The organism is Salinactinospora qingdaonensis (assembly GCF_039539445.1).
Lineage (GTDB): Bacteria > Actinomycetota > Actinomycetes > Streptosporangiales > Streptosporangiaceae > Salinactinospora > Salinactinospora qingdaonensis.
Genome location: NZ_BAABDD010000031.1, coordinates 1 through 55806, shown reverse-complemented (window position 1 = coordinate 55806; position 55806 = coordinate 1). Strand labels below are relative to the sequence as shown.

At 68.6% G+C, this 55806-nt stretch carries 55 protein-coding genes and 2 pseudogenes; 26 read left to right on the top strand and 31 right to left on the bottom strand.

Translation table 11 applies throughout. The features are described 5' to 3' along the window. Nucleotides 1–56 precede the first annotated feature (56 nt). A complete protein-coding gene (locus tag ABD848_RS21375) occupies nt 57–305 on the top strand; it encodes a DUF397 domain-containing protein (protein ID WP_344975645.1) in 249 nt (82 codons plus the stop codon). A gap of 38 nt (nt 306–343) precedes the next feature. On the opposite strand, the gene ABD848_RS21370 is transcribed toward ABD848_RS21375, so the two are convergent. Beyond that, nucleotides 344–1012: a winged helix-turn-helix transcriptional regulator gene (locus ABD848_RS21370; protein WP_344975642.1), complete on the bottom strand. Its 669-nt coding sequence runs from the start codon at nt 1010–1012 to the stop codon at nt 344–346. A 97-nt stretch (nt 1013–1109) separates the two neighbouring features. On the opposite strand from ABD848_RS21370, the gene ABD848_RS21365 reads away from it, so the two are divergent. Next, complete coding sequence (locus ABD848_RS21365; protein WP_344975639.1) at nt 1110–2318, top strand: pyridoxal phosphate-dependent aminotransferase; 1209 nt, start codon at nt 1110–1112, stop codon at nt 2316–2318. 252 nt (nt 2319–2570) lie between these two features. Here the strand turns inward: ABD848_RS21365 and ABD848_RS21360 are convergent, their stop codons facing one another. The 4 genes from ABD848_RS21360 to ABD848_RS21345 are packed head-to-tail and all read right to left on the bottom strand — an operon-like array spanning nt 2571 to nt 5432. After that, nucleotides 2571–3314 (bottom strand): hypothetical protein, encoded by a 744-nt coding sequence (locus ABD848_RS21360; RefSeq protein WP_344975636.1) that lies wholly within the window; start codon nt 3312–3314, stop codon nt 2571–2573. Next, entirely contained in the window at nt 3311–4027 is a 717-nt protein-coding gene (locus ABD848_RS21355; RefSeq protein WP_344975633.1) for a fluoroquinolone export ABC transporter permease subunit, read from the bottom strand. Before ABD848_RS21355 ends, ABD848_RS21360 begins: the two co-directional genes overlap by 4 nt. After that, nucleotides 4024–4938, bottom strand: coding sequence for an ABC transporter ATP-binding protein (locus ABD848_RS21350; RefSeq protein ID WP_344975630.1), 915 nt, complete (start codon nt 4936–4938; stop codon nt 4024–4026). Before ABD848_RS21350 ends, ABD848_RS21355 begins: the two co-directional genes overlap by 4 nt. Next, nucleotides 4935–5432, bottom strand: coding sequence for a GbsR/MarR family transcriptional regulator (locus tag ABD848_RS21345; RefSeq protein WP_344975628.1), 498 nt, complete (start codon nt 5430–5432; stop codon nt 4935–4937). The genes ABD848_RS21350 and ABD848_RS21345 overlap by 4 nt, the downstream gene beginning before the upstream one ends. 227 nt (nt 5433–5659) lie before the next feature. Between ABD848_RS21345 and ABD848_RS21340 the strand changes: the two genes are divergently transcribed. Further along, complete coding sequence (locus ABD848_RS21340) at nt 5660–5836, top strand: hypothetical protein (RefSeq protein ID WP_344975625.1); 177 nt, start codon at nt 5660–5662, stop codon at nt 5834–5836. Between the two features lie 12 nt (nt 5837–5848). Here ABD848_RS21340 and ABD848_RS21335 read toward each other — a convergent pair whose 3' ends face one another. Next, nucleotides 5849–6028 carry a tyrosine-type recombinase/integrase gene (locus ABD848_RS21335; RefSeq protein ID WP_344975654.1) on the bottom strand — a complete coding sequence of 60 codons (180 nt, stop codon included), beginning with the start codon at nt 6026–6028 and terminating at the stop codon, nt 5849–5851. A gap of 270 nt (nt 6029–6298) precedes the next feature. Continuing rightward, nucleotides 6299–7240 (bottom strand): IS982 family transposase, encoded by a 942-nt coding sequence (locus ABD848_RS21330; protein WP_344975622.1) that lies wholly within the window; start codon nt 7238–7240, stop codon nt 6299–6301. Between the two features lie 1519 nt (nt 7241–8759). On the opposite strand from ABD848_RS21330, the gene ABD848_RS21325 reads away from it, so the two are divergent. Then, a complete protein-coding gene (locus tag ABD848_RS21325; RefSeq protein WP_344975619.1) occupies nt 8760–9416 on the top strand; it encodes a hypothetical protein in 657 nt (218 codons plus the stop codon). A 252-nt stretch (nt 9417–9668) separates the two neighbouring features. On the opposite strand, the gene ABD848_RS21320 is transcribed toward ABD848_RS21325, so the two are convergent. From ABD848_RS21320 to ABD848_RS21305, 4 genes and pseudogenes are all read right to left on the bottom strand, one after another. Beyond that, a complete protein-coding gene (locus ABD848_RS21320) occupies nt 9669–10157 on the bottom strand; it encodes a Tn3 family transposase (protein WP_344975617.1) in 489 nt (162 codons plus the stop codon). Between the two features lie 117 nt (nt 10158–10274). Further along, entirely contained in the window at nt 10275–10973 is a 699-nt protein-coding gene (locus ABD848_RS21315) for a tyrosine-type recombinase/integrase (RefSeq protein ID WP_344975613.1), read from the bottom strand. A gap of 83 nt (nt 10974–11056) precedes the next feature. Beyond that, nucleotides 11057–11612: pseudogene (locus ABD848_RS21310) on the bottom strand (bifunctional DNA primase/polymerase). A 519-nt stretch (nt 11613–12131) separates the two neighbouring features. Further along, a complete protein-coding gene (locus ABD848_RS21305; RefSeq protein WP_344975607.1) occupies nt 12132–15173 on the bottom strand; it encodes a Tn3 family transposase in 3042 nt (1013 codons plus the stop codon). A 439-nt stretch (nt 15174–15612) separates the two neighbouring features. On the opposite strand from ABD848_RS21305, the gene ABD848_RS21300 reads away from it, so the two are divergent. Together ABD848_RS21300 and ABD848_RS21295 are read left to right on the top strand one after the other, a co-directional pair. Beyond that, nucleotides 15613–16182: a carboxymuconolactone decarboxylase family protein gene (locus ABD848_RS21300; protein WP_344975604.1), complete on the top strand. Its 570-nt coding sequence runs from the start codon at nt 15613–15615 to the stop codon at nt 16180–16182. Beyond that, nucleotides 16179–17042, top strand: coding sequence for an RNA polymerase sigma-70 factor (locus ABD848_RS21295; RefSeq protein ID WP_344975601.1), 864 nt, complete (start codon nt 16179–16181; stop codon nt 17040–17042). The genes ABD848_RS21300 and ABD848_RS21295 overlap by 4 nt, the downstream gene beginning before the upstream one ends. A gap of 53 nt (nt 17043–17095) precedes the next feature. Here the strand turns inward: ABD848_RS21295 and ABD848_RS21290 are convergent, their stop codons facing one another. From ABD848_RS21290 to ABD848_RS21275, 4 genes are all read right to left on the bottom strand, one after another. Beyond that, nucleotides 17096–17587: a GNAT family N-acetyltransferase gene (locus ABD848_RS21290; protein WP_344975598.1), complete on the bottom strand. Its 492-nt coding sequence runs from the start codon at nt 17585–17587 to the stop codon at nt 17096–17098. A 227-nt stretch (nt 17588–17814) separates the two neighbouring features. Beyond that, a complete protein-coding gene (locus ABD848_RS21285) occupies nt 17815–18549 on the bottom strand; it encodes a hypothetical protein (RefSeq protein WP_344975595.1) in 735 nt (244 codons plus the stop codon). Between the two features lie 250 nt (nt 18550–18799). Beyond that, entirely contained in the window at nt 18800–19297 is a 498-nt protein-coding gene (locus ABD848_RS21280) for a DoxX-like family protein (RefSeq protein ID WP_344975592.1), read from the bottom strand. 32 nt (nt 19298–19329) lie between these two features. Further along, on the bottom strand, nt 19330–19890 hold the full coding sequence (locus ABD848_RS21275) for a CGNR zinc finger domain-containing protein (protein WP_344975589.1): 561 nt from the start codon (nt 19888–19890) through the stop codon (nt 19330–19332). Between the two features lie 85 nt (nt 19891–19975). Here ABD848_RS21275 and ABD848_RS21270 point away from each other — a divergent pair, with 85 nt between their 5' ends. Continuing rightward, on the top strand, nt 19976–20800 hold the full coding sequence (locus ABD848_RS21270; RefSeq protein WP_425567642.1) for an alpha/beta fold hydrolase: 825 nt from the start codon (nt 19976–19978) through the stop codon (nt 20798–20800). Nucleotides 20801–20858: 58 nt separating this feature from the next. Next, nucleotides 20859–21854 carry a Gfo/Idh/MocA family protein gene (locus ABD848_RS21265; RefSeq protein ID WP_344975583.1) on the top strand — a complete coding sequence of 332 codons (996 nt, stop codon included), beginning with the start codon at nt 20859–20861 and terminating at the stop codon, nt 21852–21854. Between the two features lie 799 nt (nt 21855–22653). Here the strand turns inward: ABD848_RS21265 and ABD848_RS21260 are convergent. Next, nucleotides 22654–23406, bottom strand: coding sequence for a class I SAM-dependent methyltransferase (locus ABD848_RS21260; RefSeq protein WP_344975580.1), 753 nt, complete (start codon nt 23404–23406; stop codon nt 22654–22656). Between the two features lie 311 nt (nt 23407–23717). On the opposite strand from ABD848_RS21260, the gene ABD848_RS21255 reads away from it, so the two are divergent. Next, nucleotides 23718–25781 (top strand): acyltransferase family protein, encoded by a 2064-nt coding sequence (locus ABD848_RS21255; protein ID WP_344975577.1) that lies wholly within the window; start codon nt 23718–23720, stop codon nt 25779–25781. A gap of 48 nt (nt 25782–25829) precedes the next feature. Here ABD848_RS21255 and ABD848_RS21250 read toward each other — a convergent pair whose 3' ends face one another. The 6 genes from ABD848_RS21250 to ABD848_RS21225 all read right to left on the bottom strand — a co-directional run bounded on the left by ABD848_RS21250 (nt 25830) and on the right by ABD848_RS21225 (nt 30142). Beyond that, on the bottom strand, nt 25830–26462 hold the full coding sequence (locus tag ABD848_RS21250; RefSeq protein WP_344975574.1) for a histone deacetylase: 633 nt from the start codon (nt 26460–26462) through the stop codon (nt 25830–25832). A gap of 19 nt (nt 26463–26481) precedes the next feature. Next, the gene (locus tag ABD848_RS21245) at nt 26482–26964 is read right to left on the bottom strand and encodes a GNAT family N-acetyltransferase (RefSeq protein WP_344975571.1); all 483 of its coding nucleotides are present in this window, start codon (nt 26962–26964) and stop codon (nt 26482–26484) included. Nucleotides 26965–27067: 103 nt separating this feature from the next. After that, complete coding sequence (locus ABD848_RS21240; RefSeq protein ID WP_344975568.1) at nt 27068–27313, bottom strand: hypothetical protein; 246 nt, start codon at nt 27311–27313, stop codon at nt 27068–27070. A gap of 169 nt (nt 27314–27482) precedes the next feature. After that, the gene (locus ABD848_RS21235) at nt 27483–28070 is read right to left on the bottom strand and encodes a GNAT family N-acetyltransferase (protein WP_344975565.1); all 588 of its coding nucleotides are present in this window, start codon (nt 28068–28070) and stop codon (nt 27483–27485) included. A gap of 48 nt (nt 28071–28118) precedes the next feature. Next, the gene (gene bioB, locus ABD848_RS21230; RefSeq protein ID WP_344975562.1) at nt 28119–29183 is read right to left on the bottom strand and encodes a biotin synthase BioB; all 1065 of its coding nucleotides are present in this window, start codon (nt 29181–29183) and stop codon (nt 28119–28121) included. 398 nt (nt 29184–29581) lie between these two features. Beyond that, nucleotides 29582–30142: a TIGR03086 family metal-binding protein gene (locus ABD848_RS21225; protein ID WP_344975651.1), complete on the bottom strand. Its 561-nt coding sequence runs from the start codon at nt 30140–30142 to the stop codon at nt 29582–29584. A gap of 241 nt (nt 30143–30383) precedes the next feature. Here ABD848_RS21225 and ABD848_RS21220 point away from each other — a divergent pair, with 241 nt between their 5' ends. After that, the gene (locus ABD848_RS21220) at nt 30384–31805 is read left to right on the top strand and encodes a sugar porter family MFS transporter (RefSeq protein WP_344975559.1); all 1422 of its coding nucleotides are present in this window, start codon (nt 30384–30386) and stop codon (nt 31803–31805) included. A 281-nt stretch (nt 31806–32086) separates the two neighbouring features. Here ABD848_RS21220 and ABD848_RS21215 read toward each other — a convergent pair whose 3' ends face one another. After that, nucleotides 32087–33397 (bottom strand): lytic polysaccharide monooxygenase, encoded by a 1311-nt coding sequence (locus ABD848_RS21215; RefSeq protein ID WP_344975556.1) that lies wholly within the window; start codon nt 33395–33397, stop codon nt 32087–32089. A gap of 560 nt (nt 33398–33957) precedes the next feature. Between ABD848_RS21215 and ABD848_RS21210 the strand changes: the two genes are divergently transcribed. The 4 genes from ABD848_RS21210 (at nt 33958) to ABD848_RS21195 (ending at nt 37328) form a co-directional block, all read left to right on the top strand. After that, entirely contained in the window at nt 33958–34647 is a 690-nt protein-coding gene (locus ABD848_RS21210; protein ID WP_344975553.1) for a metal-dependent transcriptional regulator, read from the top strand. A gap of 112 nt (nt 34648–34759) precedes the next feature. Next, entirely contained in the window at nt 34760–35710 is a 951-nt protein-coding gene (locus tag ABD848_RS21205; RefSeq protein WP_344975550.1) for a metal ABC transporter substrate-binding protein, read from the top strand. After that, entirely contained in the window at nt 35707–36462 is a 756-nt protein-coding gene (locus tag ABD848_RS21200) for a metal ABC transporter ATP-binding protein (RefSeq protein WP_344975547.1), read from the top strand. Before ABD848_RS21205 ends, ABD848_RS21200 begins: the two co-directional genes overlap by 4 nt. Continuing rightward, nucleotides 36462–37328: a metal ABC transporter permease gene (locus ABD848_RS21195; RefSeq protein WP_344975544.1), complete on the top strand. Its 867-nt coding sequence runs from the start codon at nt 36462–36464 to the stop codon at nt 37326–37328. Before ABD848_RS21200 ends, ABD848_RS21195 begins: the two co-directional genes overlap by 1 nt. A gap of 29 nt (nt 37329–37357) precedes the next feature. Here ABD848_RS21195 and ABD848_RS21190 read toward each other — a convergent pair whose 3' ends face one another. Then, on the bottom strand, nt 37358–37771 hold the full coding sequence (locus tag ABD848_RS21190; protein ID WP_344975540.1) for an organic hydroperoxide resistance protein: 414 nt from the start codon (nt 37769–37771) through the stop codon (nt 37358–37360). A 118-nt stretch (nt 37772–37889) separates the two neighbouring features. Between ABD848_RS21190 and ABD848_RS21185 the strand changes: the two genes are divergently transcribed. The 7 genes from ABD848_RS21185 to ABD848_RS21155 all read left to right on the top strand — a co-directional run bounded on the left by ABD848_RS21185 (nt 37890) and on the right by ABD848_RS21155 (nt 45897). After that, entirely contained in the window at nt 37890–38417 is a 528-nt protein-coding gene (locus tag ABD848_RS21185; RefSeq protein WP_344975537.1) for a MarR family winged helix-turn-helix transcriptional regulator, read from the top strand. Between the two features lie 230 nt (nt 38418–38647). Next, nucleotides 38648–40054: a nitrate/nitrite transporter gene (locus ABD848_RS21180; RefSeq protein WP_344975534.1), complete on the top strand. Its 1407-nt coding sequence runs from the start codon at nt 38648–38650 to the stop codon at nt 40052–40054. Then, nucleotides 40051–42138, top strand: coding sequence for a molybdopterin oxidoreductase family protein (locus ABD848_RS21175; protein ID WP_344975531.1), 2088 nt, complete (start codon nt 40051–40053; stop codon nt 42136–42138). Before ABD848_RS21180 ends, ABD848_RS21175 begins: the two co-directional genes overlap by 4 nt. Further along, nucleotides 42135–43598: an FAD-dependent oxidoreductase gene (locus tag ABD848_RS21170; protein WP_344975528.1), complete on the top strand. Its 1464-nt coding sequence runs from the start codon at nt 42135–42137 to the stop codon at nt 43596–43598. Before ABD848_RS21175 ends, ABD848_RS21170 begins: the two co-directional genes overlap by 4 nt. 187 nt (nt 43599–43785) lie before the next feature. Further along, nucleotides 43786–44097 (top strand): DF family (seleno)protein, encoded by a 312-nt coding sequence (locus ABD848_RS21165; protein ID WP_344975525.1) that lies wholly within the window; start codon nt 43786–43788, stop codon nt 44095–44097. A 121-nt stretch (nt 44098–44218) separates the two neighbouring features. Then, complete coding sequence (locus tag ABD848_RS21160) at nt 44219–45304, top strand: saccharopine dehydrogenase family protein (protein ID WP_344975522.1); 1086 nt, start codon at nt 44219–44221, stop codon at nt 45302–45304. Continuing rightward, nucleotides 45301–45897: a TetR/AcrR family transcriptional regulator gene (locus ABD848_RS21155; RefSeq protein ID WP_344975520.1), complete on the top strand. Its 597-nt coding sequence runs from the start codon at nt 45301–45303 to the stop codon at nt 45895–45897. The genes ABD848_RS21160 and ABD848_RS21155 overlap by 4 nt, the downstream gene beginning before the upstream one ends. Before the next feature lie 261 nt (nt 45898–46158). Here ABD848_RS21155 and ABD848_RS21150 read toward each other — a convergent pair whose 3' ends face one another. Beyond that, nucleotides 46159–46470 (bottom strand): helix-hairpin-helix domain-containing protein, encoded by a 312-nt coding sequence (locus tag ABD848_RS21150; protein WP_344975518.1) that lies wholly within the window; start codon nt 46468–46470, stop codon nt 46159–46161. Nucleotides 46471–46597: 127 nt separating this feature from the next. Here ABD848_RS21150 and ABD848_RS21145 point away from each other — a divergent pair, with 127 nt between their 5' ends. The 5 genes from ABD848_RS21145 (at nt 46598) to ABD848_RS21125 (ending at nt 51841) form a co-directional block, all read left to right on the top strand. Continuing rightward, nucleotides 46598–46837 carry a hypothetical protein gene (locus ABD848_RS21145; RefSeq protein ID WP_344975515.1) on the top strand — a complete coding sequence of 80 codons (240 nt, stop codon included), beginning with the start codon at nt 46598–46600 and terminating at the stop codon, nt 46835–46837. Nucleotides 46838–47072: 235 nt separating this feature from the next. Further along, the gene (gene nirB / locus ABD848_RS21140) at nt 47073–49586 is read left to right on the top strand and encodes a nitrite reductase large subunit NirB (protein WP_344975512.1); all 2514 of its coding nucleotides are present in this window, start codon (nt 47073–47075) and stop codon (nt 49584–49586) included. Nucleotides 49587–49592: 6 nt separating this feature from the next. Beyond that, nucleotides 49593–49979 carry a nitrite reductase small subunit NirD gene (gene nirD, locus ABD848_RS21135; RefSeq protein ID WP_344975509.1) on the top strand — a complete coding sequence of 129 codons (387 nt, stop codon included), beginning with the start codon at nt 49593–49595 and terminating at the stop codon, nt 49977–49979. After that, nucleotides 49976–51145, top strand: coding sequence for a uroporphyrinogen-III synthase (locus ABD848_RS21130; RefSeq protein WP_344975506.1), 1170 nt, complete (start codon nt 49976–49978; stop codon nt 51143–51145). The genes nirD and ABD848_RS21130 overlap by 4 nt, the downstream gene beginning before the upstream one ends. A 9-nt stretch (nt 51146–51154) precedes the next feature. After that, nucleotides 51155–51841 carry a sirohydrochlorin chelatase gene (locus tag ABD848_RS21125; protein WP_344975503.1) on the top strand — a complete coding sequence of 229 codons (687 nt, stop codon included), beginning with the start codon at nt 51155–51157 and terminating at the stop codon, nt 51839–51841. A 99-nt stretch (nt 51842–51940) separates the two neighbouring features. Here ABD848_RS21125 and ABD848_RS21120 read toward each other — a convergent pair whose 3' ends face one another. From ABD848_RS21120 to ABD848_RS25115, 6 genes and pseudogenes are all read right to left on the bottom strand, one after another. After that, nucleotides 51941–52591: an NAD(P)-dependent oxidoreductase gene (locus ABD848_RS21120; protein WP_344975500.1), complete on the bottom strand. Its 651-nt coding sequence runs from the start codon at nt 52589–52591 to the stop codon at nt 51941–51943. A gap of 34 nt (nt 52592–52625) precedes the next feature. Then, complete coding sequence (locus ABD848_RS21115) at nt 52626–53810, bottom strand: MFS transporter (protein WP_344975497.1); 1185 nt, start codon at nt 53808–53810, stop codon at nt 52626–52628. Between the two features lie 104 nt (nt 53811–53914). After that, on the bottom strand, nt 53915–54322 hold the full coding sequence (locus tag ABD848_RS21110; RefSeq protein ID WP_344975494.1) for a MerR family transcriptional regulator: 408 nt from the start codon (nt 54320–54322) through the stop codon (nt 53915–53917). Between the two features lie 125 nt (nt 54323–54447). Then, on the bottom strand, nt 54448–55158 hold the full coding sequence (locus ABD848_RS21105) for an AAA family ATPase (protein WP_344975491.1): 711 nt from the start codon (nt 55156–55158) through the stop codon (nt 54448–54450). A 43-nt stretch (nt 55159–55201) separates the two neighbouring features. Next, nucleotides 55202–55693 carry an AvrD family protein gene (locus ABD848_RS21100; protein ID WP_344975648.1) on the bottom strand — a complete coding sequence of 164 codons (492 nt, stop codon included), beginning with the start codon at nt 55691–55693 and terminating at the stop codon, nt 55202–55204. 19 nt (nt 55694–55712) lie between these two features. Next, nucleotides 55713–55806 (bottom strand): annotated as a pseudogene (locus ABD848_RS25115) (IS982 family transposase); the annotation flags it as partial.

Here is a 55806-nt window from a genome sequence, read left to right as displayed (position 1 = left end):
GAGCAAACAGCAAAGCGAGCAGTTCATCCGCGATGTGCTGCAAGAGAGTGAGAACAGTGCCTGACCTCGTGTTCCGCAAGAGCAGCTACAGCTCTGGGAACTCACAGAACTGCGTCGAAGTCGCCCATCTCCCCACCGACTTCCGCACCAGCAGCTACAGCGGCCACGCTCAAAACTGTGTGGAGGTCGCTGACCTGCCCTGTGGGGCGGCTGTGCGCGACTCCAAGCACCCCGAGCTGGGCCACCTCGCCTTCAGCGCTGCCGAGTGGTCGGCCTTCCTCACCACCCTCAAAGACAACGCCTAACTTTCTCCCGCCACCTGGCCCGCGCCCTCTCCCCGCCGTCACGGCCGGGCGGGGGCGCTGTTGTCGTCGGGGGTGGCGGTGCGCAGGGTGTGGGCGAGGTCGCCGGCGCCTGAGACGTCGGCGCGCTTGTCGGCCACGGCTTGGCCGAAGTCGAGTTGGCCCGAGGCCAAAGCGGTGACGGTGGCGAGGTCGGTGGCGATACGCGCATCGGGCGCCTCGGCGGGGCCGTCAGCGTAACCGGCCTCATCTGCATCACCCACGCGCAGGTGGAAGATGCCCTCGTCGAGCGAGATCTCCACGACACCCCTCGCGTGGGCGCTGTGACCAGCGATAATCTCCAGGAGGGGGAGCGCGAACCAGTGCGCGCGCAGCGCGTCGGTGGGGCGGCGCTCCTCTAATACAGCAGACTCCCACTGGGCGAGCGCGGTCAGGGCGGGCAGCAGGCCGCGCCCGCGCGGGGTGAGGTCGTAGACTCCGGCGCCGGCCGGCCGCGGGAGTCGACGGTGCTCGACCAGGCCGTCGCGCTCCATCTCCTTGAGGCGGGAGGCGAGGACATCGGTGCTCACGCCCGGCAGGTCGGCGTGCAGGTCGGTGTAGCGGCGAGGGCCGGCCAGCAGTTCGCGGACGATGAGCAGGGTCCAGCGTTCCCCGACCACATCCAAGGCGCGGGCCACGGCGCAGAACTGGTCGTAGCTTCGTCTGGGCATGGCTGTAGTTTAACCGCCTAGTTGGACTGTCCAAGTGAAAACTTGGTAGAACCAAGTAAGATTGTCGTGTGCCCACGCGCCGCCGGGAAGGACAGCCATGGAGTTCAAGCAGTCGAGCAAACTGTCGGGGGTCTGTTACGAGATCCGCGGGCCGGTGGTGGACCAGGCCAACGCGCTGGAGGAGGCCGGCCACAGCGTGCTGCGGCTCAACACCGGCAACCCGGCGTTATTCGGGTTCGAAGCGCCCCAACAGATCCTCGACGACATCATGCGCGGGCTGCCCGAGGCGCACGGCTACTGCGACGCGCGCGGGTTGGCGCCGGCGCGCGAGGCGGTGGCGCGCCACTACCAGGGCCAGGGCATGAGCGTGGACGCCGGCGACGTCTTCTTGGGCAACGGGGTCTCTGAGCTGGTGACGATGGCGGTGCAGGCGCTGGTCGACGACGGCGACGAGGTGCTGATCCCCGCACCGGACTTCCCGCTGTGGACGGCGGTGACCACGCTGGCCGGCGGTACGGCGGTGCACTACATGTGCGACGAGGGCGCCGACTGGTTCCCCGACCTCGACGACATCGCCGCCAAAATCACCGACCGTACTAAGGCGATCGTGCTGATCAACCCGAACAACCCCACCGGCGCGGTCTACTCGCGCGAGGCGGTCGAAGGGGTGCTCGATCTGGCGCGGCGCCACCACCTCGTGGTCTTCGCCGACGAGATCTACGACCGCATCCTCTACGACGATCTGGTGCACCACAACGCCGCCGCGCTCGCCCCCGACGTGTTGTGCCTGACCTTCAGCGGCATGTCCAAGGCCTACCGGGTGGCGGGGTTTCGGGCCGGGTGGATGGTGGTGTCGGGGCCGCGCCACCACGCCGCCGACTATCTGGAAGGGTTGACGATGCTGGCCGGCATGCGGCTGTGCCCTAACGTGCCGGCGCAGTTGGCGATCGAGGGCGCGTTGAGCGGGCGGATGGGCATCGAGGAGTTGGTGCTGCCCACGGGCCGGTTGGGGATGCAGCGCGACCGGGCGTGGGAGGCGCTCAACGCGATCCCGGGCGTGTCGTGTGTCAAACCCAAGGGGGCGCTGTACGCCTTCGCGCGGCTGGACCCGGCGGTGCACCGTATCCAAGACGACGAGCGCTTCGTGCTGGACCTGCTGTTGCAGGAGAAGATCCACATCGTGCAGGGCACCGGTTTCAGTTGGCCCCGACCCGACCATTTCCGCATCCTGACCCTGCCCCACGCCGAGCAGTTGGAGACCGCGATCAACCGGATCGGGCGGTTTTTGGCCGGGTATCGGCAGTAACGCGCGAGGCGGCGCCGGTGGTGGCGGGCGCGCGGTGTCGTAGCGCCTGGGCTGCGGCGCGCGGGTGGGCGCCCCAGCCCGGGGGCTGAGGTTCTGTTTTTTGAAAAGGTCGGCGTGAGCGAGGGGGAGGCGGAACGGGGGAGCGTGTCCGCTGTCGCCCCCGCGGGCTGCCGAGATCGCGAAGCGATCGAGGCACGAGCGGACGACGAGCACTCCCACAGCCCCCACCCCCAGCCGTTCGAAAAGCAGAATCTAGGTGAAGTGGCGCCGGCTGTAGCCGCGCAGCAGCAGCGTCAGCACGGCGGCGTTGTAGGCCACCCCGATGAGCAGGTAAGGCCACAGGGTGCCGCCCTTAGCGGCGACCCAGTAGATCTTGGCCGGCCAGTAGGAGGGCAGCAGGCCGAACAGCCACTCCCAGGGGGTGGGGATGAAGTAGGGCAGCATCGGCAACCCGAGCAGGAGTAGCCCGAGCGCGCGCACGACCGCCATGCCTTCCACTTTGTTGTCGGCGATCAGGGCCATGCTCAGCGCCACCCCCGCGGCCACCAATCCCGCGCACAGTCCGGCGGCGGCAGTGCCGGGCAGGGTTGACCACGCCATGAGCCCGCTGAGGCTGGTGCTCACGACGGTGTAGACGGTGACGGCGGCGATGACGGTGGTGACGCGGTAGGCGGCGAAGCCCGTCAGTGAGGCGGGGGTGACGCGCACCGCGTGCAGCGTTGCGGTGTCTTTTTCGTCCAGCAGTAACAGGCCGGCCAGCGCGCCCAGGATCGCCGCCTGCCCCAGCACCGTGAAGAAGGACACGATCAGGGGGTAGTAGGCCACCAGGTCGACGCCGTAGCGCTGGTCGAGCAGCTCGGTCAGCGGCGGCACCGGGAACCGCACGAGGGCGGCGTAGGCGAACGGCGCCACGATGAGCATGCGCAGCAGCGAGTCGCGGCGGATGCTGACCAGGTCGTTGCGGCCGAAGGCCAGGAATGTGGCGGTGGTCCTCACTGTCCCTCCCCGGCGACGATGTAGCGGTCGAAGGCGCGCTTGGCCAGCAGCGCCAAGGCGGCGATCCACAGCAGTTGGTAGCCCACCGCGTAACCGACCTCCCAGGCGGTGGGGGTGAGCTGGTCGAAGGCGGCGCCGAAGAGGATGAGCGCGCCTTGGGTGGGGATCAGGTAGAGCAGCCAGTGCTGCCATAGCCCCGAATAGTGCAGCAGCGGCAGGCTCAACACCGCCAGCAGGAACGACACCGGAAGAATCCAGTCGGTGATGGAGGGGTAAGGCACGGCGGTGACGAAGCTGACCAGCAGCATCAGCACGGTGGTGACCACCACGCCGGTGAGCATGGGCACGGCGGCGAAGTCCAGGCCGTGGGCACCCACGATGATGATCAGGCTCAGCACGACGCTGAGCAGGGTCAGGCTGAGCAGTTTGGCCAGCAGGTAGTCGCGGAACCGCAGTGGGGTGACCACGAGGGCGAACAGGGTGCGTTCGCCCTTTTCGAAGAACACCGAGCCGGCGATGAAGAAGAACGCGACCACGATCAGGTCGCCGAAGAGCACCAGCGGGGCGGCGACGTCGCGGTAGTCGGCGGGGATGGGCAGCAGGATCGCCAGCCACAGCACGGCTGAGAAGAGCGCGGCGTAGCCGAACCCGTAGCGTTTCTGTAGGCGCAGCTCTAGGCGGGCGCTGCTGCGCAGTCCCCGCAGCGCGCTCATGTCAGGCTCCGTCCCGTGGCCTCGACGAACACGTCGTTGAGGCCGGCCTCTTGGCTGTGGATCGACTCCACTCGCGCCTGGCGCAGCAGGGTGTGTAGGGCCTCGTCGTCGGCCAGCCCGTCGAGGGCGAATTCGGCGGTTTCCAACGGGGCGCCCTCGGTGCAGCGGTACTGCACCCGCACGGTCCGTTTGCTGCGGGCGAGTTTGAGTTCGGCGGGGGAGTCGAGGATGGCGATGCGGCCGTCGACGACGAAGGCGACCCGGTCGCACAGTTCCTCGGCGGTGGCCATGTCGTGGGTGGTCAAAAAGACGGTGCGGCCCTGGTCACGCAGTTCGGCGATCATGTCTTTGACGATGCGGGCGTTGCGTGGGTCCATGCCGGAGGTGGGCTCGTCGAGGAAGATCAGCTCGGGGCGGTTGAGGAGCGCGCGCACGAACGTCAGTCGGGTCTGCATGCCTTTGGAGAACCGGCCGACCTGGGTGTGGGCGTCGTCGGCCAGGCCCACGCGCTCCAGCAGCGCCATGGGGTCCTCGGTGGCGCCGCTGTAGAGCGAGGCGAAGAAGCGCAGGTTTTCCAGGGCGGTGAGCTTGCGGTAGTGGTTGGGTAGTTCGAAGGAGACGCCGATGCGCTCGTAGTAGCTGTTGCCCCACTCTCGCGGTGTCTTGCCCCAGACCCGCACGGTGCCCTGTCCGTCGGGGAGCAGGCCGATGAGGATTTTCTGGGTGGTGGACTTGCCCGCTCCGCTGGGGCCCAAAAAGCCGAAGATCTCGCCGGAGCGCACCGAGAACGTCATGTTGGTGACGGCCGGCTCGGCGGCTTTGGGGTAGCTGAAGTTGAGGTCACGAACGTCGATGACGGTGGGGGTCGTGGTTGCGCCCCCGGTGGCGATCGGTTGTCCTACGTGGGTCATTCCTCGTGCTCTTTCGGGGTGTGGCCGGTCTCGTGGTCGTGCCAGCGATCGCGAATCTGGAGGTATTCGCGTTCGAGGAAGGCGTACATGTCGTAGAGGTCGCGCAGCCGCTGTAGGTCCTGGTCGGGGGCCGAGGCCAAGCGGTTGAGGCCGTCTTCGGCCATGGTGCGCACGGCCGTGGCCTCGTGGACGCGCCGGTCGATCTCGCGGCGCCACATGCCTGGGCGTAGCCGGTAGTAGTGGCGGCGCGTGCCCGGGAAGCTGACCCGCTCCACGGCCTCGGCGCGTTGCAGCAGCCGCACCGCCATGCTGATCGCGCCGCGGCTGGCGCCCAGGGCGGTGGCGATCTCCTCGGCGGACTGGTGGGCGGGGGTGCACACCACCAGCCAGCCCAGCACGCGGCCCTCCATGCGGGGCAGGCCGCTGTCTTCGAAGAACTGGGCGAGTTCCTCGATGAAGGCGTGGCGTTCGGCTTCCACCTCACCGTCGGACACGAGGCACCTCCTCTTGCGGTCGATCGGTCCCGCTGGTGTCGCTCGAACTCTAGAGCCACTGCAATGAAATTTCAATAATTTCTGAAACTTCATCGTGAATGGGGGGATGGTGGACGTGCCAGCGGCAGCGGGGGATACCGGGGTTGGGGAACATTGGAACGAAATCCCGCGCTAAGCGTTCTCCCTGACCACAACGATCGGTCGGGGTAACCGGGTAGGTAATTCGCATGGGCAAGCACACGGAAATGGACAAGGACGCCGCGGCGCGGATCCAGTCGGCTGCGGCTAAGGACCCCGAGTCGGACTCGGCGCAGTCCGGGTTCGACTCCCGGGCCCAGTCGGCGGCCGACCGCCGCGAGGATGAGCAGGACCAGGACCGCGCTAAGGACGGCGACGGCGACTGATCCGGGGCTGCGTCAGCGCTTGCGGGTGGCCGGGTCGCGCTGGGACTGCCAGGCCGCCAGTGCTTCGGCCGAGACCCGGGCGTAGCGGGCCAGGCTGGCCACCGAGGTGTGCCCGGAGTAGGACAGCAGGACCGCGGTGTTGGCCCCGTCCTCGGCGGCATGCGTCAGCGCCGAGTGGCGCAGCTGGTGCAGGCTCGCCCCGCCCGAGGCGTGCTCGAAGAGTTCGGCGGCGCGCCGGTAGGAGGGACCTGAGGAGGATCGGTACAGGATTTAGCGGTAGCACTCTCCGTGACGATGATGGCCGAATGTGCACGCGCATGTTCTTGGCCCCCAGCCTCCTAGTAGCACTTCGTTAACTTGTGTCGGGTGGGTGCTGCTGTGCGAGGGGCCTGTGGCAGGTGTGGCAGAGGCTGGTCCAGCGCAGCAGCACCTCTTGCAGGGCGTCGAGCACCTGGTACAGACTCAGGCCGGCGTCAGGGGTCTTGGGTCGAGCCGTCTGAGGGTGAGGAAGGCATGGGCGGCGGTGACCAGGGTCAGGTGGTGGTGCCAGATCGCGCTGGTCAGCGCGAGGATGCGCTGCAGGACGCGGGTCATCACGCCCGCTGGTGTGCGGCCTCGGTGGCGCTCCAGATCCAACTGGCCCTTGAACGTCTCGTTGACCGACTCGATGATCTGCCGCAACGGCCGAAACAGCGGCGATCCGGGCCGCGGGGCCTCGCCCTTGCGGGCCGGGCGTAGCAGCCGGATGCCCACCTCGTTCAGAGCACGCTCGAAGCCGCGCCCGTAGTAGTTCTTGTCGCCGATCAGCCTCTGGCCCGCTCGCCCGGCCACCAGGGCGGGCTCGGCCTCCACCATCGACAGCACGGTCTCGCGCTCGTCGGCCTTGGCCCCGGTGAGCGCGAACGCGAGGGGAAGCCCGTGCAGGGTGCACACCAGGTGCCGCCGCAGCCCCCAGAAGAACCGCGAATGGGAGGCGCAGTAGCCGTACTCGGCCCATCCGGCCAACTCGGAGCGCTTGACGGTCTCCCGGGAGCGGCCGCATTCCACCGGAGTGGAGTCCACGGTCCACACATCGTCGGACCACAGCGCGGTGTCGACCGCGAGTAGCCGGATGACCTGCTGGATCAGTCCGGCGGCCTTGCGTAGCCGCTTGTTGTATCCGGGCGCCTGGGGCAGGTAGGGGAACAGGTGCCGCAGGTGGGTGCCGGCGTAGCGGATCCAGCGACGCTCGGAGGTGAAGCCGAGCAGGGCCTGCATCATCGCCAGGGTGACCAGCTCGGCGTCGGACAGCCGGGGGACGATCCCCGTGGTCGGGCGCCACGGCGCCAGTCGGGGTGATTGCCCCATCAGGTCGTCGGTTCTGACGTAGAGTGCGGTCGCGAGGGAGTTCAGTTCTGTCGTCACACACGGAGCTTGGACTCCCTCGTCTCATGCGCGCAGCCGGCCCCCTTGGAAGCAATCATCTAGCCGTGTCCCCAGTCCGGGTGCCGTAATCCGTACCGATCCTCCCCGAAGGCCAGCGGGCCCGCCGCACTCTGGTAGCCGTGGCCGCATACGGACATCCCGCGTGCCGCGGGGGCTGCCAGCCGCAGTGCCCAGTCGCGACATTGTCAACGACCCCCGACTTCCGTCCGCACCGATGGTTCCGGGCCGCCGCGACGAGCGTTTAGTGATCTTTCGCCGTGCTCAGTAATCCCGGTGCAATCCTCCCTTCCCCGAATCGAGGAGAGAGCTATGCCATCCGTATTTCGGATCGCCGTTGTGAGCTGCGTAAGCACTTTAGCGATTACCCTTTCCCCCCCTCCCCACAGCACTTGCCGATGCGGAGGACGTCGAAGGCGAGCGTAGCCAATCGGAGGCGACCGAGGGCATTCCACAGGGCAGTGACAGCTACTACACCACCGATGAGCAGTCCTCTCCCTCAACCCTTGCTGCCCAATCATGCGGAATCCAGGTGAACTCTCCCCACTACAGCCGTAGCTACGGAGAGATTCACACCCGCATAGTCAGCTTCTGCCGGGATCTCGTGCTGGTGTCCAACACGGTTTCGGGAAAAACGTACCGATCTCGCTGGTATGGCTGGCAGAACATTGGTGAACTCCCGGCTAAGACCAAGACCGAGGGAAACGTGCAGACGCATCGCCGTACGGTCACTGCGTCCTGTGACTTCGGATCCTGGTACAGATACCGCACCGAGGGGTTCGGCACCGTAAGCACCGGCTCCCAGACCTTCTCGGCCAGTGCTTACGAGCAGAACGACTCTGCAATCTATTGCGGATCCAATCCGTGAGGTATTTTTCGTTGCTGGCTGCTGCCGCGACTGCTGCGGCGGCAGCCAGCGGATGCTCTGACGCGGACAACGCCGGATCCCCCTCCCGCTCGGCTACGCCCACCAGCACAAGCCCTTCCTATGAGGGCGCGGTCTGGCGCGAAACCGAGCGGCGCTTCATTCCTGATGGACCGCCGGAATTAAGCGTTGAAGGCGTGATGGTGGAACCCTTCTATCGGAATTGGCCGGGAGAAAGTGGAGAGGTCCCCGAAAGCTTGAGCTGGGAGGAGGTCGACACGAGCGGTGACATCCCAACCATTACCGCGGAAGGGCACAGCGTTCCTATCCGAGTCGTCCACATGACCTACCCAACGGTCGGTGCCGATGGGATCCCCGCCCCCGAAAAGGCCCAGGAGCGGCGGTGCAGCGAAGTGCGCTCTGCGGCGGACTTGGAACTTCGCGCCGGTGAGTGCGCATTCGCTCCTACAGGAAACGGGTCCACCGCGATCGCCTTGGGGCCGACCGATCCCTGCGCCGAATACCACGTCGTGCAAGTCAGTTGGATCGAGGCATCAGTGTCGGTAGAGCCCATACCCGAGGCGTCGGCCTCCTATGGTTGGAGGAACACCGACAGCTGCCCGGAAGGAGCCTCCGATGCTGGTTGAGGGAACGCAGCGAGTCCTCGGAGCCATGTGCATCCCGGGGCTGATCACACCCACACGCGGTTGTTTCCGAGCCGAAGCCACCGTGACGGTCCCCGCGACCGGCCCCGACGGCGAGGACCGCTCCGAGCAGCCCTACCGGCCGGGACGGCCAGAACCGGGATCGAGCTTGCACCTCTGGCGAGGACTGGACATCACCGCCGAGCAGGAGTGGACGGTGCACCGCCCCGACGGGGAACGCATCCAGCGTGACGGGCAGCGCCTCACCCTCGAACTGGGCGGGTCCCGGCGTGTGCAGAACCTGAGCGACGATCCCGGGGACCCGGTCCCGTGGAGCTTCTGGACCGAGGACTGGATGGCCGAACTCCTCGAACCCAGCCGGCTTCTAGGGCTCATCGACCGCATCACCGCATTGCACGAGGAGGACGCCGACCTCATCCGAATCAGTGCACTACCCCACCACCGCCTACCCTCCCCCTACAACGGCGCGGCCGACACGCATATATCCTCCCTCGACCTCACAGCCGAGGCACACAGCGGCCGTATCCGCGAGATCCTCGCCCACCACGCCGACAGCAGCGTCGACCACTACCGCCTGCTCGAAAGTCGGGAAACCGCGGAAGAAAGCCCTGTGTATACCCAAGGGTGACAGTCAGCCGCCGGATTGGGTGGCTAGTGGGTGATGGCCTCGGCCCTCGGGGAGGATCGGAATGGATTTTGGCGGTAGCACTCTCCGTGACATAGGTGACTGAGCGTGCAAATGCGGGTTGTCGTTCCGGTTTTCCTCGCGCCACTGCCCTGTCCGAGAATCGGCCGTTTTCCGAACAGGAGGAGGTCGGTCGACGACGGCCAGCGTGAGTCGGCCTGCGGCACCCGCGGTGACGCAGGCCGACTGGTATGTCTACTCCTCGGCCGCGTCCGGGGCGCGCAGTGGGCGCAGCCCAGCCTCGACTTCGGGGTGGGGGAAGACATAGGAGCCCAGGAAGTTGATGTGGTCCAACCCCAGCGGGGACAGGCGGGCGCACATGTCCTCGGTGACGGGGAACCCCTCAGCGCGCAGGCGGGCCACGGCAGCGTCGATGTAGAGGCTGTTCCACCACACCACGGCGTTGAGCGCCAAGCCCAGAGCGCCAAGCTGGTCTTCGAGTCCTTCGCGGTAGCGCTGCTTGAGTTCGCCGCGGTTGCCGAAGCAGATCTTGCGGGCCAGCCCGTGGCGGGATTCGGAGACGTTGAGCTGGGCGGTGATCATGCGCCGGTAGCTCTGATCGTGCAGGAACTGCAACAGGTGCAGAGTCTTGAAGATGCGGCCGTAGTGGGCGAAGGCGTCACGGCGGCGTAGCCCGCGGTGCAGGTGCTCGATGACGCACAGGATGAACGCGGCCTTGTCCACACGGGCGACATGAGCCAGAACGTAGGGCCCATGAGCTGGCCAGGATCGCCTCGTCACCGAACCGCAGCCGAGGTCACGGCGCTACCGGGAATTTCTTCAGCAATCCTCCTCACCCCCCTAGGACAGCCGCGCCCGGCCGGTGGTCGGGTCGAGGTCGACCGGTGCGAGCTCCACGCGGGCGCGCCGGTCGGTGAGGAAGACCGGGCCGCTCGTGCGTCCGGCCAGCAGGCGGGGCAGCAGCCGCGCGGTGGCGGTGCGCCAGGTGATGACATCGGCCGCCCCACCCTTGCGCCGCACGCGGGCGCGCCGGTTGGCTAGGTCCAGCTCGTCGGCGTCCAGCGAGAGCACCTCGGTGGCCCGGGTGGCCGACTCATACAGCAGCCGCCACAGCGTGCGTTCGCGCAGTCCGAGGTGTTCGGCGGCCAGTACCCGCTCGATCTCGGCGCGGTCCAGCGCGCGGGTGCGGTCGGGCGTGCGCTGGCGGCGCCGGATCCGTATCAGCGGGTTGCCGGTGAGCCATCCCTGCTCGCGCCACCAGTTCGCTGCGGCGGCCAGGGCGTTGAGGCGGGCATTGAACGTTGCCGGCGCCGCGGAGCCCCAGGTGGCGGTGAACCATGCGGCGGCCCGGTCGGGGATCCGCTCGCCCTCCAACACCGACAGCGGTTGGTGGGCGCCGAGCCAGTCGGCCAGCGCACCCAGCGCGGTGGCATAGGAGCGGGCGGTGTTGGGGTTAGCGGTGGCGGCGAGGAACGCCTCGCACGCCTGGCCGAGAGTGGGCACGGCGGTGCCGGTCTCCAGCCGGTGGATCGTGCCCATCGCCACCTTCCGAGCGCTGTCGCAGATATCCATGGCGAGTCGCCACCGCGGCGCGGGGACGTTGCCCCTGGTCGGTAGCGACGTTACCGCAGATATTCATGTGCTATCTGCGGTAGGGCGAGCTGGTCGGTGAGCCAGTCGGGCAGGAGTTGGATCGGGGCGTCATGGGTGATGGCGTAGGAGCGTCCGTTCACCACGGAGTCGGGGCCGACGAGGTAGCCGCCGCGCCCGCCCGGCCCGCGCACGTCGATACCGGCCCCCAGCCGGGACCGGCCGCCCGAGACGCTGGTGATCACCCGCCCCGGCAGGGCGCGGAAGTACAGGTGCATGCCCCCGCTCGGGGTGGCAGTCGTCGGCGACGTCGAGGTCGAGACCGACGACGCCGGAGGCCCAGCAGCCGATGCCGACGTTGTCGCCGCGGCGCCAGGTTCGACGGACCTGGTCGGCCTCGGTGGTGGCGCTTTTCTGCCATCCGCGCCGGTCCGGGAAGTTTCCGCCGGGCGGGAGCGCGAACACGGCCAGGCCGCGGGCAACCGCCACCCGTGGTACTCCGGGGGGTTGTAGGCGTTGCCGCCGTACTCGTCGCACGCGGTCAGTTCGGCGCGCTCGTCCTCGTCCATGTACTCGTGGTGGCGCCATCCCGAGCACACGGCGTTGTAGCAGCCGCAGCCGGGGCACTCGGGGCACACCATCCCCCACACCCACCCGCAGGTTTCGCACATCACCTGGTTGCGCGGGTCGTTGCGCTGCTGTTCCAGGTAGGCCACCGCGTCGGTGTAGGTGCCGATGCCGCGGTAGGTCTCGATGACGTCCAGAAGCACATTGCGTTCGTCGACGTCGGGGGGTCAAGCAGGGCGATGGCATCGGCGTGCTTGACGCCGTAGGCGTCCTTGATGGCGTTGAGCTGGTTCTTGCGCGCGTGGTCGATGGGCACGGTCATCCCTTCCGCAGTCGGCGGCGATCCCGTGACTCGCCGCGCCCAGGAAAGACGCCGGCCGGTGAAAAGCAGGTGCGCGAGGGCTCGGTGCGGGGCACCTTCGGATCGAGGTGTTCGGTCACGGGCCGAACAACATCCGGGCCTTGAGCCGGGCCCACGGTCCACTGACCGCAGTGCGTACTTTAGCGAAGCCCACCGACACTCGCCTGCGATCCAAAGACTCATTCCTCCTCGCCCTCCAGCGGCTCGTCAGGGTCGCGCAACTCGCGGCGGCCGCCGGGCATGTCAGGCAGCAGGAACGAGTAGTGGCCGTTGACGTTGATGTGCCGGCGGGCGAAGGGAGAAAGGTAGACGACGTCCTCCTCGCGCACCGGGTAACCCTCAGCGCGTAGCTGGTCCAAAGCGGCGTCCATGTAGACGGTGTTCCACAGGGTGATGCAGTTGAGCACCAACCCCAGGGCGCCGAGCTGGTCCTCCATCCCGTCGCGGTAGCGCTGGCGCAGCTCGCCGTGCTTGCCGTGGAAGACCCACCGGGCCAGGGCGTGACGGGACTCCTGCAGGCTGGTCTGGGCCTTGATGGCACGGCGGTAGGACTCGTCATCGATGTAGGACAGCACGTGCAGGCTCTTGTGCAGCCGGCCGAAGTGGGCGATGGCCAGCCCGAGCTGGGTGGGGTTGCCATCGCGCGAGAGCATCCGGATGACGTCGTAGGCACGCACGGCACCGGTATGGATCGAGGCGACCACGCGGCAGATGTCGTCCCAGTGGCGGCGGATCCGGTCGGTGTCGATGCGGCCGCGTGCGGCGGCATCCAGCGGCCCGTAGTCGGCCGTGCGGTTGACGCGCCAGAGCCGGTGGTCGGGCACGTCGGCCAACTGGGGCCGGTACTGCCTTCCCAGCAGGTGGACCAGGCCGAAGATGAGGTCGGAGTAGGAGCCCTCGTCGGTGACGATGATGTCGGGTGCCAGCCCGCCGTCCTGGTTGTAGAGGACATCCAGCAGGTGCAGGGTGTCGCGCGGGGTGCCGGCCACCACCATGCCCGACAGCCCTGCGGCCTGGTCGTTGACCATGTTCAGCCACGTCGAGCCGCGGCGCCGTCCGAAGTAGCGCCGGTTGGGCCGGGAGTGGATGGTGTTGACGGGGACGACGAACCGCATCCCGTCCACCGAGGCGACGCGCCCACCGCCCCACGCCAGAGCCAGCGCGTTGCCGGCCTGGCCCTCAATGAGGGGCACGTTGGCCACCGAGTAGGTCTCGGCACGCAGGTAGGTCTGGTCGACGTGGGAGAGCCGGTCGCGGCTCAACGCCGCCACGCCGGGCTTGGCCACCGGTGTGTAGTCGAGGTTGCAGGAGTGGCACACCAGCAGCGCGGCCACGGTGACATCCAGGTCGGCCAGGCGCGCCTCGGACCCGGACACGCCGGTAAAGGCATCCATGAAGCCCGGATGCCAACTCATCACCTCCAGGATCAGCTCAGGCAGGTCCACCCGCGGCAGCATGCGCCCGATGCGGGTGCGCAGGTCGACCAGGCTCGGCGGATCCTTGACGGCCGTGAGCTGGGCCAGGTGCAGTCGGCCGCGCTCATCCACGGTGACCGCGTCGTTGGCGATCAGGCGCCCGCCGACCTCGCGATAGGTCGCATCCAGCAGCTCGGCGTGTGCGGCCAGGAACGCATCCGGATCCTCCGGCAGCCCGAGCGCGGCCAACGCGGCCGGTTTGGCCTGCTCCCAGGCGGATCCGGCCAAGAGCTTGGAGCGCGGATCGTTCCACCGCGAGGAGGCCGGAGCGTAGATGTCGCGGCGCTTGAGATGGCGGTGAAACTGTTCCAGCACGCAGAACACGTAGGCGGCCTTGTGCACCACCTCGGGCCCCTCGGCGAACACCAGCTTGTGCCAGGACCCGGTGACCAGGGAGGTGTCGACCTCGCGCGCCAAGACCTTCTTGCGGCCGATCAACTCGGGCAGGCGCCGCATCGCCTCCAGCGCCAGCGCCCCCTCCACGGTGGCGCCGAAGTCGATGACCTGGGTGAGCATCGGCAGGAACCCGCGCACACTGCCGTAGCGGGTGACCAGCTCTGCCCGCCACTCCTCGTCGGCATCGGAATCGGGTGCCGGCAGCATCTCCTCCAGCGCACGCAGCGCCGCCGCCAACTCCCCACGCGGGACGACACTTTCGATGCGCTCCCACACCTGGGCCAAACTGACCGCCGCCGCGTCGCCTTCCTCGCCGGGGGTGGCCTCGATCAGCACCCCCACGGCCGCCGCCAGCTTGGCCGACTCGGCGTTCAACCGGGGCAGCCGCTTGACCTTCTCCTTGACCGACTCGCGCTCGGCCTGAGCCAGAAGCTTGGTGGTCATCAGCAAATCCAGCAGCTCCAGGGCGTCATCGACCGCGCGGGCCTGCAGGTGCACCACCGTGGCCAGCAAGGTGGCCAGCCGACGCGGGTCGTCGTGGCGCCGCAGCAGCGGCGCCTTGCCCGCCAGCCCGTAGCGCGCCATCTCGGCCACGCGCCGCGCCGGGAAACCCGACAGGTCCACCTGACCCAGCCCGAGACCGAAGATCTCGGCGACCCGGTCCAGAGCGCGCACCATCTCCTGGCCCGAACGGCGGGTAGGCCCGCGGCGCAGCCGCTCCAGATTGGAGACCCGCTCCCCCTCGGGCACGGCGAGCAGCGCCTCCAGCCCCGCCTGCTGGCCGGGACCGAGCAACGCGCACAACTCCTGCCACAACCGTTCAGTGACCTCCTCGCGCACCCGCGCCACCAACCGGGCCAGGGTGGTCACCCCCGGCAACAGCACCGCGCGGCGGCGCAACCAGGCCACCGCACCATCGAAGAGCGCCTTGGGGCCATCGGTGGTGGTCCACACCTGGGCTTCCAACCACGCGCGCAGCTCCGCCTGCTTCTCGGCGAAGTCGACGAACCCGCACGCGCGGCGGATCTCCTCGGCGTGGTCCAGGCGCGTCTGCTCGCGGGCGGCGTAGTCGGACAGGCAGCCCGGATCATCGACCCCAAGCTGCTCGGCGAGGTAGACCACGGCGTTCTCAGGGACCTCGCCGACGTCGGTAAGGAAAGTGCCCAAGCCACGAGCCGTGCACAGCTGCACGGCGAAGCCCAGGCGGTTGGCATCGCGCCGCTTAGGAGCGATCAGCTCCCAGTCGGCGTCATCGAGGTGGAAGAAACGATCCAGGTGAGCGCGCGAGGGCGGCTCGGCGTAGCGGCCATAGTGGGCCGCTTGCTCATCAGTGAGGAACTCAACCGGCATGCCCCCAGAAGGTACGAGCAGGAGCGGAACGCTTAGAGCGGGGTTTCGTTCCGTTGTTCCTCAGCCCCGGATACGGCTAGGGAACCGCCGTGAGTGGCGCGAACCAGTCGCCCGCCGCCGTGCGACGGAAAGCGGGCTCAGCCCGGCCACGGCTCCTCGATGACGACATCGTGGGCGGTGGTGGTCGCGGTGCAGCCGCGCATGGCCACGGCTCCTCGATGACGTCCTCGCGCTCGGGTGCCGTCAGCGCACGCAACGGTCGGAGGCACAGCGCGGCCGTGGTGCGCATGGTGCCCATAACCACCGGATTGGCGCATACCAGGGACACAACCGGCTCCTTCGGCCGTGTCGCCCCGAGCCGCTCAGCGGTGCCGTGTCACATCGGGGCGGGCTGTCTTGTCCTGTTGGGTGAAAGCACTCCAACGCGAGGAGGACCGTAATGGCTCGCATCTCTCTTGACCCGCCGCGCACCCTGCTGCTGCGCCTGGGCGAGTGGTACTCCCGCCGCCGCTTCGGAACCGTGCTCGATCCCGGTAAAGCCTATGCGCACAACACGCGGGTGCTGCGCAGCGTGCTGCGCTTCGAGAGCGGCATCGACAGGTGGAAGAAGGTCGACCCGGCCCTGAAGCACCTGGCGGTGATGGTCTCGGCGATGCGCATCGGATGCGCTTGGTGCGTCGATTTCGGGTACTGGGAAGCCGAGGAGCTGGGGCTGCCGGTAGAAAAGATCAGGAGGGTCGCAAACTGGCGTGAGCACCGCGACGCCTTCACCGAGGTGGAATCGCTTGTCATGGACTACGCCGAGGCCATGACGACGACCCCGCCCACGGTCACCGACGAGCTGGGCGCGGCGCTGCGCGAGCGGTTGGGAGAGGAGGCGCTGGTGGAGCTGACCACCATGATCGCCGTGGAGAACCTGCGTTCGCGGGTCAACAGCGCGCTGGGTCTGACCAGCCAAGGCTTCTCCGACCATTGCGCCGTTCCCGCCGCGCGGGCCGGCCAGGCATGAACCAGGCCAGCGCGGTCTTCGAGGAGCACCGGGCGATGCTGTTCGGCATCGCCTACCGCATGCTGGGCAGTGTCGCCGACGCCGAAGACATCGTGCAGGAGGCGTGGCTGCGCTGGAGCGCCGTCACCGACCCGGTGACCCGCCCGCGAGCCTATCTGGCGCGCACGGTCACCAATTTGGCGGTGAACCGGCTGCGCTCGGCCAGCGCCCAGCGCGAGGACTACGTGGGGCCCTGGCTGCCCGAGCCGCTGGTCGCCGAGCCCGACGCCACCGAGGACGTCGAGCGCGCCGAGTCGGTGTCGTTGGCGATGCTGGTGGTGTTGGAGACGATGTCGCCGCTGGAGCGCGCGGTGTTCGTCCTCAAGGAGGTCTTCGGGTTCTCCTACGGCGAGATCGCCGGGATCGTCGACCGCTCCGAGGGTTCGGTGCGCCAGGTCGGTCACCGGGCACGCTCGCACGCCCACGCCCGGCGGCCCCGCTACGACGTTTCCCAGCGGCTCCAGCGTCAGGTCACCGAGGAGTTCCTCGCCGCCTGCCTGGGCGGCGACCTTAACCGCATGCTGGAACTGCTCGCCCCGGAGGTGACCGCCTGGACCGACGGCGGCGGCAAGGTGCAGTCGGCCCTGCGCCCGCTCTACGGCGCCGACAAGGTCAGCCGGTGGCTGCTGGGGGTGCTGCAACGCCAGCAGGCCCAGGTCGGTGCCCGCGTGGTCGAGGTCAACGGCGAACCCGGCGTGCTGGTGACCGTGGCCGGCGTGCCCGACACGGTGGCCTGCGGCGAGGTCACCGAGGACGGGCGCATCAGCGTGCTGCGCCTGATCCGCAACCCCGACAAGCTCCACGGGCTGCTGCTCTCCTGAGCGGGCGTGCGGTGCGGCGGGCGGTGTGGGCTCGCCTGACCCATCGGGGTGGCTTAGGCGGGCAGGTCGCGGTGGAAGGCCAGCAGGTTCAACCCGGGCACGGGCGACCAGTCGCGTTCGGGCAGCCGAGCAAACCCCAGGGAACGGTAGAGCCGTTGGGCGGCCCACGCGGTGGGCTGGGTCGACAGCACCATGCGGCGCGCGCCCTCGTCAGCGGCGGCGCGCCGCATGGCGGCGTGTACCAGTGCGGCGCCGACCCCGCGCCCCTGGGCCTGCGGTGCCACGGCCAGGGCCCGGATCTCGGCCTCGCTGGAGTCGTGGGCGAGCTCGCTGGCGCTGGGGTGCCAGGGTTGCAGCAGCACCGTGCCCAGGATCGTTTCGCCTTGGGCGGCGACCAGAATATGGCCGGTGCCGTCGGTGCCCAACACGCGCAGTGCTTCGGGGTAGTCGCTGTCGATATCGAAGAGGTGCTGGTCGCGATAAGCGGCGATCCGCAGCTCACCGACTTCGGCCATCTCGCTGGGGGAAGCCTCACGTACGATCACGACACCATTTCAGCAAAGCCCGATGCCCCGTCCGCACCGGCTGTTGCTGCGGCACGGCCGGTCACTACTGCTGCTGGGCATGGAATTGTCCCGCCTAGGCGGCTAGTCAGCGGCGGTTACGGCTTGGCGCGTCGGGGTGAGAAGGATTCCCACAGGCTCTGCCTCCTCTCCCGCCCACGGTGAGTGATGGGCAAGGAGGCTGAACCGCACGGCCGGTCGATGGCGCGTCACCAACTGAGCAGGCGCCGAACCCTGCGGGGCTCGGGCAGTCGCCCCAAAAGCATCCGCACGCCCAGCGGGACGAGGGCCACGCACAGGGCCAGCGCGGTCAGCCCTGCGTACAGCAGATCGCTCTCCTTGAGCACACCGCTCCACACTGTCGCCCAGACGACCAGGAGCAGGGCCCGTCCTGTGCCGAGGACTCCCGCCCGGTAGGCGGCCACAGCCAGGAGCGGTCCGCCCAGGTATTGCAGCGCACTGGCGGTGACGGCGATGCGCCACGGTCCGTAAGAGATCTCCTGGTAGCTCTCCAGGACTTGTGCGACGGTTCGCTCCAGTCCCATGACGTCGACCATCTGGAAGGCGGTCTGCTCCACCCCGGTCACGTACAGCCGGGAGAACAGGCAGGTGACGAGCAGGACTCCGCCGGCGATCGCGAGTCTGGGGGATCGTTCGACGCACATGCGGGCCAATGCCGCGAAGGCGGGCCACAGGACGAGCGCCCCGAGCGCGAAGAGCGCGTACCCGGCGGTAACCAGGCCCGGGTTCTGTTCGTACACGGCGAGTTGCTCGGGCGCAGCGAAGATGGACTCCTCCAGGGCGGCCCGTTCCTCAGGGCCGAGGACGGTGGCGCGTTGAGCGTGGTTGCGCACGAGCAGCCCGGCGAGCCAGAGCAGCGGGCCGAGGACCAGCGCGGTCCCCGAGACCCAACGGCCGGGAAACCACGGTTCGTTTTTGGACATGTATCCATCTTGGGGATGTTCTCTTCGGGACGCTGTCGAGCAGTACAGCTAAATCGGCAGGTCAGGGGCGATCCGACGCCGTTGGCGGGCAGGAGGACGAGCTGCCGGTGGCCGATCGCTGCGCCGCCTCGCCGCGTGGTGGGGTCGTGGTGCAGCAGCACCCGGCCGGCTTTGTCGTGGCCCAGGCCGCAGATTCGAGGATCGACGCCGTGCCGTTACGCGTTTTCCCTGCATGGCAGGGCGTGTGGGCCTACTCTGGGGCCGCTGTCAGGTGCAGTCGGGGGCTGGGCGGCGGTGCTGCTGCCCAGCCCCCGATGCTGGGCGCGCCCGGGCCCATGGGTGTCACACCGCGGTCATGGCTCGGTGTGGGCCACGCCCCGGACCAGTGCACCAGCGTGAAGGTGGCGGTGAGCATGCGGCCGGGCTCGTCGATGGTGGCGAAGGAGAAGGCGAGTCCGCCGAGGCTGAACAGGGCCGGCAGCAGCGTCTGCGTGGTGGCCGCCAAGTAGGGCCGCCACCCGCTCAACACCCACAGCCCCAAGGCGACCTCCACCGGGCCGATACCGACCAGGTTGGGGATGACCAGCGGCTCGGACACAAGGGGCAGGTCGACCACGATCGCGCGGTGGTCGGCGCGTCCCGGCAGGATCTTGCACCACGCCCCTTCGTAGAACCAGACCAGGGCGATTGCCGCGGAGGGCAGGAGAACCCGTGGGGAGCGGGCGATGGGGGCATGGGCGCCATCCAACCAACGCTTGTGAAGGCGGCGGCGCCCGGGGACTAGCGCGACGGTGGCGGAGGGTCGTTGTGGCGGGTGCGGTAGGAACGCATCTTGTGGCGGGCGCCACAGATACTCATGCTGCACCACACGCTGTTGTTGGCGGGGGAGCGGTCGTAGAAGACCCAGCGGCACTGCTCGGCGTGACACACCTTGAGCCGGTCGCGCCGGCCCGCGAGCTCCTCGGCGGTCAGGGTGGTCAGCATCGCACCGATGAGGGCGTGCAGCGGCGTAGCGGCGGCCACCGGCAGGTGCGGGCGGCCTTCGGGGCTCCACTGTGGCGGCGCGAGGGTGGCCTGAGCGTAGCGGTTGAGGGTGGCGACCGCGGCCTCGGGGGTGGTGCCGGCAAGGTGGGCGCGGATGGCTTCACGCACCTCGCGCAGCTCATGGCGTGCGGCCTCGTCCAGCGTCGAGGCGAGGTCGTGCCAGCCGTGGGCCTGGAGCCAGGCGCGCGCGTCAGCCAGGTCGGCCAAGGCGTCCTCGCCGTAGAGCAGGCGCGCGGAGTTGCAGAAGGTTTCGATGCGCTCCAAGGGCTCGGGGGCAACTGGTCGCGTGTAGGCCACCCCCCAATGTTACCCCTACTGCGGTTTTACCAGTAACATCTGTTGTTACCGTCAGAGACGGTATACCGGTAACAAGGAGATGGCTATGGCGCGCTGGGAATTGACACAGCATTACGAGACACCGCGGGGGATCGTCCGCTGGCACAGCTTTGGGCAGGGCAGCCCCGTGGTGCTCCTCCACGGGACGCCGTTTTCCTCCTACGTCTGGCGCGACATCGCCGCCGCGCTCAGCCGCCGCCACACGGTCTTCGTTTGGGACTTGCTGGGCTATGGGCAGTCGCAGATGTTGCTCGATCAGGACGTGTCGCTGGCCGCCCAGCAAGCGGTGTTCACCGAGCTGCTGGGTTATTGGGGACTGGAGCGGCCGGCCGTGGTCGCCCACGACTTCGGCGGCGCTGTGGCACTGCGCTCGGCGCTGCTGGACGGGGTGGCCTACGAGCGTCTGGCCCTACTCGACGCGGTGAGCCTGCGCCCCTGGGGCAGCGACTTCTTCCGGGTGGCCCGCGAAAACGCCGCGGTCTTCACGGCGCTGCCGGCACACATCCATGAGGCGCTGGTACGCAGCTACATCTCTACGGCCAGCCGTCCCGGCCTGCGTGAAGACGTGACCTCGGCGCTGGTGGCGCCGTGGCTGGGCCCGGAAGGCCAGCCGGCGTTCTACCGCCAACTCAGCCAAGCCGACGAGCGCTTCACCCGCGAGGTGGAGGAGCGCTACGGCGACCTCGATATGCCGGTGCTGGTGGCCTGGGGCAGCCAGGACCAGTGGCTGCCCCTCGACCACGCCACCCGGCTGGCGCGCCAGATCCCGGGGGCGCGGCTGAGCTGGATCGAGGGTGCGGGCCACCTGGTCCAGGAGGACGCCCCGGCACAGGTGACCGCTACGCTGTGCGACTTCCTCGACCATGCGTGAGCGCGGTAACCCTGCCAGGGGCTTCGGGCACGATGAGCCAGGCTCTAAGCTGGCGATCATGTCGACAGAGCCGACCCCCATCCGCTGGGGGATCATGGGGACAGGCGGGATCGCCGCGCGGTTCGTTGAAGGACTGCGGCTGGTTCCGGGAGCCGAGGTCGTGGCCGTGGGATCGCGGGCCCAGGCCACCGCCGAACAGTTCGGCGAGCAGTGGGGGATCGCCCGGCGCCACGGCGACTACACCTCGCTGGCCACCGATGACGAGGTCGATGTGGTTTACGTGGCCACCCCGCATCCGGGGCACCACGAGGCGAGTCTGCTGTGTTTGAAGGCGGGCCGCCACGTCTTGTGCGAGAAGCCGCTGGCGATGAACGCCACCCAGGCCGAGGAGATGATCGAAGCCGCCCGCAGCGGCGAACGGTTCCTCATGGAGGGCATGTGGACACGCTGCCAGCCGGCGATGGTCGAAATCGCCCGCATGGTCCACAGCGGCGAGATCGGCGAGGTCACCACCGTCACCGCCACCTTCGGCGAGCGTTTCCCCTACGATCCCCACAGCCGGTGGTTCGCCCCGGAGCTGGGCGGCGGCGCGCTGCTGGATCTGGGGGTCTACCCGGTGGCGCTGGCCTCGATGCTGCTGGGGGAGCCCACCGTGCTCAGCGCGCAGGCGGTGCGCGCGCCAACCGGAGTCGACGCCCAGACCGGGATCGTGCTCACCGGCGCCAACGGCGGGCTGGCGACGCTGACCTGTTCGATGGTCGGCAGGCTCCCCCTCCGGGCCACCATCGCCGGCACCGAGGCCACCATCGAGGTCACCGACTGGATTCACCCCACCGAGTTCGTGGTGCACCGTCGCGACGAGGAACCGCAGACCCTGCGCTTTCCTCGCGAAGGCAACGGCTTCGAATACGAGGGCGCCCACGTTGGCGCCATGATCGCCCAGGGGGCGCTGGAGAGTCCGCTCATGAGCTGGCAGGAGAGCCTGTCCATCGCGCGCACGCTCGACACGGTGCGCGAACAGATCGGATTGCGCTACCCCGAGGGGGTCGGCTGAGCAGCCGGTGCCGAGCGCGCCCGTCGGTCCTGGAACGTTTGGGCCGGCGGCGCGCTCGTCGAAGGTGGGCACTGCGGGTCGGGACGGTTTCGGGACACGAAGCGGGAGGGCCGGGGGCAAGCTCCCCCTCCAGCGGTTCGCGGGCGCGCTCGGCGCCGACATCGACCCCGGGAGCGGATCGACGCAGCAGCCCCAGCGAATGGGGCGCACATAGAGGAACTGCCGCTTGCCCGGAGTTGGAGAGCTCGCTGTTCGCTCGTGCCTCGATCGCTTCGCGATCTCGGCAGCTTCAAAGGGGCGACTGTGGCTAGAGCGAGCAGAAACGACGCGGACGGCCACAGGGATAAGGCAACGTTGCTTCAGCGCAGGGGATCGCTGCCCTAGGACATCGCTGTCTCAGGGATGTTGCCGTCGGAGGATACAGCGGTGGGCGGTGGTCCCTACGGGGAGTGGTGGCAGAGGACACCCCCGGAAGGCGTTGAACCGCGAGGACCTCTCCCTGCTTCTCCGCCCAAACGGGCGGGCACCCCCGGAAAGCGTTGCATCCCGCCCCTCGCGACACACCCGCCCCAGCCTCAGTCCGTCCGTGGTGGTGCTCGTCTCACGTTGGCTTCAGCCCGCCCGTGGTGGTGTCCGCTCCACCTGGGCCACAGCCCGCCCTGGGCTGCTGAGATCGCGAAGCGATCGAGGCACGAGCGATGGGAAAGCCCGCATGCTCTCCGCGGGCCAGAGCCACACCCCGCCGCCGGCTGCATTGGAACTGGTGAGATGCCCCTGCCCGCGAGAGACCGTACGGACGTCAGCGGGGTTTGCAAGCGCTGACGCGCAGCCGGCGGTAGTCGGCCCACCAGGTTTCGTCGCGATAGAGGTGGGGGCGGAGCTGGTGGGACAGCTCCGCGAGGAAGCCCTCGGAATCGGCGACCCCGTCGAGCAGGTGAGCACCGAACATGCGCACCCACACGGCTAGGCCGTCCTCGCCGGTGAGTGGGGTGGGGCGGTCGAAGAGCACCACGCTGTCGACCTCGAAACCGGCGCGTTCAAGCACGCCAGCGTAGCCGGCGACACTGGGGAAGTACCAAGGGGAGGGAGCGGGGGCCAGCCCATGCCGGGCGCGTAGCCGCTGGGCGCCGGTGGTGATGGCGGCGACGTTTCCGTCCCCGCCCAATTCGGCGACGAGCCGTCCACCAGGGCGCAGCGCGGCAAACATCGTGGCCGCGGCCTGGTCGGCCTCAGGAATCCAGTGCAGGGTGGCGTTGCTGAGCACGGCGTCGAAAGGGATGTCGAACGCCACGTGGCGCAGATCGGCCACGCGCACGTCAAGACCGGGGAAGCGCTGCCGCGCACGTTCGACCATTGGGACGCTGGCATCGACCCCGACCGTCTCGACGCCGTTGTCGCGCAAGTGGGCGAGATGGTCGCCGGTGCCGCAGCCGGCGTCGAGCACGCGCTCGCCGGGGGCGGCGTCGAGCGCGGTAAGCAGGTCAATGCCGTAGTCGGCGACGAAGGAATGGCGTTGGTCGTAGAGGGCGGCGTCCCATCGCTGTGAGGTCATGGCGGCACACTACCTGGTTATCTCATTTAACGGGAAAGATGATCTCACTATTCAAGACAAGGTCATGCGACAACTCACCCAAACCCTCTTATTTTTGCAGCTCAAAGCGGTACAAAAACGCCTTTTTCTCCCGTAGGTCGATTTCTGTGTAAATCCTGAGTATGATCAGGGCACTAACGACCCCCGGGCGCTGCCCTGACGCCGGCATGGGTATGTAGCACCCGCGCGCCTGCCTTTCAGCAGGCCGGGCCGCCCGGCGAGCCACCCATGCCCCTGACCGCACCGCCGACGTGTCGCCAGGAATGAACTCCGTGACAGCACAGTACGCACACGCGCCAACTCCCCCCGTATCACCCTCCCACCACGACCGCCGATTCCTCTCCGAGGTACAGGGGCTGCGCGCCGTCGCCGTCCTGCTCGTGGTCGTCTACCACCTCAACGAAGAGGCCGTCCCGGGAGGCTATATCGGAGTCGACGTCTTCTTCGTCATCTCCGGCTTCCTCATCACCACGATGCTGCTGCGCGAGGCGCGCCGCGACGGCCGCATCTCCCTGGCCAACTTCTACGTGCGCCGCATCCGCCGCATCCTGCCCGCGGCCACCGTGGTGCTGCTCGCCACCGGCATCGGCGCGTTCTTTCTGCTGCCCTCGACACGTCTGGAAAGCACCGCCGTCGAACTGGCGGCAGCCGCGGGCTATGTCGAGAACCTCTTCCTCGCCGAGCAGGCCGTCGACTACCTCGCCGCCGAAAACGCCGCCAGCCCCGTGCAGCACTTCTGGTCGCTGGCCGTGGAAGAACAGTTCTACCTGCTGTGGCCGTTGCTGTTCGTGGGCTGGGCCGCCTCCGGCGGCCGGCTAAGGCGCCACCGCACCCTGCTGGGCGCCACCCTCCTCATCATCGCCGCCTCCTTCGCCTGCTCGCTGTGGCTGACCAGCAGCGACCCCGGCCGCGCCTACTTTTTGCCCCAGACCCGCATGTGGGAACTCGCCACCGGCGGCGCCCTCGCTGTGGCCCTGACCGGCTGGAACGTGCCCCAACGGCTCCGCCCCGCCCTCGCCTGGGCAGGGCTGGCCGCCATCGCAGTGCCAGCCTGGATCTACTCCGGAGCCACCGCCTTCCCCGGCCACGCTGCCGCGCTGCCCGTCCTGGGCGCCACTGCCGTCATCGCCGCCGGCCACCACGGCGGACGCTGGAGCGCCCACGCGCTGCTCAGCTCGCCGCCCGCCCGCTTCCTCGGCGACATCTCCTATGCGCTGTACCTGTGGCACTGGCCCATCATCGTGTTCACCCGCTCGTTCCAAGACGAGGCACTGGGCCCGGTGGACGTCACGGCGGCGCTAGCGCTGTCGATCCTGCTGGCCTGGGCCACGAAGGTCACCGTCGAGGACCCGGTGCGGGTCTCGGGCATGCTGCGCTCGCTGCGCCCCGCTCTGGTCTTCGCCGCAGCCGGCGCGCTGCTCGTCAGCGCCCTGAGCGTGGGCCAGTACACCCACGTGCAGCGGATGCGCGACATCTCCTACGACCCTCAGGTGCACGTCGGCCCCCAAGCGCTGACCGGCGGCGACGCTGCCCCCCTTGAGGTCACCGGCCCCATCTACCCGCCGCCGGTGGAGGCCGACGACGACCTCTCCAGCGTTTACGCCGACGGCTGCCAGGCCTACAGCAACGTCGAGCAGTTGCAACACTGCACCTATGGCCCCGACGACGCCACGACCTCGATCGCGATCGTAGGCGACTCCCACGCGGCGGCCTGGGTGCCGGCGGTACGCGAAATCGCCGAACGCAACGGCTGGCGGCTGTACACCTTCACCAAGTCCTCGTGTGCCTTCACCGCAACCCCCATCGAGGACCCCGACACCGACAAGCCCTACACCGAGTGCCACGTGTGGAACGCCGATCTCATCGAGGAGTTGACCACCGAACTGCGGCCCTCGCTCGTTTTCACCAGCTCCAGCGTCTCGGCCACAGCCGTGGGGGCGAACTCTGACTCAGACAACACCGACCGCATCGCCGAAGGCATGGCCCACATGTGGCACCGCATCGACCAAGCCGGCGGCACGGTCGTAGCCATCCGCGACAACCCGCACGTGCGTCCGCGCACGCCGGAATGCGTGGAGCTGCACGGCGGCAACTCCTCCCAGTGCACTAACGCGCGCAGCGACGCGTTCGACACCCCAGACCCGCAGGTCCGCGCCGCGCAAGAGACCCAAGCCCAGGTGGAGTTGGTCGACCTCACCGACCGATTCTGCACCAGCACACAGTGCCCTCCGGTCATCGGCAACATCCTCGTCTACCGCGACAGCCACCACGTCACCGCGACCTACGCGCGCCTACTCAGCGATGACCTACTCGACCGGATACCGCGTCCCAGTTGACCCCAGCAGCCGTAGGCGGGCCATCCCCGCACCAGGGCAGGGGCGGCCTCAGCCCACCAGGCGGGCCACTGCCGCGGGCGACCACACGCCAGCCGCGCCGGGACGGCCGGCCAGGTAGGCCGCGGTGCGCGCTGGCGCCCACACGTGCCCCTGGCGCAGACCGGTGCCGATGACGCTCAGGTAGGCCGCCGAGGGCGCCACCGGCTCCACCTCGTCCCACCCCCACGAGGCGGTGAAGGTCAGGATCGGCCGCCCCTCCAGCTCACCGGCATAGAGCACCGTCTCGTAGCGCCCCTGCCCCCACTGTTGCCGCCCCGCGGCCACCACCGCGCCCACCGCCCCAGCCGCCGCGCGCTGCGAACGATACATCTCCTGGGCCGCGATGTCGTGGAACTGCTCGGCAGTGACCAGGTAGGCCCGGGCCGGCGTCGCCCCGGGCAGCGCCGGGTCATACATCGCCAGCCCGCCGCTCCACATGGGCGAGGCCAACGCGAAGTACACCCCGCCACGCAGCCACACCGCGCGGCTTTGGCACGGCAGCGTCGTGTTCCGGCAACCGGGGTTGGCGCGCGAACCACCCGGGGGCGTGCCACCGGCGACGTAGCAGTGCAGCCGTTCGGCGCACATGTTGGCGCCATAGGAGGCGTACCAGACGAAGTCGGGCTCCGCAGGGTAGGACATACTCGGGGCTCCCGGCGACTTAAACGGTCGTGGTGGGGGTGACCGGTACCAGCGCCCGCTCGTAACACAGGCTGCCCGCCCGGTCGACGTAGGGACCGAAATTGGCGACGCGCCGGTAGCCGCACCGTTCGTAGAGGCGGATGGACTCGGGCTGGCGCGCGCCGGTCTCCAGCAGCATCCGTGTGGCGCCGCTCTCGACGGCCACCGTCTCCAGACGACGCAGCAGGTGCTCTCCAAGGCGCCGCCCCCGCCAGGACGGCACCACATACATCCGTTTCACCTCAGCAGCGCCGGGATCGAGACCGCGCAGCGCGCCACACCCCAAAGCCTGGCCGGACTGGCCCTCGACGGCGATCAGGAAAGCGTCGACGTCGGCGGCGCTGGGCGCGGGGCCGGCTTCGAAGTCTGCTCCGTAGCGGCGCACCATCTCCTTCTCGTGGGCGCAGCGCAACCGCGCGCCGCGGGGGTCGTCCCAGGGAACCGAGATCAGGAAGAGTCGCACGCCCCCCTAGGTTACGCGGCGACGCCGGCCCCTAGCCCACGTCCTGTTGGGCGAGCGCGGCGGGCATCAGCGGAGGCGACGACGTCAGGAGCCGCGCGGCGGTTCAGTCGCCCCCACCTCCGTCACCGCCACCGTCACCACCGCTGTCACCGCCGTCGAAAAAGCCAAAGCCACCGCCTGAATCGCCACCGTGGCCCCGATGCTTGGAACGCCGGACCAACAGCCCCACGAGGATGAGAAACACGGCCACGAGGATCACGAATTCCATCGGCCTATCTCCAGAAGCGGGAGAAACAACAGGAGCGGCCGGCTCGTCGGGGGCGGGGGCGATACCGGTCGAGGCAAGCATAGCCGGCTCCGCCGCAGGCACCTCGCTGGGAGGTCGGAGGCGACCTCAGCCTCCGCCGCCGTCACTAACGCCGTCTCCTGCGGCGCAACGCCGGGAGGGTTTCTGGTTGTCCTCCAGCTTTGGTGTGGGGATCAAAACCACCACTACGACGACCAGGAGCACGAGAGCGTTAGGGCGCAGCCGGCGGCGAAGCCACGAGGGATTCGCGCCACCTGCTGCGGCTGAGTCGGTAGAGCACGTGGGGCGCCAACGGGTGATCGGGCTCGATGCTGGGGTGACGAAAGTCGTCGGCGGGATCGTGGGTCATCCCCAACCGGCGCATGACCCGGCGCGAGCGCTCGTTGGTCACGGCGGTCAACGACACGATCTCGTCCAGCCCGGCCGAGGTGAAGCCGAACCGCACGGCGGCGCGCGCCGCCTCGCTGGCATACCCCTGCCCCCACGCTTGGCTGTACAACCGCCACCCCACCTCCACAGCGGGCGTGAAGGCGGCAGTGAACTCGACGCGCTTGAGGCCGGTGAAGCCGATGAAGGCACCAGTATCGCGGCGCTGCAACGCCCACAGCCCGAAACCGTCGCGCTCGAAACCGCGCTCGAAGCGGTCGATGGCAGCGTCGCTGGCCGCACGGGTTTGGGTCGCGGGGAAGTACTCCATCACCACGGGGTCGGCGTTCATCGCGGCGAAGGGTTTACGGTCGGCCGAACACCAGCGCCGCATGAGTAGCCGCGGCGTGTCGATGACGGGGCCCTGCGTCACAACAGGCAGCCTACCTTGCCATGACGCAGGGCCCCGCAAGCGGTGGGCTCAGGCGTTGGGGGGCTGGTCGGTACCTGCGCCGCGCTGGCGAGATTTGACCAGGTCGCGATAGTCAATAGTGGCTTCGGAGGCGTCGTCGGCGCTGCCGGCGACGAAGCCGGCGTCGTGGATCATTTGCAGGTCTTGGGCTCCGGGCTGGCCCTCGCTGGTGAGGTAGTCGCCCAGAAAGATCGAGTTGACCACGTGCAGCGCCAACGGCTGCATGGCGCGCAGATGGACCTCGCGCCCTCCGGCCAGCCGCACCTCGGCGTCGGGGAAGACGAACCGCGCCGCGCACAGGATGCGCAGGCAGCGCTGCGGCGTGAGATCCCAGTGGCCGGCCAGCGGCGTGCCCTCGAAGGGGATGAGGAAGTTGACCGGTACCGAGTCCGGCGCCAGCTCGCGCAGCGAAAACAGGGCGTCGATGAGGTCGTCGTCGCTTTCGCCCATGCCGGCGATGAGCCCGGAGCACGGCGAGAGCCCGGCGTGCTTGGCGCGCTCGACGGTGTCAACCCGGTCGGTGAAGTCGTGGGTGGTGCAGATCTCGCCGTAGCGTTCGCTGGAGGTGTTGAGGTTGTGGTTGTAAGCGTCGACTCCGGCGGCGCGCAGCCGCTCGGCTTGGCCCTCGGAGAGCAGTCCCAGACAGGCGCACACCTCGACGCTGGGGTGGTCGGCCTTGATCTGCTCGATGGTGCCGCCCAAGCGGGCAACGTCGCGGTCGGTGGGGCCGCGCCCGCTGGCGACCAGACACACGCGCGCCGCGCCGCCCTCGATGCCGCTGTCGACGGCCGCGCGGGTCTCGTCAGGGCGCAGCCAGGTGTATTTGACGATGTCGGCGTCCGAGCCCAGACGCTGCGAGCAGTAGAAACAGTCCTCCGGGCACAGCCCGCTTTTGAGGTTGACCAGATAGTTGAGCTTGACGTGGCGGCCGAAGTAACGCAGCCGCACCCGGAACGCGGCGGCGACCGCGTCGAGGGTGTCGTCGTCGGAGGCGGCCAGCACTGACCGCAACTCCTCACGGGTGGGGGTTTCTCGCCGGAGGGCCTTGTCGGCCAGGGGGTCAAAGATCGCCATGGGCTCGATCCTTGATCAGGTGGGGGACCGTGTGCAGGTGAGGAACACGCCAAAAAGTACCGGCGATGTTTGTGGGGTGTGGGACTTCTCCCAACCCGGCGGGCGGGGTGACGCTGGGTAGTCGCCTCTTCCCCCTGCCGGGGACGGCGGGTGGTGCGCCCCCGGCAGGGGAAGAGGCTCCACCGTGAACCGGAGTATCCCCCTGCGGCCTCAGAGGCCACAGGGGCCACAGCAGCCGAGAGCCGGCGGCTGCGCCGGCCGGCTTTCGGCTGCTGTGGGGCTCGCCGGCCGGCTGCTAGGGCGACCGTGCTCGCCAACTGGGCGGCAACGGCCAAAGCGCTCCGTGGGAGCGCGTCCTCCCCACGGCTGACGCCGGGGCTGTGCCGCTGGAAAACCGCTTAGGTCCTGCGTCCCGTGAGCGCTATCAGTCGGGTCTGGGTGTCGGCGTCGTCAGAGACGGGCACCGGCGCCGCGAACAGGCCGGAGGCCGCGAAGTTCTGGGTGCGTGCCCATTCCCAAACGCTGTCGACCAACTCGGGGGCGAGCTTGTCATCTTCGCCGATGCCTTGGGCGAGGTCCCAGGTGTGCACCGTGAGGTCGAAGGTCATCTGCCACAGGTACACGGTGGCTGGGGCGTCACCAAACGACAGGTGCACGGTGCGTTCCAGCACTCCTGGCTGTAGCCAGGCGGAGCGGGCTTCGCGAGCGGCGACCTCCCAGGTGGCGACGGGTTCCTCGCCGAGCAGGTCGCCGTCGAAACGGTCCCCGGCCTCGGCGATGGTGCCGCCGGCCAGCAGGTGGGGTACCCACAGTTGTTCGGTCACCAGGTGGTTGACCAGGTCGTGAACGTCCCACTGCTCGCAGGGGGTGGGTCGGGCCCACTGGTCCATGCGCACCGCACGCACGCGCCGCCCGAACTCCGCCATCGCCTGACCGTGTAGGTCGAGCAGGTCCGGCATGCTCATCTCCATCCTTGAAGGCTCTTCTGCGCGACGTGCCCTGCCTACCCGATACGTGTGCCACCTACCGTCCCCCTGGTGCTGACCTGCTGATATGGGGGCGTAGATTTTGCGCAGATGGGTCATCCGCCGTCAGCGCCGTGTCGGCTGTCCTTTCCCCCGCCTGATTGAAAAAGTCAACCAACACCAGGGGCCTATTCCGGCCATTCCCGAGGGGGACGGGGCCCGGCGAGGAGTAGACGTGTCAGCAGCAGGTCCAGAAGGCGCGAGAGTCAGCGGCGAAGTCAACATCGCCCATGTCACGCTCATCGCCGCTGCCGCGGCTATGGGTGGTTTTCTCTTCGGCTACGACAGTTCGGTGATCAACGGGGCGGTCTCGGCCATCCAGGAACGGTTCCAGGTCTCACCGGCGGTCACCGGCTTGACGGTGGCTGCCGCGCTGCTCGGTTCGGCGGTGGGCGCCGGTATCGCCGGCGGGCTGGCCGACCGGGTGGGACGTATCCGCGTCATGCAGTTGGCTGGACTGCTCTTCGCCGTCAGCGCGATCGGTTCGGCGCTGCCCTTCACCGTGTGGGACTTGGCGGTGTGGCGGGTCGTGGGCGGTATCGCGATCGGCGTGGCCTCGGTGATCGCCCCGACCTATATCGCTGAGGTGTCGCCGCCGGCCTACCGGGGGCGGCTCGCATCGCTGCAACAATTGGCGATCGTGTTGGGGATCGCGGTGTCCCAACTGGTCAACTTCGCGCTGGCGATCAGCGCGGGCGGCAGCGCCCTGGACCCGCTGGGGCCGTTGCAGGCATGGCAGTGGATGCTGGGCGCCGAGCTGGTGCCGGCGTTAATCTACATCGGGCTGAGCCTGGTGATCCCGGAGTCGCCGCGCTACCTGGCGCGGGTGGGGCGCGACGATCAGGCGCGCGCGATCCTGGCCGAGATCGGCGAGGGCGACGTCGAGTACCGGCTCTCCGAGATCCACCGGGCGTTGGGGAGCGAGCCGCGCTCGCGGCTGAAGGATCTGCGGCAGGGCTCGTTCAACCTGGTGCCGATCGTGTGGATCGGTATGGCGCTGTCGGCGTTCCAGCAGTTGGTGGGGATCAACGTGATCTTCTACTACTCGGCGTCGCTGTGGCAGTCGGTGGGGGTGCAGGAGAGCAACTCGCTGCTGTTGAGCCTGTTCACCTCGGTGGTCAACATCGTCGGAACCTTGATCGCCATCGTGTTGGTCGACCGGGCCGGGCGTAAGCCGCTGCTGCTGACGGGCTCGGCGGGCATGGCGGTGGCGCTGGCGGTGACGGCGTTCGCCTTCAGCCACGCCCGGGTCGCCGGTGAGCAGGCCGATCTGCCGTTCGTGTGGGCGCTGGTGGCGCTGACGTCGGCCAGCACGTTCGTGCTGTTCTTCGCCCTGTCGTGGGGCGTGGTGACCTGGGTGCTGCTGGGCGAAATCTTCCCGCTGCGTATCCGGGCCGCGGCGATGGCGGTGGCCACGGCGACCCAGTGGATCGCGAACTGGCTGGTGACGGTCACCTTCCCCAGCCTGCGTGACTGGAGCCTGCCGGGGACCTACGTGATCTATACGGCCTTCGCGGTGCTGTCGTTCATCTTCGTCCTCAGATATATCCGCGAGACGAAGGGGCGCACGCTGGAGTCGATGCGTGAGCGGCTTTAGGTTCTGTGTTTCGGAGGGCTGGGGCGGGGTCGTGGGGGTGTTCGTCGTGCGCTCGTGCCTCGATCGCTTCGCGATCTCGGCAGCCTATGGGGCGAAATGTGAAGGCGCGCGCCCACTTTTCGCCCACCGTCTGTTCTTGCCGCCCCTTCCAAAAAACAGAATCTAGGCCCGGTCGGGGGCTGGGCCGGGCACAGCAAGGGGCGGGCACGCTGTGCGTGCCCGCCCCACAGATCCGCTAGACCGACCGCCGATCAGTTCAGAGGCGGTGTGCTACGGCGTCGTTAGGACACCGAGCAGGCGGAGCCGTTGAGCGTGAAGCTGTCGGGCTCCTCAGCGGCGGAGCCGTCGGCGTTGAAGCCGAAGGACACCGAGCCGCCGGCCCCGATGGTGCTGTTCCAGGAGGCGTTGGCGGCGGTGATGTGGTCACCGTCCTGGGTCAGGTTGGCCGACCAGGCGTTGTTGACGGTCTCGCCGTTGGCGACGTCCCACTCCAGGTCCCAGCCGCCGATCGCGCTGTCACCGGTGTTGTTGATGGTGACGTTGGCGGTGTAGCCGTTGGACCAGGAGTTGGCGATGCTGAAGTCGACCTCGCACGTCCCGGAGGGGTCGGGGTCGGTTCCCCCGCTCTGGGTGGTCACGCTGACCTCGCTGGAGGCGGCCGAGGTGTTGCCCGCGGCGTCGCTGGCGACCACGTAGAAGGTGTAGTCGGTCTCAGCCGACAGTCCGGTGACGGTGGTCGAGGTGCCGCTGGAGCTGGCGACCACTTCGCCGGTGGCGGCGTCGTAGACGTCGTAACCGGTGACACCGGTGTCGTCGCTGGCTGCGCCCCAGCTCAGGTCGACACTGCTGCTCCCGACGTTGGAGGCGCTGGGCGCACCGGGGGCCGTGGGGGCCTGGGTGTCGTCCCCGCCGTCACCGCCGCCGGTGAACATGACGTCGGCGCAGTTGTAGAACGACTCGGGGCTGTCGGAGCGCTGCCAGATCGAGTAGATGATGTGGCGACCGCTCTTGTCGGGCAGTTGGGCTTCCCAGGTGTACTCGTCACCTTCGGGGCCTTGGCCGTCGATCGGCGGGTTGGTCACCTCGTTGAACGGCTCGGGCTCCAGGTCGTCCCAGCCCAGCGGTTGGTTGGGGTCCCAGCCGTCCTTGGTGACGTACTGGAACCAGGTGCCCGGGTGGGCGGCCCAGGCGTTGTAGCGCATCGTGATGGTCGAGTTGGCCTGCAACTCGGTGGTCGGCCAGTCGGTGCGGGCCATGTTGAAGGCCTGGAAATCATCGCCGGGACCGCACAGCTCACCGTCGGGGATGACCTCACGGTGGGCCGAGCCGGAGTCGGGCAGCAGATTGCCGAACCAGTTGTAGAAGGCGTACTGCCCGCCCTGCTCCAGCGCATCGATGCAGGCGGGGTTGGTGGGGTTGAGGGCCCCGCCGTTGCCGTTGTCGATGGCGTCGCGGTAACAGGCGTAAGTACGGGTTTCGGGGAAGGTCAGGCCACCGTGGGCTGCCGCGTCGTCGGCGGGCAGCGCCACTGCGAACGCGCCGGCGAGTCCGGCGAGTCCGCCTAGGAAGGCCAGCCTGCGTGCAAGTTTCACCTTCGCACTCCTCGGTATGACTTCTGCGGCCGTGTGGAACGCGGCCGTGGGGGATGTCGGGGGATGAGTCATCGGGTGTGGTCGGTTACGGATCTTTTGAGGTGTGTATCAGCGCAGCCGGGGAGGTGCGCCGCCCCCCGAGCACACATGGGAGCGCTCCCAAGCGCGGTCGAGCTCCCAACCGGTTTGCACTCGGAGTGCCTTTATGGTGGCTCAGACCACATCAAAAGTCAACATAACGTAACAGCGGATTAATGGCTCCGGCACATAAAACCTCACGGTCGGTGGCGTGATCGGCGGTGATGATCCGACCCGTGGCAAACGGGAAACCGTTTTTCCCTGGTGGGAGGCAGGGGCGGCAACCGGGGGCAGTCCATGCGGCGTGGCGCTGGAGGGTTCCTGTGTGCCCGCGCTCGGCGTTGCTGGGCGCCGCGGAGCGAGCAAGCAGCCACCCCGGAGCGGAAAATTTGGAAAAGTCGCGCGCTGCGCGGCGCGTGGTGGGGCGGCGGGAGCTGCCGTGTCCGCCCCGGCACCAACGCCGGTGGCGTACCGTAGCGACCATGGAGAGCTCAGCCAACCGTCCCTCCACCTCGGTGGAGGACTACGTGAAGGTCATCTATGATCTCCAGGAGCGCGGTTCTGGCCCGGTGACAATCTCGCGCGTGGCCGAACGCATGGCCGTTTCCAACTCCTCGGTCTCGGGGATGCTGCGCAAGCTCGGCGAGCTGCGGCTGGTCGAGCACGAGCGCTACGGCGACGTTCAACTGACGCTGACGGGCAACAAGCTGGCGCTGGCGGTGCTGCGCCGCCACCGGCTCATCGAGCTGTACCTGGTGGAGGCGCTGGGCTACTCCTGGGATGAGGTCCACGACGAGGCCGACATGCTGGAGCATGTCGTCTCCGACTTGTTCGTCGACCGCGTCGCCGAACAGTTGGGCCACCCGCGCGTCGACCCGCACGGCGATCCGATCCCCACGCGCGATGGCCGTGTCGATGAGCGCGACACCTACTTGTTGTCCCAACTCAGTGCTGGGACGGTCGGGGTGATCGTGCGCGTCAACGACTCCGACCCCGACCTGCTGCGCTATCTGTCGCAGCAGGAGATCGGGCTGGGGATGCGCATCGAGTTGGTGGAGCGCCAACCCTTCGGGGGACCGCTGGTGGTGCGGCTGGGCCCGCGTGGGGCCCAGCGCGAGCGGTCGCTGGGTCTGGTGGCCGCCGAAGCGCTGTGGATCGCTCCCGCGGGCTGAGGCAGCCCCGGTTTTCCTGCCCGGCGGGCGCGTCCTCGCTGTCGGGGGCCTCACACACTATGCCGTATTCACGCCATTGGTGGTGGGATATCCATATGGTAGAAAGTTTGGCATGCCCAACATGAAAGATGGGGCCCCCTTTTCTCGGTTGGTTCGTGGCGCTGCCCTGCTCAGCGCGGTCATCGTGGCGGCGACGGCGTGCTCGGGCCCCGCTCCGGCTGACAGCGCAGAGCTGAAGGTGGTCACGACCTTCACGGTGATCGCCGACATGACCCGCAACGTTGTGGGCGAGCGCTCCGACAGCGTTGCGGTGGCTTCGGTGACCAAGGTGGGCGCGGAGATTCACGAGTACGAGCCCACTCCTGAGGATCTGGTGCGCGCTCAAGGAGCCGATCTGATCCTGGACAACGGGCTGGGGTTGGAGCGCTGGTTCGAGCAGTTCACTAACCAGATCGAGGCACCCACCGCCACCTTGAGCGCCGGGATCGAGACCATCCCCATCACCTCCGGGGCCTACGAGGGCGAGGCCAACCCCCACGCTTGGATGTCGCCCGACAACGCCGCGGTCTATGTCGACAACATCCGCGATGCCCTCAGCGAGCTCGACCCCGAGCACGCCCAGACCTATGCCGACAACGCTGCGACCTACAAGGCTGAGATCGGCGAAGTCGCCGACTTTCTCACCGCCGAGATCGACACGCTGGCGGCGCAGCACCGGGCGCTGGTGACCTGTGAGGGCGCCTTCTCCTACCTGGCGCGCGACGTGGGGTTGACCGAGAAGTACCTGTGGCCGGTCAACGCCGAGACCGAAGGCACCCCCCAGCAGATCGCCTCGGTGGTGACGTTCGTCTCCGACAACGACGTGCCCGCGGTGTTTTGCGAAACCACGGTCAATGACAGTGCGCAGCGCCAGGTCGCCCGCGAGACGGGGGCGCGAATGGGCGGCGCGCTCTACGTCGACTCGCTGTCGCAGCCCGACGGTCCGGTTCCCAGCTATCTGGAGCTGCTGCGCTATGACGCCGAGACCATCGTCTCCGGGTTGAAGGGAGAACAGTCCCCGTGACGAGCGCAACCGAGGACGCGGCGGTGGAGGTGCAGGGGCTGACCGTGTACTACGGCGATGTGGTGGCGCTGGACGAGGTCAGCATGCGCCTGGCACCCGGGCGAGTGCACGCTCTGCTGGGCACGAACGGCTCGGGCAAGTCGACGTTGTTCAAAACGGTGATCGGCATGCTCACCCCGCAGCAGGGGGCGGTGCGGCTGCACGGGATGTCGCCGGCGCGTGCCCGTAAGCAGGGGCTAGTGGGCTACGTTCCCCAAGCCGAACAGGTGGACTGGTCGTTTCCGGTGCGGGTGGCCGATGTGGTGATGATGGGCCGCTACGGGCACATGGGGCCCATGCGCCGCCCCCGGCGCGCCGACCGGCAGGCGGTGGCTGAGGCGTTGGAGCGCACCGACCTCACCGGCTTGGCGCACCGCCAGATCGGAGCGCTGTCGGGGGGTCAGCGTAAACGCGCCTTTGTGGCGCGGGGGATCGCCCAGGGGGCGCGGGTGTTCTTGCTCGACGAGCCTTTCGCAGGGGTGGATAAACGTTCCGAGGCCACGATCGTGGATGTGTTGCAGGCGATGCGCGCAACCGGCACGACCCTGCTGATCTCCACTCACGATCTGGCCAGCGTGCCTCGGTTGTGTGACGAGGCGGTGCTGTTGCAGCGGCGGGTGGTGGCCTCAGGGGCGCCCGAGGCGGTACTCACGCCGCAGCGCCTGGTGGAGGCGTTCGGTATCGAACCCACGTTGGCGGGGGAGCGGGCGTGATGGCGGCACTCGTGGAGTGGTTCGTCGGGCCGTTCCAGTTCGATTTCATGCAGCGCGCGCTGCTGGTGAGTGTCCTGGCCGGCGGGGTGTGTGCGCTGCTGTCGTGCTGGATGACGCTGATCGGCTGGTCGCTGCTGGGTGATGCGGTCTCTCACGCGGTGTTGCCCGGTGTGGTGCTGTCTTATCTGCTGGGGGTGCCCTTCGCCGCGGGCGCGCTGGTGTTTGGCGTGGGGTCGGTGGGGCTGATCGGGGTGGTCAACCGGACATCGCGGGTCAAGGAGGATGCGGCGATCGGCGTGGTGTTCACCGCGATGTTCGCGGTGGGGGTGGTGTTGATCTCGGTCATCCCCAGCCAGACCGACCTGATGCACATTCTTTTCGGCAACGTCTTGGGGGTCTCCGACGCCGAGATCGTCCAGATCGCGGTGATGGCGACGGTGATTGTGGGGGTGGTGCTGTTGAAGCACCGTGATCTGACGCTGTTCGCCTTCGACCGCGCTCACGCCCACGTGATCGGGTTGAGTCCGCGTTTGTTGGAGGCGCTGCTGCTGGGTCTGCTGTCGGTGACGGTGGTCGTGGCGCTGCAAGCGGTGGGCATCATCATGGTGGTGGCCATGGTGATCGTGCCGGGGGCGACCGCCTACCTGCTCAGTGACCGTTTCGAGTGGATGCTGCTCATCGCGGTGGCGGCGTCGGTGGCGGCGTCGGTTCTGGGCACCTATGTCAGTTTCCACGCCAACGTGGCCACCGGGGGTGCGATCGTGTTGGCTCAGGCGGCGGCGTTCACGCTGGCCTACCTGTTCTCTCCGTTGCACGGGCGCGTGTGGCGACTCGCCCGCCGCCGGCGGCGGGCGGTGACGGCCTGATCGCGGCGGGCGCGTCGGGGGCGGGGCGACTATTCGATGACCATCTCCACGGGGATGTTGCCGCGGGTGGCGTGGGAGTAGGGGCAGACCTGGTGGGCGTGTTCGACGAGTTTTTCGCCTTCGGGGCCGTGGAGGTCATCGGGCAGTTCGATGCGCAGCACGACCGAGAGGGTGAAGCCGGTCTTGGCGTCACCGCCGATGCCGACCTCTGCGGTGACGGACACCTGGCTGGTGTCGTGGCCGCTGTGGCGGCCCACGGCCGATAGGGCGCTGGCGAAGCAGGCGGCGTAGCCGGCGGCGAAGAGCTGTTCGGGGTTGCTTGCGTTGCCGCTGCCGCCTAGCTCTTGGGGGGTGGCGAGGGCGATGTCGAGGTGTCCGTCGGAACTGACGGCGCGTCCCTCGCGGCCGTTGGCGGTGGCCACGGCGGTGTAGTGGGGGGTCATGTCTCTCCTGAGGATCGAGGGCAGGGCGGTGGCGCCGGTCGACGGGTCAAGGGCGACCGGCGCACAGATAGATTGTACACAACTAAATTTTGCATAACTAGTTAGTAGGGTGGAGCGCATGGATCGTTCCGTCAATCGCGCACCGACCGAGGGGACCGTCGACCCCGCCCACTCCGAGGAGGGCGTGGCCGCTATCGGCCACGAGGAAACACTGCACCTACAGCGGCAACTGTGTTTCGCGGTCCACGCCGCCTCGCGCGCCTTCGACGCGCTGTACCGGCCGCTGCTGAGCGAACTGGGCCTGACTTACCCGCAGTATCTGGCGATGCTGGCGCTGTGGGAGCACCGCTCGTTGACCGTCACCGAGTTGGGAAGCGCGTTGCGCCTGGACTCGGGCACGCTGTCGCCGTTGCTGAAACGCATGGAAAGCACGGGGCTGGTGGTGCGTGAACGCAGCCGCAGCGACGAACGCTCGGTGCGTGTCAGCCTGACCCCTTCCGGTGCGGCACTCAAAGAGCGCGCGCGCACGGTGCCGGCCACGATCCTGACTGCCACGGGCATGGCCCCCGACGAGATCGCGACCTTGCGGGCTGCCCTGACCCAACTGACCGCCGCGCTGGACGCAGCCGACACGCCTGGGGCCTAAAACCCTGGCGCGCCGCGCCCACCGAGGCGGTGATCACAGCCCTGAGCTGGGAATTAGGACAGCTCGACGGGCATCTCTGCCCGCGCCTGCCCCCCCGGGCACTCGGCCGCCGCCCGCACTTCACCATCGCTATATCACACGAGTGAGCGTGCTGTTTCACGGGTGTTACGACTAGTCACACGAAGGCAACGGCGCCTTCCTAAAGTCATTGGTGAACCGCACGTCAAGCGATGAAAGGCTGGAATGTGGGCACCGACACTGTGACTGCCCCTCGCCGTTCGGGTGGACGCTGGATTTCGCATTGGGATCCCGAAGACGCAGCCTTTTGGCGCGACACGGGCCAGCGAGTGGCAAACCGCAACCTGTGGTCGTCAATTTTTGCCGAACACTTGGGCTTTTCAGTATGGAGTCTGTGGTCGGTCCTGGTCTTGTTCATGACTGCGGAGAACGGGTTCACCTTCTCCGCCTCGCAGAAATTCCTGCTCGTCTCACTGGTTGCGCTGGTGGGCGCAGTGCTGCGGGTGCCCTACACGCTGGCGGTGCCCAAGCTGGGCGGGCGTAACTGGACTTTGATCTCGGTGGCGGCGCTGCTGGTGCCCACCGTGCTGGCGATTGCGCTGATCCAACGCCCCGAAACGCCCTACTGGCTGTTTTTGGTGCTGGCGATGACCGCCGGCGTGGGCGGCGGGAATTTCTCCTCCTCCATGGCCAACATCAGCTTCTTCTTCCCCGAGCGCAAAAAGGGCTGGGCGCTGGGTCTCAACGCCGGCGGCGGCAACGTGGGCGTGGCCACGATCCAATTGTTGGGCCTGGGCGTGATCGCAGCCTTCGGTGTGGCCGGGGCGTTCTTGCTGCCGCTGGTCTATCTGCCGCTGCTGGTGGTGGCGCTGTTCGTGGCCTGGCGCTACATGGACAACATCGCCGGGGCGCGCTCCGATATCGGCGCCCAGATCGCCACACTGCGCGAGCGCCACTTTTGGATCATGTCGTTCCTTTACATCGGCACGTTTGGCTCCTTCATCGGGTTCGGCTTCGCCTTCGGGCTGGTGCTGCAAAGCCAGTTCGACCGCACCCCGCTGGAAGCGGCCATGGTCACCTTCCTGGGCCCGCTGGTGGGCTCGCTGTCGCGGCCGTTTGGCGGCCAGTTGGCCGACCGCTTCGGCGGCGCGGTGATCACCCTGTGGAACTTCATCGCCATGCTCGCCTTCACCGGCATCATCCTGCTGGCCGCGGTGCAGCAGTCGCTGTGGCTGTTCACCGCCGGGTTCGTGGCCGTGTTCATCCTCACCGGCATCGGCAACGGCTCGACCTACAAGATGATCCCCAGCATCTACGCCGCACGCGCCGAGGACATGGTCGCCGCCGGCACACCGCGCGAGAGTGCCACGGCCTATGCCAAGCGCATCTCTGGGGCGATGCTGGGACTGGTCGGAGCGATGGGCGCCCTGGGCGGGGTCGGGATCAACCTGGTTTTCCGCGAGTCCTTTGGCGCCACCGGCTCCTCTATCCCGGCCTTCATCGCCTTCATCGCCTTCTACGCTGTGTGCATCGTCGTCACGGCTGTGGTCTATGTACGCCGTCCCCATATCAGCGCCGCCCCCACCACAACGGCCGCGCCCCGGGTCACCACATCATGACTGCTACACACTGCCCGTACTGTGCCTTGCAATGTGCGATGCGCGTCGAACCCTCCGGTGAGGGGCGCTACGCCACCCGTCCGGAGTCCTTCCCCACCAATAGGGGTGGATTGTGCCGCAAGGGTTGGACCGCCGGGGAATTGCTCTCCAGCCCTGAGCGCCTGACCACCCCCTTGCTGCGGCGCCGCAACGGCGCGGCGCCGCAGCCGGTGGACTGGGAGGAAGCCCTCGACTACATCGCCGAGCGCCTCACCGCGATCCAGCACAGCCATGGTGCGGATGCGGCGGCGGTGTTTGGCGCCGGCGGACTGACCAACGAGAAAAGCTACCTGCTGGGCAAGTTCGCGCGCCTGGCCTTGGGCACCTCCCAGATCGACTACAACGGCCGGTTCTGTATGGCCTCGGCTGCCGGTGCGGGGATTCGCGCCTTCGGCGTGGACCGGGGGCTGCCGTTCCCGGTCACCGACCTGGGTGAGGCCGAGGTGGTGGTGCTGGCCGGCGCCAATCCGGCCGAGACCATGCCGCCGCTCATGGGTCACCTCACCGCCGCCCGGTTAATCGTCATCGATCCGCGCCGCAGCGCCACCGCCGAGCAGGCCCTACAGCGCGGTGGCATGCACCTGGCCCCCCGCCCGGGCACCGACCTGGCCCTAGCGCTGGCGCTGTGGCACGCCGCCCGCGTGGAGGGCCTGCTCGATGCCGACTACATCGCCCAGCGCACGACGGGGTTCGAGCAGGCCTGGCGCCACGCCGCGGCGTGGTGGCCCGAGCGCGCCGAGCGCCTCACCGGGGTGCCGGCCGCCGACATTCGCGCCGCCGCACGGCTGCTGGCCAGGGCCAATGGGGCCTACGTGCTCACCGGACGCGGCTGCGAGCAGCACGCCAAGGGAACCGACACCGTCTCGGCGTGGATCAATCTCGCCTTGGCGCTGGGACTGCCCGGGCGGCGCGGCTCGGGCTATGGCTGTATCACCGGCCAAGGCAATGGCCAGGGTGGACGCGAGCACGGCCAAAAAGCCGACCAACTGCCGGGCTACCGCCGCATCGACAACCCTGAGGCGCGCGCGCACGTGGCCGGGGTGTGGGGGGTCGACCCCGACATCTTGCCCGGGCCGGGCCGCAGCGCCTTTGAGCTGCTGGACGCCTTAGGCAGCGAGGACGGGCCGCGGGCGATGCTGGTTTTTGGCTCCAACCCCGCGGTCTCAGCCCCCGACGCCGAGCGCATCCGCGCCCGGTTGGCCTCGCTGGATCTGCTGGTGGTGGCCGACTTTGTGATGTCAGAAACCGCGGCCATGGCCGATGTGGTCTTGCCGGTGACCCAGTGGGCCGAAGAAAGCGGCACCATGACCAACCTGGAGGGGCGCGTGCTGCGCCGCCGCCAGGCGGTGCCGGTGCCCGAGGGAATCCGCAGCGACCTAGAGATCCTCAACGCCCTAGCCCAGCGCTTGGGCTGGGACGACAAGGATTTCCCCACCGACCCCGACGAGGTCCTCACCGAGCTGGGCGCGGCTTCGGTGGGCGGCCCGGCCGACTACTCCGGTATCACCGCCCAGCGCCTCGACGACGGCGAGGCGCTGCACTGGCCCTGCCTTGAGGACGGCACGGTCACGCCGCGGCTGTTCCTCGACGGTTTCGCCCACCCCGACGGGCGGGCGCGCTTCGTGCCTGTGGGCTACCGCGAGGCCGATGAACTCACCGATGCCGACTATCCGTTGACGGCCACCACCGGCCGGCTGCTGTCGCACTACCAGTCCGGCGCGCAAACGCGACGTATTGCTGAGCTGGCCGACTCCGATCCCGACGTCTACGTCGAAGTCCACCCCGACACCGCCCAACGCCATGGCTTGGCCGACGGCGATTGGGCGCGGGTGATCTCCCGGCGCGGGGTCACCAGTGCCCGTGTACGTCACAGTCCCACCGCTCGTCTGGACACTGTTTTCCTGCCGTTTCACTACGGCGGGGATCAAAGCGCCAACCTGCTCACCAACCCGGCACTCGACCCCGCTAGCCGCATGCCCGAATTCAAGGTCAGCGCGGTGCGGCTCGAACCCAACGCCCCTGTAGAGGAAGGCAAGCAGAAATGAGTGCAGCCCCTAGGAACGTCGTGGTCATTGGGCACGGCATGGTCGGTTCCCGATTCGCCGAGGAAGTGGTGCGCCGCGATCCCGGGGGGCAGCGGGTGCGGGTGACTGTGGTCGGCGCTGAGCCCGAACCCGCCTACAACCGTATCCTCATGCCCGAGCTGTTGTCGGGGCGGTTGGAGGCCGAGGAACTGCGCCTGCCCGGCGGTGAGGCTCCGGCGGTGACCGTGCGCACCGCCACTGCCGCCACTGCGATCGATGCGCGTGCCCGCCGGGTGAGTCTTAGCGACGGCGACGCGCTCGACTATGACGAGTTGGTGCTGGCTACGGGGGCGCGGGCCACGCTGCTGCCGGTGCCTGGACTGGCCCAGGAGGGGGGTCAGCCTGCCCCAGGGGTGGCGACGTTGCGTGACATGGCCGACTGCCGTCGGGTGCTCTCGGCGGCGCGGCCCGGCGCGCCGATGGTGGTGCTGGGCGGGGGATTGCTGGGTCTGGAGACGGCGCGGGCGCTGACCGAGCGGGGCGCGCGGGTGAGCGTGGTCGAGCCGGCTCCCCACGTGTTGCCGCGCCAGATTGACGCGGCGGGGGGCGAGATTCTCGCCGCCGAACTAGCCAATTTGGGCATCACATGCTACACGGGGCAGGGCGCGGCGCGCTGGCTGTCCGGCTATGGCATGGAGCTGGAAGACGGTCAGGTGGTGGCCGCTGATGCCGTGGTGGTGACCGCCGGCGTGCGCGCCGAGACCGAGCTGGCCCGCGCGGCAGGGATCGCGGTAGAGCGGGGGGTGCTCGTCGACGACACGCTGTCTACCGCGGACCCGCGGATTCACGCCATCGGTGACTGTGCCCAACACAAGGACGGCGGAGCGGGTCTGGTGCAGCCGGGCTGGGAGCAGGCTGCGGTCCTGGCCGACCTGCTGACCGGCACCGCCCCCAACGCCCGCTACAGCGGGGGGCGTACAGTGGCGCGGCTGAAGGTTGAGGGGGTGGAGTTGACCTCGCTGGGCGATGTGCACGCTGATGACGAGGCCGAGACCATCACCCTGGCCGATCCGCCGGGAGGGCGCTATGCCAAGTTGTCGGTGCGCGATGACCAGGTGGTGGGGGCGATCCTGCTGGGCTTTCCCGACGCTGCGGCCACGATCGCCCAACTCTACGACAGCTACGCCCCGGTGCCTCAGGACCGGCTCGCCCTGCTGTTGGGCCGCTCGCTACCGGAGACCACCGAGCAGCCGGCCAGCGGCGGGACCGGCGACGCGGTGGTGTGCTACTGCAACGGGGTGACGCGCGATCAGCTCGACGCGGCCTGGCGCGACGGAGCGCGCACCCGCGACGATCTGGCGGCCACGACCCGGGCCACGACCGGCTGCGGGGGCTGTGTGCGCGACGTTAACGCACTGGTGGCCGCGTGGAGCGAGCGCGACTCTGGCCCCAACGACCTGGTGGAGGCCGCACGCGCCTGAGGTTTGAGCTTTCCCCCAGCCGCCGCGGCGCACCAGCGTCACCGCCTGCGGTGGCCCCACACCGGTTCCGCCCTCGCCGTCGAGTTCACCGCTTCCCCGGCGGTGGGGCGGGACCGGGTTTGTCGAGGCCTGTGTCGGGCTGAGGCGGCCGGTGACGGTGGTCGGGGCCTTGGCCCATGATGGAGGTATGAAGGTCGAGCTGCTGTACTTTTCCGGGTGCGCGAACTGGCGGGTGGCCCGGGAACGTCTGGCTCACGCCCTGCAACTCACCGGCCACACCGACCAGCGGATCGAACTGGTCGTGGTCGTCACCGAGGAGCAGGCGCAGCAACTGCGTTTCCCCGGGTCGCCGACGATCCGTATCGGCGGCGGGGATCTGTTTCCCCGCCCCGAGCAAAGGCCCGGGCTGAGCTGTCGGCTCTATGCGACCGCGGAGGGGGTCGATGGCGCTCCCAGCCTCGCCCAGCTCGTCGAAGCGGTGGGTGGGGCCTGCCCATAAGCCGCTGTGGCCCCTGTGAAGCGGGGGAGGTCGCGCTTCCCGAGTGGGTGCGGAGGCAGCCGCCCACCCCAACAGAATAGGTCGCGTGACCTATATAGGTCACTTGACCTATAGTGTGGGGATGGATTCGCTACACCACGACCCGCACGGCCCCGTCCTGCTCGTCGGCGGCTACGGCACGGTAGGCAGCGCACTCGCCCGCGCGGCGGCTGCCCACTGGCCCCTGCTGCTGGCGGGGCGCTCCCCACAGCGGGCGCACGACCTCGCCGCCGAAACCTCGGCCGAGGTGCGCGCGTGGGACCTGTCCGACCCCACCCCCTTCAGCGCCACGGCGCGGGCGGTGGTCACCCTCGTCAACGACCCCCATGACCGGGTGCTGACCGCGGCGCTGCGCGGCGGCGTGGCCTACGTCGACATCACCCGGTGGACCTCCCGGCTCCAGCGAGCCCTCACCCTGACCACACTGGCCGCCCCCACCGCGCCCGTGCTGCTGTCCTCGGGCTGGATGGGCGGCGTCGTGCCCCTGGTAGCGGCGGCGCTGGCCCACGAGTTGGGCGGCCTCGACAGCGTCGAGGTGGCCATCCGCTACGATCTGGCCGACCGCGCCGGAGCCGACTCGGTGGAGTTCATGGACCGCCTGGGCATCGAATTCGAAGTGCTCGAACAGGGCCGACGCCACCTCGTGGCCCCCCTGAGCAGCACCCGCACCATCGATATCGGCGGGCACGCCACCAAGGTCACCCGCATCGACACCCCTGAGCAGTTCACGCTGCCGCTGACCCTGGGCGCGAGCACCGCCACCACCCGCATCGGCTTCAGCAGCACCGCCAGCACCTCGGCGCTGGTCGGGTTGGGCCGCGTGGGGTTCTTCCGCTACGCCCGCGGGCCGCGCTGGCAGGGCCTGCGCCGGCGGCTGCTGCACGCCCCCGGCACCGGCGGCCGGGCGCAACTGCGCGTCGACGCCACCGGCCCGGCGGGCCAGCGCCGCGCCACCGTCACCGACCCCGCCGGCCAGGCCCACATGACCGCTGTGGGCGCCCTGCTGGGGCTGCGCCGCGTCCTGGGCGCCGACGGTGCCCCCGCCCCCGCGGCGGGGGTAGTGTTTCCCGAACACACCCCCCAGCCCGCACAGGTGGGGGCCGCGCTTGAGGCCGGCGGCGTCGACATGGCCCTGAGCACGCCCACGCCCCGAGACGAGGCTGCGTGAGCACCACCAAAGGCGAGCTACGCCGCGCAGCGATCCTGGACGCCGCCGAAAAAACCCTGCTCCACCACGGACACGCAGGCCTGTCACTGCGGGCGGTGGCCACGGCCGCCAGTATCCGCCTAGGCCATCTCCAGCACTATTTCCCCAGCCGCAGCCGGCTGGTCGAGGCGCTGCTGGACCGGGTGCTGCGGCGCTCACTACAGCGCCTGGCCCAGCACACCGAAGGCACGCCCCACGACGCCGACCCGGCCACCCTGGTGGAGACACTGCTGGCTGAACAGCACGACGCCACGCTGGTGCGCGTATTCGTGGAAATATGGGCCCTGGCCGCCAGCGACCGTGAAGCGGCCACGGCGGTCCGCGGCTTCTACCGCACCTACACCGAGATGGTGGCCGACCACATCGGCCGGCTCTGCCCGTATCTGACGCCGCGGAGCCGCTGGGCGCGCGCACACGTCTTCATCGCCCTCCTGGAGGGGGCCGCGCTGATGCGTTCAGGCATCGCCGCCGACGCGACCGAGGCCGGCGACGCCCACCTGCGCCGCACCGCCCTAGTGTTGCTTTCCGGCCGCTACGGCGACCTGCCGGAGTGAAGGGGTCGAGGCGTCGTTGGCCGACAACCTCGGCCCTTTCCTGAGCCTCTCGGGGTGCCCGTAGCCTCACCCCCGGCCGGTGTGCGGATCAACACCCACCATCGGGCGCACCCGATGGTGGGTGTTGCCCGTTCCACCAGGACACGACAGCGCTCAGGCTCGACCAGGACCTCCCACGTCCCTGTGGCCTTGGCCCCCGAGGGATCTCGACGTCGCCCCCCGCCCCCGTCAACGACGGGGTGGTGCACCGGCCACTGGAACTCAAGAGCTGGGCGGGAGGGCCCCGCCGCCCTCCCGCTGGGCCTGCACACGCTTGCGGTGGGGCGTGTAGTGCCACCAGGGGCACGCGGCAGCACCGGCGGCCTGGTCCACGGCCGACATCAGCACATCCAGCAGGCACAGATCCTCGCGGCGCCCCTGATCGACGCATATGCGCTCGTAGAGCTCGACCGGATCGCACGCGCACAGGTGGCCGACGCGGGTGATCCCGATCCGGTTCAGACGCCGCTCTAGGGCCGGGCCGACGTTGGCCAGCCGGGTCACCGCGGTGGTGGAAGCAGGTGAGCCACGCATAAGGCCAGTGCAACACCCTGATCCCGGCCCGTCGTGAACGTTTCGGACCTCACCCGCGAGCGACCGTGCCGCCCGCCCCGCGCTACGAAGGGCGAGAGCGCCGTGGCAAGTTGCTAGGGTTCCCTTCATGAACCTTGGTCACGATCGGCGATTCGACGTGGAGCTGTCGCTACCCCAGCGGCCCCTGCGCGGCGTGACCGAGTTCCCCGAAACCCGCACCGACCGTTTCGCCCCGCTCATCGCGTGGGCGCGGTCCTGGGCCAACTACCTCAACACCCCGGTGGGCTGGCGCGTCAGCCACAACGGCACCACCTTCGACGAAGGGGTAGCCCACCCCTGCCCCCACCGCGGGTATTGCTCCTGCTGAACCCCGCCCGAACAGCGCCCTTGCGCCCTTCGGCGAGGCTTCACGCCTTCTCCCTGGTGAAGCAGAACACACTCACACGCGGCTCACCTGCAATGACAGGACAACGAAACATCGGTGTCATTGCAGGCTGACGGTTGCGAAACACGCTGCGGTTTGCCTAGAGGTCAAGACATACCAACGCTTTCGGGACGCAGCGCCACGGCGCGCCGACCACCACTAGGAGAAGCCACCGGACATGAGACAACTCCTCGTCATTGGCAACGGCATGGTGGGGCACCGCCTCGTTGAGGCAGTCCGCGACCGCGACCCTGATGGCGCCTGGCACATCGTCGTGCTGGGCGAGGAGCCTCGTCCCGCCTACGACCGAGTGGCGCTGTCCTCCTACTTCGACGGCGCCTCGGCGGACGACCTCTCCCTGAGTGACCTCTCGGTCCACCCCAACGTGCAACTGCGTCTAGGAGAGGGCGCCGCCAGCATCGACCGCGACGCCCGCCGCGTCACCACCACCACCGGAGCCGTGCTCACCTACGACGCGCTGGTGCTGGCCACCGGCTCCTCCCCGTTCGTACCGCCGGTTCCCGGCCACGACCTGCCGGGCTGCCACGTCTACCGCACTATCGAAGACCTGGAGGCCATCACCGCCAGCGCCCGCACCGCCCGCACCGGCGTGGTCGTGGGCGGGGGCCTGCTGGGGCTGGAAGCGGCCAACGCGCTGCGACTGCTGGGCGTACAGGCCCACGTTGTGGAGCTGGGCGCGCACCTGATGCCCGCCCAGGTCGACGAGGGCGGCGGCGCGCTGCTGGACCGACTCATCTCCGAAACCGGAATCCACATCCACACCGGCGCGGGCATCGGCGCGGTGGAGGCCGGCGCCGACGGCCACGTCGAACGGGTGCGCGTGGGCGAAGACACCGAGATCGACGCCGACATGGTCGTGTTCTCGGTGGGCATTCGCCCCCGCGACGATCTGGCCCGTGCCGCCGGCTTGGACCTGGGCCCACGCGGCGGGGTGGCGATCGACAGCACCTGCCGCACCAGCGACCCCGCCATCTACGCCGTGGGCGAGTGCGCCAGCGCCCAAGGCACCGTCTATGGGCTGGTGGCCCCCGGCAACGCCATGGCCGAAGTCGCCGCTGACCAACTCACGGGCGGCGACGCCGAATTCACCTCCGCCGACACCTCCACCAAGCTCAAACTGATCGGCGTCGACGTCGCCAGCTTCGGCGACGCCCACGCCCGCACCCCCAACGCTTTGGAGGTCGCCCTCAACGACGCCCCGGGGCGCCGTTATGCCAAGCTCGTCGTCTCCGACGACGCCACCACGCTGTTGGGCGGGGTGCTGGTGGGCGATGCCTCGGCCTATGCGAGCCTGCGTCCGCTGGTGGGCCGCGAGCTGCCCGGCGACCCGCTCGACCTGATCGCCCCGGGGCGTTCCGGCGGCGGTGTCGGGGTGGGCGCGCTGCCCGACGACGCCCAGGTGTGCTCGTGCAACGCCGTCACCAAGGGAACGCTGGTCTCAGCGATCGAGGGCGGCGCCTGCGACGTGGCCACACTCAAAGGCTGCACCAACGCCGGCACGAGCTGCGGCTCGTGCGTGCCGATGCTCAAGACGCTGCTGGCCGAATCCGGTGTGGAGCAGTCCAACGCCCTGTGTGAGCACTTCGCCCATTCGCGCGCCGAACTGGTGCAGATCGTGATGGCGACCGGCATCACGACCTTCTCCGAGCTGATCGCCGCCCACGGCAGCGGACGCGGCTGCGACATCTGCAAGCCCGCCGTCGCCTCGATCCTGGCCTCGCTGGGCGGGGGCCACATCCTGGAGGGCGAGCAGGCCGGCCTGCAAGACACCAACGACCGTTTCCTGGCCAACATGCAGCGCAACGGCACCTACTCGGTGGTGCCGCGCGTCCCCGGCGGGGAGATCACTCCGGAGAAGCTCGTCACGCTTGGCGAGGTGGCCCGCGAGTTCAACCTGTACAGCAAGATCACCGGCGCCCAACGCATCGACCTGCTGGGCGCGCGGGTGGAGCAGCTTCCCGCGATCTGGCGGCGCCTGGTCGACGCCGGCTTCGAGTCGGGGCACGCCTACGGTAAGGCACTGCGCACGGTCAAGTCCTGTGTGGGCACCACGTGGTGCCGCTATGGCGTGCAGGACTCGGTGGGCATGGCCGTAGAGCTGGAGCTGCGCTATCGGGGGCTGCGCTCGCCCCACAAGATCAAGGCCGGGGTCTCGGGGTGCGCCCGGGAGTGCGCGGAGGCCCGCAGCAAGGACGTGGGCGTCATCGCCACCGAACACGGCTGGAACCTCTACGTGGGCGGTAACGGCGGTTTTCGGCCCCGCCACGCCGAACTGTTCGCCTCCGACCTCGACCATGACACGCTCGTGCGCTACATCGACCGGTTTTTGATGTTTTACATCCGCACCGCCGACCGGTTGCAGCGCACGGCGGGCTGGATCGAGTCCATGGAGGGCGGACTCGACCACATACGGTCAGTCGTGATCGAGGACTCGCTGGGCATCGGCGCCGACCTGGAGGCCGCCATGGAGCGCCACGTGTCCACCTACACCGACGAATGGCGCGGCGTGCTGGAGGACCCCGACAAGCTGGAGCGCTTCGTGTCCTTCGCCAACGCCCCCGACACTCCCGACCCCACGATCACGTTCGACGTCGAGCGGGATCAACCCGTCCCCGGTGAGCCCGTCTCACTGGGAATGCCCACCCGGCACCAGGACCACGTGGAGGTATGACCGGACATGTCTGTACTGACGCTTGACACCACTGACGCCACCGCCACCCAGGTGTGGATTCCCGCCTGCGCCAGCGCGAGCCTGGCCCCCGAGCGCGGAGTGGCCATCCTGCTGCCCGACGGCTCCCAAGCCGCCCTGTTTCGTACCTTCGACGGTAACCTGTACGCGATCGACAACATTGACCCCTTCAGCAACGCCGCAGTGATGGCGCGCGGCATCGTGGGGGACCGCGGCGGCGAGCCAACGGTGGCCTCGCCTATGCTCAAGCAAGTGTTCTCGCTGCGTAGCGGGGTGTGCTTTGACGACACGACGGTGCGCCAAACCACCTATCCGGTGCGCGAGCGTGACGGTGTGATCGAGATCGCCACGGGGTCGAAGGGCGGAACGTCATGAACGCGCTGATGGAGACGCTCAGTCCGCAGTCTCACCGCACGTCGCCGGAGGTGGCACCGCTGGAAGGCTTCACCGTAGCGGTCACCGCCGCGCGCCGCTCCGACGAGCTGGCGGCGCTGCTGCGCCGCCGCGGCGCCGAGGTCGTGGCGGCGCCGGCCTTGCGCATCGTACCCATCAGCGACGACCAGCGTCTGATGACGGTGTCTGGGGAACTGGCTGAGCGTCCCGCCGATATTGTCGTGGCCACGACCGGCATCGGTTTCCGCGGCTGGGTGGAGGCCTGCGAAACCTGGGGGCTGGCCGAACCGCTCGTGGCAGGCATGCGCCGCTCGCGGGTGATGGCGCGCGGCCCCAAGGCCAAGGGCGCCATCCGCGCGGCGGGCCTGACCGAAGAGTGGTCGCCGCCTTCGGAGTCCTCCGCCGAGGTTTTGGAGTACCTGCTGGAGTGCGGCGTGGCCGGGCTGCGGGTCGCTGTCCAACTGCACGGCGAACCGCTGCCCGACTTTTGCTCGGCGCTGCGGATGGCCGGCGCCGACGTGGTGGAGGTGCCGGTCTACCGCTGGACCACTCCAGAGGACGTGGTGCCGCTGGATCGGCTGATCGAGACGGTGATCAACGGCGGGATCGACGCGGTGACGTTCACCAGCGCTCCCGCGGCGGCGGGGCTGCTGGAGCGCTCGCGCGTCTTGGGCTATGAGGAGCGCCTCGTCGCGGCGTTGCAGGGGCCGGTGCTGGCCATGTGCGTGGGGCCGGTGACGGCCGGCCCGTTGATGGCGCGCGACATCGCCACCGTGTGGCCCGACCGGGCCCGGATCGGTGCGCTGGTCAAACGGCTGGCCGAGGAGCTGCCCGAGACCGCGCCCCTGTTGACGGCGGCCGGCCACGAGCTGCGGCTACGCGGCCAGGCGGTGCTGGTCGACGGCTGCCTGCGCCCGGTCTCGCCGGCGCTGATGCGGGTGCTGCGGGAACTGGCACGCCGGCCGGGCCAGGTGCGCGACCGCAATGATCTGCTGGCGTCGCTGGGGGGCGACGGCGACGCCCACGCGGTGGAGACGGCGGTAGCGCGGCTGCGCGCCGCGTTGGGCGATCCCAAGATCATCCAGACCGTGGTCAAGCGCGGCTACCGGCTGGCCCTGGACACCGACCCGTGTGCACCCAAGAGTTAGGAGGCGAGCGTGACCCCGACACTGATTTTGGCGGTGCACGGTACGCGCGAGCCCCGCGGGGTGGAGGTCGCCCGCTGGTTGGCCGCCCAGGTGGGAGCGCACTGCCCGGCGCCGGTGCGGTTGGCTTTTGCTGACGTGTGTTCTCCTGACGTGGGCGAGGTCGCGGCCACGATCGAGGGGCCGATCGTGGTGGTGCCGGCGTTTTTGGCGGCCGGCTACCACGTGCGTGTTGACATCCCGGCTCAACTGGAGCGGGTGGGCCGCGGTGATGCCCAGCTCACTGCGGCATTAGGGCGTGACGAGCGGCTGCTGTCGGTTGCCGCGCGCCGGCTGGCCGCGGCGGGCTGGCGCAGCGGGGACCCGGTGGTGCTGGCCGCGGCGGGCTCGTCGGACCCCTCGGCCAACGCCGAAGTCGCCGAGGCGGCCCAAGGGCTGGCTGAGCTGGTGGGCGCACCGGTGCGGGTGGGCTATATCGCCACGGGCGAGCCCACGGTGGCCCAGCAGGTGCGGGCGGCGCGTGCCGAAGGCTACCAGCGCGTGGGGGTGGCCTCGTGGCTGCTGGCACCGGGGTTGTTCCACCAGCGGCTCGCTGAGGTGGGCGCGGACGCGGTCGCTGCGCCGCTGTGCCCCGACGCGGAGATCGCTGCGGCGGTGGTGGCCCGTTTCGAGGCCACGGCGCTGGCATTGCAGGACTAGGACCACTGCGCTGGGGCCGTCCTGGTGCCGTGCGCTGCCCCGGCCCCGTTTTTCGCCGCAACGGTGGGGGCTCGAGCCGGGGCGCGGAAACGGCTGGGCTCACCGGGTGAGCACGATGCGTTCTCGGTGGTAGCGGCACAACTCGATTTCGTCGACGATGCCGATCGCGTAGTCGGCATAGGAGATCGCGCTGGAGTCGGGGGCGTCGACGAGGAATCGGGCATCAGCGATCCGGTAGGCCCCGGTCCTGGGACCGTGCGGCACGAAGGCGGGCGGAGGAGTCACATAGACCCAGTCCACCCATGTGGACGACGCCCGCAGGGCCTGCAATGCCTCTCGGTGGGCGATCCCTCGGGGCTTGGCAGAGTGGGGAAAGGCGGCGGTGTCGACGAACTGCAGACCAGGGGCTATCTCCAGGGTGCCGGCACCGCCAACGACCAGTAACCGCGCCACCCTTGCCTCGGTCAGCCCGCTCAACAGCGCATCATTGAGCTTGACGAGGTGATCGGCGGCGATGGTGCCGGCCGAGCGGGTGGCGTTGACCGCGGTGTCGTGGCCCGCGGCGGCCTCAGCGACGTCGCCGGGGCACATCGCGTCGGCTTGCACCAAGAAGTCGGCATGCTCCACGAGGTCGGGGTGGTTCTGTGGGGCGCGTATGGCGGCCGTGACCTGATGGCCCCGTGACCGCGCTTCGGACAGGATCGCCCGCCCGCTCCGCCCGCCGGCGCCAAACACCACGATCTTGTTCATCGGTGACTCCCCTGTTTCCCTGCTAGTTACCGTTTCACCTGCGGGCAGGGGAGGCGGGAGAGCGCGACGAGGGAGTGCTCAACGCCACCAGCCCCGCCCCGCAGGCAAGAATCACGGCCAAGACGGCGAGCAGCGCCGCGAACTCCAGTGGCAGTTCCACCAGGAAAGGGCCGGCGCTGGCGCCCAGAAAGAGCATGAACCCGTTGAGAGCGATCCCTGCTGCCCGTGCCTGTCCGGCACGGGCACCGAACAGCGCGATCATGGCGGGCACAGTGGTGGCGATGCCGGCTACGAAGACCACGCTGGCCAAGACGAGCGCCCACAGGGTGGCGCTGGCAAGGGCCTCGATGGCCAGGCCGACAGCGGCGACCAGGAAACCGGTGATAGCAACGCGCGCCAGACCGAAGCGCCCAGCCAGGGCACCGGCCAGGGGAGCGACCAGCATCCCCGGCAACCCGGCCAGCCGCACCAGCAGCACGGCGTCAGGGGCAAGATCGAATCGGGCCTGGAGGTGGGGGCCGAGCGCAGAGTACATGGCCACAAACGTCAGCAGCATGGTGAAGGCGGACAGGCATGGGAGGGCCAGGGCACGCTGTCTGACCAAGGCACCGAGCTGGCGGAAGCGTTGGGCCAGCGTCGCGGCGCCGCTCGAGCGAGGAGGTTCGCGCAGGATCGCCATCAACGCTAGGGCAACTACCCCCAGGGCCACAGCCGCAAGGCCGAAGGTCCACCGCCATCCCCACGCCAGGGCCACCGCTGAAGCATAGACCTGGCCGGCGATTCCGGCCACCATGTAGGCGGTAGAGACCGCGCCGATGGCGGTGGTGCGCCAGCGGGGCGGCAGCGCCTCGGACAGGTAGGCCAGTGCCACCGGAGAGAAGCTCACCGCCACGAGCCCTTGGAGGGCGCGCAGGCTGCCCACCGCCGGCAACGAGGGCGCCAGGGCCAGTACAGCGGTGATCACGGCTAGCGCGGCCATGCCCGGCACGAGGATCGCTTTGCGCCCATAGTGGTCAGAAAGGGGGCCGTAGATGAGAAAGCCCACAGCGTAGGGGATGCCGAAGGCTGTGGCTAGCGCCGCAGAGGCTCCTGCGGCTCCCAGGTCGGCGCCGACGATCGGTGCCAGCGGGATGGCCATGTAGAGCTGCATCAGTACCAGCAACGCGCAGATGACCAGTGCTGTCAGCGGAGCGACCACCGGTGCCTGGTCGCTTCCCACCTCCACTGCGTGCGCGCGTGATGACAGAGGGGAAGTCGACTTTCCCATACGAGCTCCTGAGCGAAACGTCGTTTACGTTAACGTTAAACTAGTTGCGAAAAAAATTACGGCTGCCCGCTCTCGGCTTCGGCAAGCAACCGTTCGACCTTGGCAATGTTTTCTTTCAGCTCGCGCTCGAAGCGCTCCAAGCTCTCACGGCGTGCCTGTGTCTGGCTGAGATGGCCGCGTAGGATCTGCAACACCTTGCGTTTGCCCTGAGCGCCGGTGGGGTCGGTGAAGTAGAGGTCGATGACCGAGCCGATCTCCTCCAACGTCAGGCCAAGGTCCTTGAGTTGGCCGATCTTGTTGAGACGCGCTAGCTCACGCTCGGTGTAGTAACGATAACCCGACGATGCCCGCTCTCCAGGGGACAGCAGCCCCAGCTCCTCATAGTGGCGGATCGTCCGAGGTGTGACCTCGGCGCGGCGCGCCAGCTCGCCGATCCGCATGACCTCAGGCTCAGCAGCGTCCATACTTCACTCAGACACGGTACACAGTTAAACGTTGACGTTAAGGTCAATCTAGCATAGTCGGGGAGCCGCTACCGTCCGCGCGGGAGGCGAGCGCCGCCAGGCTGGTCGCCCCCCGCACGGGTCGGTCATGCGCGGACGCGCTCGGTCTCGAAGCGCATGTCCAGCTTGGCGTGTTCCTTTTCCGCCAGTGCGATCGCTCCGTCTATGTCGCGCACGGTGGGCAACTCGAAAAGATCGACGATGGTGTTGAGACGCTCGTGCAGATTGCCTGAAACGACGTAGTGGGGAATCCCGATCTCCTCTGGAATGGTCTGCAACATCTGGTCGCAGGTAGAGCGGAAGCTCTCGTTCATGGGACGGTGACCGTCGTCGGCCAGGGGGAGTTCGTGGCGAAGGTGAACGAAGGCGTCGAAGGTAGCAGCCACATGCTGCTTGAAGGCGTGGCCGAACTGGTCGAGGGCTTCGTCGAAGTAGCGCATCTGGACGTCCTCGGTGCGATGGTGAGCTGCTGGCGTCAGCTCCGCGACCTCGGCGGGATTCATGGTTCCGTAGAAGGTGCGGGCCTTGCCGAAGGTCCATTCCTGCAACGACGATCCGTCGGAGATGAAGCTGCCGGGCTGTAGTTTCTCGTGTACGGCGCGCTCAACATGGCGGCGCACCATGAGCTGTAGGAACTCCGCCCAGGTGCATTGGGCTAGGCTTTTGCCGGGCACGGCTTCGGGAAGAATTTCGCGAATGGTCTTGGCCAGTGTGCGCGGGATGCCCGTGTAGTGCGACAGCGCCATCACGGTCAGTGTCTTGCCGGAGGAGTAGGTTCCAGAGATCGCTAGTTTCATTGGTGGGGCTCCTATCTTGGTGGCAAAACCGTTTCGGTCGAGATCAACCGGTGATGGGTACGGCCGAGGCGGGCAACTGGTGGGCAAAAGAGCAGCGCAGTTCAACACCGGCCAGAGTGCCGGCAAGGTCGACGTTGCGCCAGGTGTCGCCGCGTAGCGTGAGCAGGTGCTTATTAGTCACGTTGGTGTGGGCCCTCAGCGGCGGGGCAGTGCTGCGATGGGGGTGCTGGGCTTCGAGAACGGTGTTGAGCATCCACAGCGTGTTGCTGTCGCTACGGCGAATCCCATCCATCTCGTACATCAGCACTTGGGCCAGTTGCAGATTGACGACGAAGCAATCGACCATTGTCACCGAAGGTTGGTAGTCACCTTCGATTCCTTCAGGGGTGGGCCTGGCGCCCTGGACTGTATGGAGGCCCACGGTGGCTGCAGCGGTGAGGGCATCCATATCGACGTGGACGTCCTCGATCGACTGGCGCCGGAACTTGAACCCGTCACCGAAGTAGCGCGAACTGGCCGGCCCTAGATCGTTGATGGGGAATGGTTGTTGCTGGTCAGTGGTCGTAGGCGGTCAGGGAGCGTTTGACGGGGGCGTCGATGAGCCAGTTGTGCCAGATCGCGGCGTTGAGGGCGCAGATGCGCTGGCAC

What these genes read in the sequence shown, in the direction of transcription:
- ABD848_RS21150 (WP_344975518.1), bottom strand. Translation starts at nt 46,470, where the DNA reads ATGCGTGGCTCACCTGCTTCCACCACCGCGGTGACCCGGCTGGCCAAC.
- ABD848_RS21160 (WP_344975522.1), top strand. Translation starts at nt 44,219, where the DNA reads ATGGATTCGCTACACCACGACCCGCACGGCCCCGTCCTGCTCGTCGGC.
- ABD848_RS21285 (WP_344975595.1), bottom strand. Translation starts at nt 18,549, where the DNA reads ATGTCCAAAAACGAACCGTGGTTTCCCGGCCGTTGGGTCTCGGGGACC.
- ABD848_RS21305 (WP_344975607.1), bottom strand. Translation starts at nt 15,173, where the DNA reads ATGCCGGTTGAGTTCCTCACTGATGAGCAAGCGGCCCACTATGGCCGC.
- ABD848_RS21315 (WP_344975613.1), bottom strand. Translation starts at nt 10,973, where the DNA reads ATGGGCACGATCCACCGGCTGGAGACCGGCACCGCCGTGCCCACTCTC.
- ABD848_RS21105 (WP_344975491.1), bottom strand. Translation starts at nt 55,158, where the DNA reads ATGAAACTAGCGATCTCTGGAACCTACTCCTCCGGCAAGACACTGACC.
- ABD848_RS21180 (WP_344975534.1), top strand. Translation starts at nt 38,648, where the DNA reads ATGAAAGGCTGGAATGTGGGCACCGACACTGTGACTGCCCCTCGCCGT.
- nirB (WP_344975512.1), top strand. Translation starts at nt 47,073, where the DNA reads ATGAGACAACTCCTCGTCATTGGCAACGGCATGGTGGGGCACCGCCTC.
- ABD848_RS21325 (WP_344975619.1), top strand. Translation starts at nt 8,760, where the DNA reads ATGCTGGTTGAGGGAACGCAGCGAGTCCTCGGAGCCATGTGCATCCCG.
- ABD848_RS21250 (WP_344975574.1), bottom strand. Translation starts at nt 26,462, where the DNA reads ATGTCCTACCCTGCGGAGCCCGACTTCGTCTGGTACGCCTCCTATGGC.
- ABD848_RS21145 (WP_344975515.1), top strand. Translation starts at nt 46,598, where the DNA reads ATGAACCTTGGTCACGATCGGCGATTCGACGTGGAGCTGTCGCTACCC.
- ABD848_RS21210 (WP_344975553.1), top strand. Translation starts at nt 33,958, where the DNA reads ATGGAGAGCTCAGCCAACCGTCCCTCCACCTCGGTGGAGGACTACGTG.
- ABD848_RS21170 (WP_344975528.1), top strand. Translation starts at nt 42,135, where the DNA reads ATGAGTGCAGCCCCTAGGAACGTCGTGGTCATTGGGCACGGCATGGTC.
- ABD848_RS21120 (WP_344975500.1), bottom strand. Translation starts at nt 52,591, where the DNA reads ATGAACAAGATCGTGGTGTTTGGCGCCGGCGGGCGGAGCGGGCGGGCG.
- nirD (WP_344975509.1), top strand. Translation starts at nt 49,593, where the DNA reads ATGTCTGTACTGACGCTTGACACCACTGACGCCACCGCCACCCAGGTG.
- ABD848_RS21350 (WP_344975630.1), bottom strand. Translation starts at nt 4,938, where the DNA reads ATGACCCACGTAGGACAACCGATCGCCACCGGGGGCGCAACCACGACC.
- ABD848_RS21355 (WP_344975633.1), bottom strand. Translation starts at nt 4,027, where the DNA reads ATGAGCGCGCTGCGGGGACTGCGCAGCAGCGCCCGCCTAGAGCTGCGC.
- ABD848_RS21370 (WP_344975642.1), bottom strand. Translation starts at nt 1,012, where the DNA reads ATGCCCAGACGAAGCTACGACCAGTTCTGCGCCGTGGCCCGCGCCTTG.
- ABD848_RS21190 (WP_344975540.1), bottom strand. Translation starts at nt 37,771, where the DNA reads ATGACCCCCCACTACACCGCCGTGGCCACCGCCAACGGCCGCGAGGGA.
- ABD848_RS21240 (WP_344975568.1), bottom strand. Translation starts at nt 27,313, where the DNA reads ATGCTTGCCTCGACCGGTATCGCCCCCGCCCCCGACGAGCCGGCCGCT.
- ABD848_RS21270 (WP_425567642.1), top strand. Translation starts at nt 19,976, where the DNA reads ATGGCGCGCTGGGAATTGACACAGCATTACGAGACACCGCGGGGGATC.
- ABD848_RS21165 (WP_344975525.1), top strand. Translation starts at nt 43,786, where the DNA reads ATGAAGGTCGAGCTGCTGTACTTTTCCGGGTGCGCGAACTGGCGGGTG.
- ABD848_RS21260 (WP_344975580.1), bottom strand. Translation starts at nt 23,406, where the DNA reads ATGACCTCACAGCGATGGGACGCCGCCCTCTACGACCAACGCCATTCC.
- ABD848_RS21295 (WP_344975601.1), top strand. Translation starts at nt 16,179, where the DNA reads ATGAACCAGGCCAGCGCGGTCTTCGAGGAGCACCGGGCGATGCTGTTC.
- ABD848_RS21340 (WP_344975625.1), top strand. Translation starts at nt 5,660, where the DNA reads ATGGGCAAGCACACGGAAATGGACAAGGACGCCGCGGCGCGGATCCAG.
- ABD848_RS21365 (WP_344975639.1), top strand. Translation starts at nt 1,110, where the DNA reads ATGGAGTTCAAGCAGTCGAGCAAACTGTCGGGGGTCTGTTACGAGATC.
- ABD848_RS21175 (WP_344975531.1), top strand. Translation starts at nt 40,051, where the DNA reads ATGACTGCTACACACTGCCCGTACTGTGCCTTGCAATGTGCGATGCGC.
- ABD848_RS21130 (WP_344975506.1), top strand. Translation starts at nt 49,976, where the DNA reads ATGAACGCGCTGATGGAGACGCTCAGTCCGCAGTCTCACCGCACGTCG.
- ABD848_RS21185 (WP_344975537.1), top strand. Translation starts at nt 37,890, where the DNA reads ATGGATCGTTCCGTCAATCGCGCACCGACCGAGGGGACCGTCGACCCC.
- ABD848_RS21225 (WP_344975651.1), bottom strand. Translation starts at nt 30,142, where the DNA reads ATGCCGGACCTGCTCGACCTACACGGTCAGGCGATGGCGGAGTTCGGG.
- ABD848_RS21110 (WP_344975494.1), bottom strand. Translation starts at nt 54,322, where the DNA reads ATGGACGCTGCTGAGCCTGAGGTCATGCGGATCGGCGAGCTGGCGCGC.
- ABD848_RS21195 (WP_344975544.1), top strand. Translation starts at nt 36,462, where the DNA reads ATGGCGGCACTCGTGGAGTGGTTCGTCGGGCCGTTCCAGTTCGATTTC.
- ABD848_RS21205 (WP_344975550.1), top strand. Translation starts at nt 34,760, where the DNA reads ATGCCCAACATGAAAGATGGGGCCCCCTTTTCTCGGTTGGTTCGTGGC.
- bioB (WP_344975562.1), bottom strand. Translation starts at nt 29,183, where the DNA reads ATGGCGATCTTTGACCCCCTGGCCGACAAGGCCCTCCGGCGAGAAACC.
- ABD848_RS21265 (WP_344975583.1), top strand. Translation starts at nt 20,859, where the DNA reads ATGTCGACAGAGCCGACCCCCATCCGCTGGGGGATCATGGGGACAGGC.
- ABD848_RS21300 (WP_344975604.1), top strand. Translation starts at nt 15,613, where the DNA reads ATGGCTCGCATCTCTCTTGACCCGCCGCGCACCCTGCTGCTGCGCCTG.